This window comes from Pseudomonas sp. 273, assembly GCF_029201425.1.
Lineage (GTDB): Bacteria > Pseudomonadota > Gammaproteobacteria > Pseudomonadales > Pseudomonadaceae > Pseudomonas > Pseudomonas delhiensis.
In genome coordinates, this window is the sequence record NZ_CP116775.1 from 3,941,937 (window position 1) to 3,999,392 (window position 57,456).

General features: G+C 69.9%; 42 protein-coding genes and 4 pseudogenes (2 of these 46 running past the window's edge). 19 read left to right on the forward strand and 27 right to left on the reverse strand.

Going from position 1 to position 57,456, the window contains the following annotated elements; genetic code table 11:
* The 15 genes and pseudogenes from PKO50_RS17960 to pedF form a co-directional block, all read right to left on the reverse strand.
* Positions 1-855 carry the 5' portion of a sensor domain-containing diguanylate cyclase gene (locus PKO50_RS17960; RefSeq protein ID WP_275626803.1) on the reverse strand. 660 nt of this gene lie to the left of the window's left edge, so 855 of the gene's 1,515 nt are visible here — the first part of the coding sequence; its start codon is at positions 853-855; its stop codon lies beyond the left edge, outside the window.
* A gap of 139 nt (positions 856-994) precedes the next feature.
* A complete protein-coding gene (locus PKO50_RS17965; protein ID WP_275626804.1) occupies positions 995-2,692 on the reverse strand; it encodes a NahK/ErcS family hybrid sensor histidine kinase/response regulator in 1,698 nt (565 codons plus the stop codon).
* Positions 2,676-3,839 (reverse strand): alcohol dehydrogenase-like regulatory protein ErcA, encoded by a 1,164-nt coding sequence (gene ercA, locus PKO50_RS17970; protein ID WP_275626805.1) that lies wholly within the window; start codon positions 3,837-3,839, stop codon positions 2,676-2,678. Before ercA ends, PKO50_RS17965 begins: the two co-directional genes overlap by 17 nt.
* A gap of 81 nt (positions 3,840-3,920) precedes the next feature.
* Complete coding sequence (locus PKO50_RS17975; RefSeq protein ID WP_275626806.1) at positions 3,921-5,753, reverse strand: S9 family peptidase; 1,833 nt, start codon at positions 5,751-5,753, stop codon at positions 3,921-3,923.
* A gap of 2 nt (positions 5,754-5,755) precedes the next feature.
* Positions 5,756-6,901 (reverse strand): pyrroloquinoline quinone biosynthesis protein PqqE, encoded by a 1,146-nt coding sequence (gene pqqE / locus PKO50_RS17980; protein ID WP_089392311.1) that lies wholly within the window; start codon positions 6,899-6,901, stop codon positions 5,756-5,758.
* On the reverse strand, positions 6,873-7,151 hold the full coding sequence (pqqD, locus tag PKO50_RS17985) for a pyrroloquinoline quinone biosynthesis peptide chaperone PqqD (RefSeq protein WP_089392310.1): 279 nt from the start codon (positions 7,149-7,151) through the stop codon (positions 6,873-6,875). The genes pqqE and pqqD overlap by 29 nt, the downstream gene beginning before the upstream one ends.
* Positions 7,151-7,897 (reverse strand): pyrroloquinoline-quinone synthase PqqC, encoded by a 747-nt coding sequence (gene pqqC, locus PKO50_RS17990; protein ID WP_109936276.1) that lies wholly within the window; start codon positions 7,895-7,897, stop codon positions 7,151-7,153. Before pqqC ends, pqqD begins: the two co-directional genes overlap by 1 nt.
* 12 nt (positions 7,898-7,909) lie before the next feature.
* Positions 7,910-8,823: pseudogene (gene pqqB, locus PKO50_RS17995) on the reverse strand (pyrroloquinoline quinone biosynthesis protein PqqB).
* A gap of 47 nt (positions 8,824-8,870) precedes the next feature.
* Entirely contained in the window at positions 8,871-8,942 is a 72-nt protein-coding gene (gene pqqA / locus PKO50_RS18000) for a pyrroloquinoline quinone precursor peptide PqqA (protein ID WP_003106462.1), read from the reverse strand.
* 586 nt (positions 8,943-9,528) lie between these two features.
* Entirely contained in the window at positions 9,529-11,049 is a 1,521-nt protein-coding gene (locus PKO50_RS18005) for an aldehyde dehydrogenase family protein (protein WP_275626807.1), read from the reverse strand.
* A gap of 502 nt (positions 11,050-11,551) precedes the next feature.
* Positions 11,552-13,330, reverse strand: a complete 1,779-nt coding sequence (locus PKO50_RS18010) for a methanol/ethanol family PQQ-dependent dehydrogenase (protein WP_275626808.1) — start codon at positions 13,328-13,330, stop codon at positions 11,552-11,554.
* A 305-nt stretch (positions 13,331-13,635) separates the two neighbouring features.
* Positions 13,636-14,565, reverse strand: coding sequence for a quinoprotein relay system zinc metallohydrolase 1 (locus PKO50_RS18015; RefSeq protein ID WP_275626809.1), 930 nt, complete (start codon positions 14,563-14,565; stop codon positions 13,636-13,638).
* A 27-nt stretch (positions 14,566-14,592) separates the two neighbouring features.
* Positions 14,593-15,339, reverse strand: a complete 747-nt coding sequence (locus PKO50_RS18020) for a quinoprotein dehydrogenase-associated SoxYZ-like carrier (RefSeq protein WP_275626810.1) — start codon at positions 15,337-15,339, stop codon at positions 14,593-14,595.
* Between the two features lie 14 nt (positions 15,340-15,353).
* On the reverse strand, positions 15,354-16,235 hold the full coding sequence (locus tag PKO50_RS18025; RefSeq protein ID WP_109936271.1) for a transporter substrate-binding domain-containing protein: 882 nt from the start codon (positions 16,233-16,235) through the stop codon (positions 15,354-15,356).
* A gap of 7 nt (positions 16,236-16,242) precedes the next feature.
* On the reverse strand, positions 16,243-16,680 hold the full coding sequence (pedF, locus tag PKO50_RS18030; RefSeq protein ID WP_109936270.1) for a cytochrome c-550 PedF: 438 nt from the start codon (positions 16,678-16,680) through the stop codon (positions 16,243-16,245).
* 312 nt (positions 16,681-16,992) lie between these two features.
* Here pedF and exaA point away from each other — a divergent pair.
* A pseudogene (gene exaA / locus PKO50_RS18035) lies at positions 16,993-18,875 on the forward strand (quinoprotein ethanol dehydrogenase).
* Positions 18,876-18,928: 53 nt separating this feature from the next.
* Positions 18,929-19,585 carry a pentapeptide repeat-containing protein gene (locus tag PKO50_RS18040; protein WP_275626811.1) on the forward strand — a complete coding sequence of 219 codons (657 nt, stop codon included), beginning with the start codon at positions 18,929-18,931 and terminating at the stop codon, positions 19,583-19,585.
* 1,539 nt (positions 19,586-21,124) lie between these two features.
* Here PKO50_RS18040 and PKO50_RS18045 read toward each other — a convergent pair.
* A complete protein-coding gene (locus tag PKO50_RS18045) occupies positions 21,125-21,817 on the reverse strand; it encodes a Crp/Fnr family transcriptional regulator (RefSeq protein ID WP_275626812.1) in 693 nt (230 codons plus the stop codon).
* A gap of 109 nt (positions 21,818-21,926) precedes the next feature.
* Between PKO50_RS18045 and PKO50_RS18050 the strand changes: the two genes are divergently transcribed.
* The 7 genes from PKO50_RS18050 to PKO50_RS18080 are packed head-to-tail and all read left to right on the forward strand — an operon-like array spanning position 21,927 to position 28,146.
* The gene (locus tag PKO50_RS18050; protein ID WP_275626813.1) at positions 21,927-22,946 is read left to right on the forward strand and encodes a TonB-dependent receptor plug domain-containing protein; all 1,020 of its coding nucleotides are present in this window, start codon (positions 21,927-21,929) and stop codon (positions 22,944-22,946) included.
* 5 nt (positions 22,947-22,951) lie between these two features.
* Positions 22,952-24,046: a TonB-dependent receptor gene (locus tag PKO50_RS18055; RefSeq protein ID WP_275626814.1), complete on the forward strand. Its 1,095-nt coding sequence runs from the start codon at positions 22,952-22,954 to the stop codon at positions 24,044-24,046.
* Positions 24,046-25,113: an ABC transporter substrate-binding protein gene (locus PKO50_RS18060; protein ID WP_109933713.1), complete on the forward strand. Its 1,068-nt coding sequence runs from the start codon at positions 24,046-24,048 to the stop codon at positions 25,111-25,113. The genes PKO50_RS18055 and PKO50_RS18060 overlap by 1 nt, the downstream gene beginning before the upstream one ends.
* On the forward strand, positions 25,110-26,126 hold the full coding sequence (locus tag PKO50_RS18065; RefSeq protein WP_109933714.1) for an iron ABC transporter permease: 1,017 nt from the start codon (positions 25,110-25,112) through the stop codon (positions 26,124-26,126). Before PKO50_RS18060 ends, PKO50_RS18065 begins: the two co-directional genes overlap by 4 nt.
* A complete protein-coding gene (locus tag PKO50_RS18070; RefSeq protein ID WP_275626815.1) occupies positions 26,119-26,895 on the forward strand; it encodes an ABC transporter ATP-binding protein in 777 nt (258 codons plus the stop codon). The genes PKO50_RS18065 and PKO50_RS18070 overlap by 8 nt, the downstream gene beginning before the upstream one ends.
* Positions 26,892-27,518, forward strand: a complete 627-nt coding sequence (locus tag PKO50_RS18075; protein WP_275626816.1) for a hypothetical protein — start codon at positions 26,892-26,894, stop codon at positions 27,516-27,518. Before PKO50_RS18070 ends, PKO50_RS18075 begins: the two co-directional genes overlap by 4 nt.
* A gap of 4 nt (positions 27,519-27,522) precedes the next feature.
* On the forward strand, positions 27,523-28,146 hold the full coding sequence (locus PKO50_RS18080; RefSeq protein WP_109933717.1) for a hypothetical protein: 624 nt from the start codon (positions 27,523-27,525) through the stop codon (positions 28,144-28,146).
* 453 nt (positions 28,147-28,599) lie between these two features.
* Here the strand turns inward: PKO50_RS18080 and hemN are convergent, their stop codons facing one another.
* From hemN to PKO50_RS18105, 5 genes are all read right to left on the reverse strand, one after another.
* Positions 28,600-29,985, reverse strand: coding sequence for an oxygen-independent coproporphyrinogen III oxidase (gene hemN / locus PKO50_RS18085; protein WP_109933718.1), 1,386 nt, complete (start codon positions 29,983-29,985; stop codon positions 28,600-28,602).
* A 302-nt stretch (positions 29,986-30,287) separates the two neighbouring features.
* Positions 30,288-30,575, reverse strand: coding sequence for a HigA family addiction module antitoxin (locus tag PKO50_RS18090; RefSeq protein ID WP_089392284.1), 288 nt, complete (start codon positions 30,573-30,575; stop codon positions 30,288-30,290).
* 376 nt (positions 30,576-30,951) lie between these two features.
* Complete coding sequence (locus PKO50_RS18095; protein ID WP_089392283.1) at positions 30,952-31,608, reverse strand: response regulator transcription factor; 657 nt, start codon at positions 31,606-31,608, stop codon at positions 30,952-30,954.
* Positions 31,609-31,621: 13 nt separating this feature from the next.
* Positions 31,622-32,872 (reverse strand): ATP-binding protein, encoded by a 1,251-nt coding sequence (locus PKO50_RS18100; RefSeq protein WP_275626817.1) that lies wholly within the window; start codon positions 32,870-32,872, stop codon positions 31,622-31,624.
* A gap of 9 nt (positions 32,873-32,881) precedes the next feature.
* Positions 32,882-33,022: a hypothetical protein gene (locus tag PKO50_RS18105; protein WP_167364804.1), complete on the reverse strand. Its 141-nt coding sequence runs from the start codon at positions 33,020-33,022 to the stop codon at positions 32,882-32,884.
* A gap of 158 nt (positions 33,023-33,180) precedes the next feature.
* On the opposite strand from PKO50_RS18105, the pseudogene PKO50_RS18110 reads away from it, so the two are divergent.
* From PKO50_RS18110 to PKO50_RS18140, 7 genes and pseudogenes are all read left to right on the forward strand, one after another.
* Positions 33,181-34,382 (forward strand): annotated as a pseudogene (locus PKO50_RS18110) (ABC transporter substrate-binding protein).
* 43 nt (positions 34,383-34,425) lie between these two features.
* Positions 34,426-35,397 carry a YVTN family beta-propeller repeat protein gene (locus tag PKO50_RS18115; protein ID WP_275626818.1) on the forward strand — a complete coding sequence of 324 codons (972 nt, stop codon included), beginning with the start codon at positions 34,426-34,428 and terminating at the stop codon, positions 35,395-35,397.
* Positions 35,394-36,125 carry an ABC transporter ATP-binding protein gene (locus PKO50_RS18120; protein WP_275626819.1) on the forward strand — a complete coding sequence of 244 codons (732 nt, stop codon included), beginning with the start codon at positions 35,394-35,396 and terminating at the stop codon, positions 36,123-36,125. Before PKO50_RS18115 ends, PKO50_RS18120 begins: the two co-directional genes overlap by 4 nt.
* Positions 36,122-36,940, forward strand: coding sequence for an ABC transporter permease (locus PKO50_RS18125; RefSeq protein ID WP_275626820.1), 819 nt, complete (start codon positions 36,122-36,124; stop codon positions 36,938-36,940). The genes PKO50_RS18120 and PKO50_RS18125 overlap by 4 nt, the downstream gene beginning before the upstream one ends.
* A gap of 104 nt (positions 36,941-37,044) precedes the next feature.
* Positions 37,045-37,581 carry a PQQ-dependent catabolism-associated CXXCW motif protein gene (locus tag PKO50_RS18130; protein WP_275626821.1) on the forward strand — a complete coding sequence of 179 codons (537 nt, stop codon included), beginning with the start codon at positions 37,045-37,047 and terminating at the stop codon, positions 37,579-37,581.
* A 52-nt stretch (positions 37,582-37,633) separates the two neighbouring features.
* Complete coding sequence (gene agmR / locus PKO50_RS18135) at positions 37,634-38,299, forward strand: response regulator AgmR (protein WP_058070436.1); 666 nt, start codon at positions 37,634-37,636, stop codon at positions 38,297-38,299.
* Positions 38,300-38,308: 9 nt separating this feature from the next.
* Positions 38,309-39,169, forward strand: coding sequence for a DMT family transporter (locus PKO50_RS18140; protein ID WP_109936002.1), 861 nt, complete (start codon positions 38,309-38,311; stop codon positions 39,167-39,169).
* A gap of 915 nt (positions 39,170-40,084) precedes the next feature.
* Here the strand turns inward: PKO50_RS18140 and nahK are convergent.
* The 6 genes and pseudogenes from nahK to PKO50_RS18170 all read right to left on the reverse strand — a co-directional run bounded on the left by nahK (position 40,085) and on the right by PKO50_RS18170 (position 55,327).
* Complete coding sequence (gene nahK, locus PKO50_RS18145; RefSeq protein ID WP_275626822.1) at positions 40,085-42,712, reverse strand: hybrid sensor histidine kinase/response regulator NahK/ErcS'; 2,628 nt, start codon at positions 42,710-42,712, stop codon at positions 40,085-40,087.
* Positions 42,642-43,804: pseudogene (gene nosP, locus PKO50_RS18150) on the reverse strand (nitric oxide-sensing protein NosP). The gene nahK and the pseudogene nosP overlap by 71 nt, the downstream one beginning before the upstream one ends.
* 558 nt (positions 43,805-44,362) lie before the next feature.
* Positions 44,363-45,559 carry a porin gene (locus tag PKO50_RS18155; protein WP_275626823.1) on the reverse strand — a complete coding sequence of 399 codons (1,197 nt, stop codon included), beginning with the start codon at positions 45,557-45,559 and terminating at the stop codon, positions 44,363-44,365.
* Positions 45,560-45,847: 288 nt separating this feature from the next.
* A complete protein-coding gene (gene pqqF, locus PKO50_RS18160) occupies positions 45,848-48,136 on the reverse strand; it encodes a pyrroloquinoline quinone biosynthesis protein PqqF (protein WP_275626824.1) in 2,289 nt (762 codons plus the stop codon).
* A gap of 1,376 nt (positions 48,137-49,512) precedes the next feature.
* Entirely contained in the window at positions 49,513-54,630 is a 5,118-nt protein-coding gene (locus PKO50_RS18165) for a trifunctional serine/threonine-protein kinase/ATP-binding protein/sensor histidine kinase (protein WP_275626825.1), read from the reverse strand.
* Positions 54,631-54,652: 22 nt separating this feature from the next.
* Positions 54,653-55,327 (reverse strand): response regulator, encoded by a 675-nt coding sequence (locus PKO50_RS18170; RefSeq protein WP_275626826.1) that lies wholly within the window; start codon positions 55,325-55,327, stop codon positions 54,653-54,655.
* Positions 55,328-55,567: 240 nt separating this feature from the next.
* Between PKO50_RS18170 and PKO50_RS18175 the strand changes: the two genes are divergently transcribed.
* The 3 genes from PKO50_RS18175 to PKO50_RS18185 form a co-directional block, all read left to right on the forward strand.
* A complete protein-coding gene (locus PKO50_RS18175) occupies positions 55,568-56,590 on the forward strand; it encodes a helix-turn-helix domain-containing protein (protein WP_275626827.1) in 1,023 nt (340 codons plus the stop codon).
* Positions 56,591-56,786: 196 nt separating this feature from the next.
* Positions 56,787-57,158 (forward strand): response regulator, encoded by a 372-nt coding sequence (locus PKO50_RS18180; protein WP_275626828.1) that lies wholly within the window; start codon positions 56,787-56,789, stop codon positions 57,156-57,158.
* A 220-nt stretch (positions 57,159-57,378) separates the two neighbouring features.
* Positions 57,379-57,456, forward strand: partial view of an NAD(P)/FAD-dependent oxidoreductase gene (locus PKO50_RS18185; RefSeq protein ID WP_275626829.1) — the 5' portion only. The gene runs 1,125 nt beyond the window's last position; the window shows 78 of its 1,203 coding nt (coding positions 1-78); it begins with the start codon at positions 57,379-57,381; its stop codon lies beyond the right edge, outside the window.

The following is a 57,456-nucleotide window of genomic DNA, read 5'->3' on the forward strand; positions in this document are numbered from 1 at the left end:
ATTGAGCTCGGCCTGGGTGCGCCAGTCCTGCAGGACCTCCTCCTTGCTCAGCGCCACCGTGGTCACCAGCGGATAGTGGTCGTTGCGGCGAAACACGTAGAGCCGCTCCACGCCGTCCAGGCGCGAGGTGGCGCTGGCGCTGCCGGAGTCGGCGTGGCGCAGGTAGTCGGTGAACAGCGGCGAGTCCGACAGGTCGCGGCCCATGTCGGCCTCGCGGAAGGGATGGCGCACCAGCAGCTGGCCGTTGTCGCGGGTCAGGCTCATGGCTCCGTGGCGGCCGATGTCGAGGCGGCCGAACAGGCCGAGGAAGTTCTCGATGCTCAGGGTCGCCACCACCACGCCGGCGAAGCTTCCGTCCGGGTGGTCGAGGCGGCGGCTGACGGTGATCACCCACTGGCCGGTGGAGCGGCTGCGGATCGGCGGGCCGATGAAGATGTCCCGCGAGGGGTCGTCGCGGTGGTGGATGAAGAAGGCGCGGTCCGCGCTGCTCGCCCCCGGCGGGACGCTGCCGCTGGACACCAGCAGCCAGCGGCCGCGCGCGTCGAACAGGGAAATGCCGAGCACCTGGCTGAGCACCTTCTGCTGGCGCCCCAGCAACCCCTGCAGGTGTTCCAGCTGCAGGGGCCCCAGGCCATCGCTCTCGATGCGGTCGGCCAGGTCCAGCAGCAGCACCTCGCACTGGCGGATGACACCCTCGGTGTAGGAGTCCAGCGCCTGGGTGAGGTTGAGCATGTCGGTGTTGACGTCACGCAGGGTGCGCTCGCGCGAGGACCAGGTCTGCCAGGCGGTCAGCAGTGCCAGGGAGACGCAGGTCATGAACAGCAGGAGGGACGCTACGCGGGTATCACGCTTCACGGCATCACGGGCTCAACACGGGGAAAACCGTTGCCGGACGGCGCGGCCCCCTGTCGGGACCGGCAGCGGCGATCGGGCGCAGCCGTCTGCGCGCCGGGTATTCTAGCCCGCTAGCGCGAATCCGCCCATGACCGGTCGGTCACGCCGGCGCATCGAGCAAGGCGCTGAGCACCGCGCGCAGCTTGCCCGGTTTCACCGGCTTGTTCAGCAGCGGGATGCCCAGGCGCTGCAGGGCGCGGCGGCAGTCGTCGCTGCGGTCGGCGCTGATCATCACCGCGGGGATCTCGCGGCCGTAGTGGCGGCGCAGGTCGCGCACCAGTTCGCAGCCGGTGGCGCCGTGGTCCAGGTGGTAGTCGGCGAGTATCGCCTCCGGCGGCCGCCGCCCGAGCAGCGCCAGGGCGGCGTCGCGGTCGGTGGCAGTGAGCACCTCGCAACCCCACTGGCCGAGCAGCGCGGCCATGCTGAAGAGGATCGAGGTCTCGTTGTCCACCACCAGCAGGCGCCGCCCCGGCAGCGGGTCGCCGGTGCTCGGGCGCGGCGCGGTATCGCCGCTGGCGCGCGGCGGCAGGGCCTCGGCCAGGGGCACTTCGAGGGCGAACAGCGAGCCGCGCCCGGGCACCGAGCGCACCTGCACCGCGCAGCCGAGCAGCCCGGCGATGCGGTCGACGATGGCCAGGCCCAGGCCCACGCCCTGGCGCTCGGCGGCGCGGCCGGCGTCGAGCTGGTTGAATTCGAGGAAGATCGCCTGCAGCTGGTCCGCCGGGATGCCGCGGCCGGTGTCCCACACTTCCAGGCGCACGCTGGCACCGCGCCGCCGCGCGGCCAGCAGCACGCCACCATGGCCGGTGTAGCGGCAGGCGTTGCTGAGGAAGTTGCGCAGGATGCGCGACAGCAGGCGGGCGTCGGTGCGCACCGACAGGTTGGGGATGCGCACCCGCAGCTGCAGGCCGGACGACAGCGCCACGCTTTCGAACTCCGAGGCCAGCGGGCCGAGCAGCTCGTCCAGGCCGTGCACGTCCAGGTCCGGGCGAATCGCGCTCTGGTCCAGGCGGGCGATCTCCAGCAGGTCGGTGAGCAGGTTCTCGGCGCCTTCCAGGGCCTGGTGGGTGCGTTCCACCAGTTGCTGCTCGGCACCCGGCAATTGCCGCTCGCGCAGGGTGGCCACCAGCAGCCGCGCGGCGTTGAGCGGCTGCAGCAGGTCGTGGCTGGCCGCCGCCAGGTACTTGTCCTTGCTGCGGTTGGCCGCCTCGGCGGCGTCGCGCGCTTCGCGCAGCTGCTGGTTCAGCGCTTCCAGCTCACCGGTGCGTTCGGTGACGCGCTGCTCCAGTTCCTCGTTCAGGGTCTGCAGGCGCTGCTGGGCCAGGATGCGCTCGGTGATGTCGGCGACGAAGCCTTCCACCAGGCCTTCCTCGTCGGGCTTGAGCAGCAGGTTCATGAGCACGTCGACGTGGCTGCCGTCCTTGCGCAGCAGGCGCGTCTCGTAGCCGAACAGCCCGCCCTGCTCGCGCATCAGGTCGCGGATACGGCGCATCTCCGCCTCGCCGCCGGCGAACAGCTGGGTCGCCATGTCCTGCAGGTTCCACAGCACCTGCTGCGGGTCGGCGTAGCCGAGCATCCGCGCCAGGGCCGGGTTGGCCGCGCGCAGCCCGTCGCTGAGGCTGGCCTGGAAGATGCCGTGCACGGCGTGCTCGAACAGCCACTTATAGCGGTTGCGCTCGGTTTCCAGTTCCTCCAGGCGCGCCAGCAGCTCGGGGTAGTGGCTCTTGCGCGTGGAGTGGCTGCCCAGGCCGAGCAGCGCCGCCAGGGCGTCCTGCTGGGGCTCAGAGGGCCTCGCCATAGACCACCTCGACGTCGCGCTGGCTGGACTCGCGCGGGTTGGTGAGGATGCACGGGTCCTGCATGGCGTGGCGCGACAGGAAGGGGATGTCGGAGATGCCCACGCCGTGCGGGCCGAGGGTCTCGTGGAAGCCCACGGCGCGCTTGAGGGCGATCAGGTGCTCGACCAGGCGCTGGCGGATCTGCGCGTGGGTGAGGCCGCGGCAGTCGATGCCGAAGGTCTCGGCGATCACCTTGAAGCGCTCGGGCGCGGCGTTGTAGTTGAAGGCCACCACGTGCTCCACCAGCACCGCGTTGCACAGCCCATGGGGCAGGTCGAGGTAGCCGCCCAGGCTGTGGGACATGGCGTGCACCGCGCCGAGGATGGCGTTGGAGAAGGCCAGCCCGGCCTGCATGCTGCCGAGCATGATCTTCTCGCGCAGGGCGATGTCGTCGGGGTTGGCGATCATCCGCACCAGGTTGCCGTCGATCAGGCGCATGGCCTCCAGCGCGTGGCTGTCGGTGAGCGGGCCGTGGCCGGTGGAGACGAAGGCCTCGATGGCGTGCACCAGGGCGTCGATGCCGGTGCAGGCGGAGAGGAAGCGGTCCATGCTCAGGGTGGTTTCCGGGTCGATCAGCGACACGTCGGGCACCACCGCCTTGCTCACCACCGAGAACTTCATGCGCTCGTCCTGGTTGGAGATGATGACGAACTGCGAGACGTCGGCCGAGGTGCCGGCGGTGGTGGGGATGAGGATCAGCGGCGGGCTGGGCACGCGCAGCTTGTCCACGCCCTCGAACTCGAGGATGTTGCGGCCGTGGGCGGCGACGATGCCGATACCCTTGGCGCAGTCCATGGGGCTGCCGCCGCCGACCGCGACTATCACGTTGCAGCCTTCGCTGCGGTACAGCTCGGCGCCGCGCATCACTTCTTCCACGCGCGGGTTTGGGGATACGTCGGTGTACAGGCAATGGTCAATGCCCTGCCCGGCCAGGCTGGCCTGCACGTCGGCCACCCAGCCGGCGGCGAGCACGCCGGGGTCGGACACCAGCAGCACCTTGCGGGCGCCGAAGGTCTTGGCGTAGTTGGCGACGGTATGCCGGCAGCCGGCACCGAAGATGATCTCTGGCGAGACGAATTTGCGCAGCAGGCTGAGGTCGTGGCTCATGGGGTGCTTGTTCTTGTTATGAAATGTTTCCGCGAGCCTACTGCATCCGCCGGCGATTGCAATGCGACCTTGGCCAGACCGTCAGCCGCCCAGCAGCGCACGGTAGAAGCGCCACTCGGCATCCAGCGCGTGGGCCAGGTTGGCCGCCTGTCGGAAGCCGTGGCGCTCGCCGGGGTACAGGTGGCATTCCACGGCCAGGCCGCGCTGGCGCAGGCTGGCGACCATGGCGCGGGTCTGCTCGGGCACCACCACCGCGTCCAGCTCGCCCTGGAAGAAGATCACCGGCGCCTGGATGCGCGCGGCGTGCAGCAGCGGCGTGCGCGCCCGGTAGCGGCGGGCGTCGCGTTGCGGGTCGCCGATCAGCCAGTCGAGGTAGTCGGCCTCGAACTTGTGCGTCACCCGCCCCAGCGCCAGCGGGTCGCTGACGCCATAGAGGCTGGCGCCGCCGCGGAAGCCGCCGACGAAGGCCAGGGCGCAGAGCGCGCTGTAGCCGCCGGCGCTGGCGCCGCGGACGAACACCCGCTGGCGGTCGATCTGCCCGTCGGCGGCCAGCCGCACCACCGCCGCCCAGATGTCCTGCACCTCCACCCTGCCCCATTCGCCGCGCAGCCGCTCGCGGTAGGCGCGGCCGAAGTTGGCGCTGCCGCGGTGGTTGAGGTCGGCCACGGCGAAGCCGCGCTGGGTCCAGAACTGGATGCGCGCATCGAACGCCGGGTAGCAGGCCGAGGTCGGCCCGCCATGCAGGAACACCACCAGCGGCGGCCGCCGCCCCGCCGGGCCGCGGCACTGGGCGTTGCGCGGCGAGTAGAAGAAGCCGTGGCCGCGCTCGTTGCCGGCCACCGGGTAGGCGAAGGGCTGCGGGCGCGACAGCTCGGTGTCCTGCAACGGGCACTCGCCGCCGCAGAGCAGTTGTACGTGGCCATCGTCACGGCCGATGGCCAGCACCGCCGGCAGGCGGTCCTCGGCGGCGGCGATGCAATAGAAATGCGTGGCGTCGGCGGCCAGGGCGCGGAAACGCGAGAAGTCCGGGGCCAGGCGCCGTTCGCCGCCCTCGGCGGCGCGCAGGACCAGCAGCCCGCGGCCTTCCTCGAAGCGGCTCAGCAGCGTTTCGCCGCCGGGCAAGGGCAGGTAGCTGCGCCCGCCCAGTTGCCAGGGCGCCGGGGCATGGTCGGCGGCGGCGAAGGCACCGGCTTGTCCATCCTCGACCTCGGGGCGCCACCAGCCGCTGTGGTCGCTCAGCCAGTGCAGGCTGCCCTGGCCGTCGAAGCGCGGTTGCTGGATCGACTCGCCGCCGCCCTCGCCCGCCAGGCAGCGGCGCAGGCCGTCCTGCAGCAGGCACAGGCGGGTCGCGGTCCAGGGTTGTTGCGGGCGGTCCCATTCCACCCAGGCGATGCGCGCCCCGTCGGGCGCGGCTACCGGCGCGGCGTAGAAGTCCGCGCCCTCGGCGACGACCTGGCGCGCGCCGTCGGCCGCCAGGCGCACGATGCGGTGCACCACCGCGTCGCCCTCGCGGCTTTCCTCCACCGCCAGCAGCGCGTTCCAGGCCGCCACGTAGTGCAGGTCGCCATAGCGGCACTGCGGGCGCTCGGTCAGTTGCCGGGGCGGCTCGCCGAAGCGCAGCCAGCGCACCTGCTGGTCGCCCTCCTCCACCCAGGCCGCGCCGTCGGCGGTGGCGCAGCAGGCGCCGCCGCCGTACTCGTAGACGCGGCTGCGCGCCGAGGCACCGGGGGGCGTCAGCTCCCGCAGCTCGCCGGCGCGCCACAGGTACAGGCGGCAGCGTGCGCTGCGCGGCTCGAACGCCAGCCACAGCAGCCCGCCATGGGCCGCGTGCAGTTCGGCGAAGTCGCGCCCCGCCGCCACCGCGCGCTCGGCGCTCCAGGCGCTGGGCCAGTCGCCGTAGGCCAGGCTGCGCACCCTCAGGCCTTGCAGATCAGCTGCGAGGCACGCTGGTTGCGCCAGGTGAGCTGGTCCAGGCCCTGCGGCGCTTCCTCGGCCTGGCGCCGGGCGTCGAGGATCAGCCCGTGGTGCTCCGACTTGGCGCACACCGGGTCGGTGGCGTCGGCGTTGCCGGTGAGCATGTAGGCCTGGCAGCGGCAGCCGCCGTGGTCGCGCTCCTTCTCCGAGCAGGAGCGGCACGGCTCGGGCATCCAGGCATCGCCGCGGTAGCGGTTGAAGCCGAAGGACTCGTACCAGATGTGCTGCAGGCTGTGCTCGCGCACGTTGGGGAACTTGACCGGCAGCTGCCGCGCGCTGTGGCACGGCAGCGCGGTGCCGTCGGGGGTGACGTCGAGGAACACGCTGGCCCAGCCGCCCATGCAGGCCTTGGGCCGCTCCTCGTAGTAGTCCGGGGTGACGAAGATCAGCTTGCAGGGGTTGCCGGCGGCGGCCAGGCGCTCGCGGTATTCGTTGGTGATGCGCTCGGCGCGCTCCAGCTGCGCGCGGGTGGGCAACAGGCCGGCGCGGTTGAGTTCGGCCCAGCCGTAGAACTGGCAGGTGGCGAGTTCGACGAAGTCCGCCTCCAGTTCGATGCACAGCTCGATGATGCGCCCGATGTTGTCGATGTTGTGCCGGTGGGTGACGAAGTTGAGCACCATCGGGTAGCCGTGGGCCTTCACCGCGCGGGCCATCGCCAGCTTCTGGGCGAAGGCCTTGCGCGAGCCGGCGAGCAGGTTGTTCACCTCCTCGTCGGCGGCCTGGAAGCTGATCTGGATGTGGTCCAGCCCGGCCTCGGCGAACTGCGCCAGGCGCGCTTCGGTGAGGCCGATGCCGGAGGTGATCAGGTTGGTGTAGAAGCCCAGCCCGCGGGCCGCGCCGATCAGCTCGGCGAGGTCCTGGCGCAGCAGCGGCTCGCCGCCGGAGAAGCCCAGCTGCGCGGCGCCCAGCTCGCGGGCCTGGCGGAACACCTCGATCCACTCGGCGGTGGAAAGCTCGCCGCCCTGTTTGGCGAAGTCCAGCGGGTTGGAGCAGTACGGGCACTGCAGCGGGCAGCGGTAGGTCAGCTCGGCCAGCAGCCACAGCGGCGGGCCGGCGCCTTCAGTGCAGCTCGATCCAGAATTGCGCATGGGCCACCTCGAGGAACGCCAGGATGTCTTCGTCGATGCCCGGCACGCCGGGGAAGCTCTTGCTCAGCTCGGCGATGATCGCCGCCACGTCGCGGCTGCCATCGACGCGCTGGAGGATTTCCCCGGCGCTGTCGTTGAGCTTGACCATGCCTTCGGGGTAGAGCAGCACGTGGCAACCCTGGGCCGGCTCGAACTGCAGGCGGAAGCCGCGGCGGATGCGCGGCACGCTGTCCAGCGAGGGCAGGCTCATCACAGCAGCCCCCTGTGCCAGATGCGCTCGCGGGTCACCGTGTGGTAAGGCGGGCGCTCCAGCTCGTAGGCCATGCTCATGGCGTCGAGCATGCTCCAGAGCACGTCGAGCTTGAACTGCAGGATCTCCAGCATGCGTTCCTGGGCCTCGCGGGTGCGGTAGTGCCCGAGGGTGATGCGCAGGCCGTGCTCGACGTCGCGACGCGCCTGGGACAGGCGGCTGCGGAAGTAGTCGTAGCCGGCCGCGTCTATCCACGGGTAGTGCTGCGGCCAGGCATCCAGCCGCGACTGGTGGATATGCGGGGCGAACAGCTCGGTCAGCGAGCTGCTGGCGGCCTCCTGCCAGCTGGCGCGGCGGGCGAAGTTGACGTAGGCGTCCACCGCGAAGCGCACGCCGGGCAGCACCAGTTCCTGGGACAGCACCTGCTCGCGCTCCAGCCCCACCGCCTCGGCCAGGCGCAGCCAGGCCTCGATGCCGCCGGGCTCGCCGGGGCGGCCGTCGTGGTCGAGGATGCGCTGCACCCACTCGCGGCGGGTGTCGCGGTCCGGGCAGTTGGCCAGGATGGCGGCGTCCTTCAGCGGGATGTTCAGCTGGTAGTAGAAGCGGTTGGCCACCCAGCCCTGGATCTGCTCGCGGGTGGAGCGGCCCTCGTACATGGCCACGTGGAACGGGTGGTGGATGTGGTAGCAGGCGCCCTTGGCGCGCAGCGCCTGCTCGAATTCGGCGGGGCTCATGGCGGCGTTCATCGCGTACTCCCTCTACAGGTGGATGGCCATGCCGTCCCAGGCCACTTCGACGCCGCGGGCGTCCAGCTGGGCGCGCTCGGGCGAGGCCGGGTCGAGGATGGGGTTGGTGTTGTTGATGTGGATGAGCACCTTGCGCGGCCCGGGCACGCCGTCCAGCACTTCGAGCATGCCGCCGGGGCCGCTCTGGGCCAGGTGGCCCATCTCGCTGCCGAGCTTGTCGCCCACCTCGCAGCGGCGCATCTCGTCGTCGCGCCACAGGGTGCCGTCCACCAGCAGGCAGTCGGCGCGGCGCATCCAGCCCAGCAGGGCGTCGTCCACCTGGCCCAGGCCGGGGCGTAGAACAGCTTGCCGCCGCTGCCCAGGTCCTCGACGAACAGGCCGATGTTGTCGCCCGGGTGCGGGTCGTGGCGGTGCGGCGAATACGGCGGCGCGGCGCTGCGCAGGGGGATGGCGGTGAAGCGCAAGTTGGGGCAGGCGGGCACGCTGAAGGGTGCGCCGTCCAGCTCGATCAGGTGGTGGCGCAGGCCGCCGTTCCAGTGCTGCAGCATGCTGAACAGCGGGAAACCGGTGGAGAGGTCCTGGTGGACCATGCGCGTGCACCAGACGTCGTGCGGGCAGCCCTCGCGCAGGCTGAGCAGGCCGGTGCAGTGGTCGATCTGGCTGTCCAGCAGGAGGATGCCGGCGATGGCCGTGTCGCGCACCTTGCGCGCCGGCTGCAGGGCCGGGAAGGCGGCGAGCTGGGCGCGGATGTCGGGCGAGGCGTTGCAGAGGATCCAGCGCTCGCCGTCGTCGGACAGGGCGATGGAGGATTGCGTGCGCGGTTGCGCCAGCACCTGGCCGGTGCGCACGCCATGGCAGTTGCGGCAGTTGCAGTTCCACTGCGGGAAGCCGCCACCGGCGGCCGAACCGAGAATACGGATGTGCATGACAGTGCCCCGTGGGCAGGGGCCCCGGAAGACCGGGGCCGGGTGGATCAGCGGTTGGCGAAGTACAGGGTCACTTCGAAGCCAAGGCGCAGGTCGGTGAAGCTAGGCTTGGTCCACATGGGTCTGTCCTCTTCTTGTTGGCCGGCGATTCCGGCAGGTCGAGTTAAACACCGGGGGTGGGTCCTCCGAATGATACTTTCGAAGGAGTTTTCCCCCTGATTTGGTAGGGAGGGGGGACGGCTTTTTTGTGGATGGTGCCTCCCGGTTGCAGGGGTGCGAGTGTTGATGCCGTTCCCTCTCCCTAACCCTCTCCCTGAAGGGAGAGGGGACCGTTCGGCGTGCGCGGGTGTTTCGGCGTTAGCCGGCAACTGCGGGATTCCCAACTGACTCCATTTCCCTTCTCGGCACGGACTAGCCCCCTCTCCCTTCAGGGAGAGGGCTGGGGAGAGGGAGCGGAGTCACACCAAGACACCGCGATCACCGCGAGGCACCCAAGCCCCCTCCCCCCAAAAACAAAAAACGCGGCCGAAGCCGCGCTCGACAGTCCCGCCGCGCCCGGAAGTGGGAGGGACGCACGGGTCGCCCACGGACGGGCGCATCGAAAAAAGGTGGCCCGGTGGAGCGCCGGGCGCGGGTGTTAAGCACGCTTGCCGGAACCGGCCCGCGCCCCCGGATGGGGACGGGTTCGCGGGCGGCAGCTCTACCTCAGAAGAAGCCCAGCGGGTTGACGTCGTAGCTCACCAGCAGGTTCTTGGTCTGCTGGTAGTGGTCGAGCATCATCTTGTGGGTCTCGCGGCCCACGCCGGACTTCTTGTAGCCACCGAAGGCGGCGTGCGCCGGGTACAGGTGGTAGCAGTTGGTCCACACGCGGCCGGCCTTGATGCCGCGGCCCATGCGCCAGGCGCGGTTGATGTCGCGGGTCCAGACGCCGGCGCCCAGGCCGAACTCGGTGTCGTTGGCGATGGCCAGGGCCTCGGCTTCGTCCTTGAAGGTGGTGACGCCCACCACCGGGCCGAAGATCTCCTCCTGGAACACGCGCATGCCGTTGTGGCCCTTCAGCAGCGTGGGCTGGATGTAGTAGCCGCTGGCGAGGTCGCCGGACAGGCGTTCGCTCTGGCCGCCGGCCAGCAGCTGGGCGCCCTCGTTCTGGGCGATGTCGAGGTAGGAGAGGATCTTCTCGTACTGCTGCTGCGAGGCCTGGGCGCCGACCATGGTCTCGGTGTCCAGCGGGTTGCCGCGCTTGATCTGGGCGATCTTCTTCTGCACCTCGGCCATGAACGGCTCGAAGATCGACTCCTGCACCAGCGCGCGGGACGGGCAGGTGCACACCTCGCCCTGGTTGAAGAAGGCCAGCACCAGGCCTTCGGCGGCCTTCTCGATGAAGCTCGGCTCGGCGCGCATGATGTCGTCGAAGAAGATGTTCGGGCTCTTGCCGCCCAGCTCCACGGTGGACGGGATGATGTTCTCCGCGGCGCAGTGGAGGATGTGCGAGCCCACCGGGGTGGAGCCGGTGAAGGCGATCTTGGCGATGCGCTTGCTGGTGGCCAGGGCCTGCCCCGCCTCCTTGCCGAAGCCCTGGACGATGTTGAGCACGCCCGGCGGCAGCAGGTCGCCGGCGATCTCGGCCAGCAGCATGATCGACAGCGGCGTCTGCTCGGCCGGCTTGAGCACGATGCAGTTGCCGGCGGCCAGGGCCGGGGCGAGTTTCCAGGCGGCCATCAGCAGCGGGAAGTTCCACGGGATGATCTGCCCGACCACGCCCAGCGGCTCGTGGATGTGGTAGGCCACGGTGCTGTCGTTGATCTCGGCGGCGCCGCCTTCCTGGGCGCGGATGCAGCCGGCGAAGTAGCGGAAGTGGTCGGCGGCCAGGGGCACGTCGGCGTTGAGCGTCTCGCGCACGGCCTTGCCGTTGTCCCAGGTCTCGGCCACGGCCAGCTGTTCCAGGTGTTGCTCGATGCGGTCGGCGATCTTCAGCAGGATCAGCGAGCGCTCCTGCACCGAAGTGCGGCCCCAGGCATCGGCGGCGGCATGGGCGGCGTCCAGCGCGCGCTCCACGTCCTCGGCGGTGGAACGGGGGAACTCGGCGATCGGCTGGCCGTTCACCGGCGAGGTGTTGGTGAAGTACTGGCCGAGCACCGGCGGCACGAATTCACCGCCGATGTAGTTGCCATAGCGCGGCTTGAGGGTGACGACGGCACCGGGGGTTCCGGGTGGGGCGTAGATCATGGCGAAGCTCTCCTGTGGCGTCCCGGCGCACCAAGCCCGGGCCTTGCGGCGATCTTAGGCAGCGCCCGCGCCGGCCAGGAATGCGCCCATGGGCGTGAGGGGGTAGTTATTTGGTAGTAGAGGGGGGTGTTCGTAGGAGCGAGCTTGCTCGCGAACAGCGGCATCAAGCTCAGCCATGGAGCGTGGTTGGAATCCGCAACCCTCTCCCCAGCCCTCGGCTGCGCGCCCCGCCCTGAAGGGAGAGGGGGCTAGTCCGTGCCGAGAAGGGCTCTGGTTTCAGCCGGAGACTCGATGCAAGCCGGCTAACATCGAAATATCAGCACACGCCGAACGGTCCCCTCTCCCTTCAGGGAGAGGGTTAGGGAGAGGGAGCGCGGCCCAGCCCAAACACCGGCGCAACCGGCAAACTCCATTCGCGAGCAAGCTCGCTCCTACAAAAAGCAAAAAGCCAAAAAGCAAAGGGCCGGCACCACGCCAGCCCCCTGCCCTCACCCCAGCGAACTCAGCGCTTGCTCACCAGGTCCTTCGGCAGCTTGAAGGTCCAGATCATCCCGCCCTGGTCCAGGTCCTTGATGCGCTTGGCCACCTCGCCGCCCCACAGCGGCACGGCGCCGCCCCAGCCGGAAAGCACGGTGACGTACTGCTCGCCGTCCATCTCCCAGGTGATCGGCGAGGCGATCACGCCCGAGCCGGTGTTGAACTCGTAGAGCTTCTTGCCGGTCTTGGCGTCGAAGGCCATCAGGTAGCCCTCGGGGTTGCCGGTGAACACCAGGTTGCCGTGGGTGGCCAGCACGCCGCCCCACAGCGGCGCGTAGTTCTCGTAGCGCCAGACCTGCTTGCCGGTCTTCGGATCGATGGCGCGCAGCACGCCGATGTACTTCTCGTTCAGCGGCTTGATGGTGAAGCCGGCGCCCAGGTAGGCCGCGCCCTTCTTGTAGGTCACGTTCTCGTTCCACATGTCCATGCCCCACTCGTTGGAGGGCACGTAGAACAGGCCGGTGTCCTGGCTGTAGGCCATGGGCATCCAGTTCTTGCCGCCGAGGAACGACGGCGAGACGAACACCGAGGTACCCTTGGTAGCGTCACCCGGCGCGCCGGGGCGGTGGGCGTCGTCGTAGATCGGCCGGCCGTTCTCATCCAGGCCCTTGGCCCAGGTGACCTTGTCGACGAAGGGGAAGCCGCGGATGAACTTGCCGTTGGTGCGGTCCAGCACGTAGAAGAAGCCGTTGCGGTCGGCGGTGGCCGCGGCCTTGATGGTCTTGCCGCCGTCCTTGTAGTCGAAGGACACCAGCTCGTTGACGCCGTCGAAGTCCCAGCCGTCGTGGGGGGTGGTCTGGAAGTGCCACTTGATCGAGCCGTCCTCCGGGTTCAGCGCCAGGCGCGAGGAGGAGAACAGGTTGTCGCCCGGGCGCAGGTGCGAGTTCCACGGCGACGGGTTGCCGGTGCCGATGAACAGCGAATCGGTGCTCGGGTCGTAGTAGCCGCCCAGCCAGGGCGCGGCGCCGCCGGTCTTCCACAGGTCGCCCGGCCAGGTCTTGCCGGCCTCGCCGCCGGAAATGCCGTTCTCGATGGCCTTGCCGTCCTTGTACACGTAGCCCATGTGGCCTTCGACGGTCGGGCGGCTCCACAGCAGGTTGCCGTTGCTGGGGTCGTACGCCTCGATCTTGCCGACCACGCCGAACTCGCCGCCGGCCACGCCGGTGATCAGCTTGCCCTTGGCGATCAGCGGCGCGGCGGAGATGGAGTAGCCGGCCTTGTAGTCGGCCACGGTCTTCTTCCACACCACCTTGCCGGTGTCCTTGTTCAGCGCCACCAGCTTGGCGTCGAGGGTGCCGAAGATCACCAGGTCGCCGTACAGGGCCACGCCGCGGTTGATCACGTCGCAGCAGGGCATGATGCCGTCGGGCAGGCGCGCGTCGTACTGCCAGAGCTTGCGCCCGGTGCGCGCGTCCACGGCGAACACCCGCGAGTAGGAAGCGGTGACGTAGATCACGCCGTCCTTCACCAGCGGCTGGGCCTGCTGGCCGCGCTGCTTCTCGCCGCCGAACGACAGCGCCCACACCGGGCGCAGCTCCTTGACGTTGTCGCTGTTGAGGGTCTTCAGCGGGCTGAAGCGCTGGCCCTGCTGGTTGATGCCGTTGACCACGATCTGGTCGGTGCGCTTGGCGCTGTCACTGATGTCCTGGTCGGTAACCGCGGCCTGGGCGCCCAGGCTGGCCAGGGCGAGTGCGGCGAAGAGCGCGCTGCGCGCGAAGGAAGGGGTGGGACCTGCATGTCTCATTGCGGCTACCTCTGCGGATTTGTTGTTGTACCCGGGAAGTTTTCCCGGTCTGCCGCAGATTCTTGGCCCGGTGCGGTGGGCCAACAATTGACCGCTTTGCCGAATTCCCTAGTTCCTTGGTAGCAATACCCGAACCTCGGCGCAGGTGTAGCGGGCCTGGTGTAGGGCGCATAACGCCTACGGCGTTATCCGCCGTTTGGCCTCGATCCCCGGCGGCTTCGGGGTTGGCCTTGGCGTTGGCCATGGCCTCGGTGTATCGGCGTATAACCGCGAACGGTTATACGCCCTACGCGAGCCGGGGCGGCTCATTGTTGATCGATACGCGGCAGGGCCTTCTGTTCGTAGCGCGGGTACAGGTGGGTGACGCTGCGGATCAGCTCGTAGCGCGTCAGGCTGATGCCGGCGAAGCGTTCGGGGATGGGGGTGCGCAGCAGCTCGTTCATGTCCGCGCCTTCGCGGGTGCCTTCGCGCATCACGCTGTCGAGCCAGCCGAGGTAGTCGCGCATCTGGGCGAAAGGCTTGGCGTCGGTAGCGATGGGGCCGTGGCCGGGCACGATCAGCTTCCAGGGCAGCGCCTGCAGGGTATCGAGATCGGCCAGCCAGACGTCCAGCCCCGGGCTGTTGGGCGTGGTCAGGGCGCGCTCGTAGAACACCAGGTCGCCGGCGAACAGCACCCCGGTGGTCTCGTCGAGGATCGCCAGGTCCGCCCCGGTGTGGCCACGCAGGCCCAGCAGGCGCAGGCGGTGCGTGCCGACCTGCAGCTCACCCGGCTCCACCGCCTGCGTCGGCAGCACCACCTCGGTGCCGCGCATCCAGTCGCCCACCAGGCGGTACATGTTTTCCGCCATGGCGTTGCCCTGTTCCTTCAGCAGCTTGCTGGTGCCGGCCAGCGCACCTATGGGTACGTCGGTAAAAGCCTGGTTGCCCAGGACGTGGTCCGGGTGGTGGTGAGTCAGCAGCACCTGCTTCACCGGCTTGCCGGTGGTCTGCTGGATGACCGCGCGCAGCGCCTCGCCGTAGCGCCGCGAGGGGCCGGTGTCGATCACCAGGATGCCGTCGCCGGTGTCGATGAAGGCGACGTTGACGATGTTGCCGCCGTTGTCCTTGGCGAAGTTCTCGGTGCTGCCCTCCACCAGCCAGGTGCCCGCGGCGATCTGCCGGGGTTGCAGGTGGTACTGCAGGTCGGCGAGGACCTGGGTGCAGAGCAGCAGCAGGAAGGTCAGCAGGTAACGCATGGGCACCTCGCGGGCGGGCCGGCCGCCTCAGAGGGCGGCCTCGAATTCGTTGCCGTTGTTGTCGTGCAGGAACAGCTTCGCGTGGGGATGGCCGCGCAGTTCGAAGCTGAAGCTGGGGTTCTCGCTCACCGCCGGGAACAGGTCCAGGCGCGCCAGCACCTCGCCCTCGGGCGTGCGCAGTTCGGCGTGGTCGAGGTAGAACTCCGGAATGCCGCCGACCAGGCCGTTGTCCATCGGGTGGTCCACCTTCAGGCGCAAGCGCGTGTTCGGCCCGCGGGAAAAGGCGCCGCCGTGCACCTGGCCCAGGCGCTGCTCCCAGCCGGCCTGGGCGCGCACCACGCTGGGCGCGGTGCAGCCGCCGCCGGCGGCGTCGACCCAGGCCGAGCCCACGTGCCACACACCGTCCTCGCCGCGCAGTGCGGCGCGGATGGCGGTGGCCTGCTCGATGCGGATGCGCACCGCCAGCAGCGCCTCCAGGTCCTTGCCCGGGTAGAGCGTCAGCACGTGGGGGATGGGGTTCAGCTCGGCCCACAGCACCAGGCGCTCGTAGCGCCCGGGCAGCTGCCGCGCGTCCACCTCCACCGGCACCTGCCGCGAGTCCTCGGCGAAGGGCGGCACGCTCAGCTTCACCCGCTCGTCGAAAACGAAGGGCCCGCCGCCGAGCAGGCGCTTGTGGTGGTAGTCCCACATCACCGAGGGCACCGGGTCGCCCTCCACCGCCGCGGCCAGCAGCGGCAGGCCGCACAGGCCCAACAGCAGGCTACGTCTGCGCATCCCTCCTCCTCGTGCTATTGCACGTCCTGGTACAGACCCGGCAACTCGTAGCGCACGCCGTAGCCGGCGTAGAGCTTGGCCAGCTCGCCGCTGCGCACCAGCTCCTCCAGCTCGCCGTCGAGGGCGTTGGACAGCTGGCGGTTGCTCTCGTGCACCGCCATGCCGATGTCCCAGTCCGGCTGGCCGAGGCTGGGGTAGGTGTTCTCGGCGTTCTTCAGCTGCTCGTCATGGGCCTGGGCGCGCATCCAGTCCAGCTCGCCGCGCAGCGCCATCACCGCGTCCACCTTGCCGCCGCGCATGGCGTCGAAGGCCGCCTGGGTGCTGGGGAAGTGCACGGTCATGGCGCTGAGCTGGCCGCCCAGCACCGAGGTCAGGTAGAACGAGGGCACGCTGTCCAGCTCCACGCCGATGCGGTGCTCGCGGAACGCCGCGATGGTGTCCACCTGCGGCAGCCGGCGGGCGTCGTTGACCACCTGCCAGCGCTCGCGCTGGTAGGGGCCGAACATCACCACCTGGTCGTTGGCCAGCTCGCCGACGTCGTTGCGCTTGTTCGAGTAGTCGCGGTCGTAGGGCACCCGCAGCATCACGTCGGCGACCACGCCCGGGCGCAGGTAGTGGCCCTTCCAGATGAAGTTGCGCAGGTCGTCGTCCAGGCGCTCGCCGGGGATCACCCAGAGGAACTCCGCGCGCAGCCCCAGGCCCTGCGCCAGGCGCGTGGCCAGGTCGACGTCGATGCCGTGGGGTTGGCCGCCCTGCATGTAGCTGTAGGGCGGGAAGTTCTGATAGACCGCCACCCGCAGCACGCCGGAAGCGACCATGTCTTCGTAGGGCCGGACCTTGGCCTCGGCCTGCCCCAGCATCAGGAGCAGGCCGCACAGCAGGCTGAGCAGGCGCATGGCGGCGTCACTCGTCCACGTGCACGCTTTCCAGGTAGCTGCGAATCGCCCACAGCCCTTCCTGGCTGATGTAGTCGGCCATCTTCGGCATGTACACGGCGCCATCGCGCACCGCGCCGTTGATTACCCGTTCCTTGAACCACTCGTCGCCCTCGGCGCCCAGGTCGAGCTTGCGCAGGTCGGGGGCGATGCCGCCGGACTTGGCTTCCAGCCCGTGGCAGCGCGCGCAGTTCTGGTTGTAGGCGGAGGAGCCGATCTCCACCGCCAGCTTGTGGTTGGCGTAGGGCTCGCGGTACGGGTTGGTGTCGCGCCACTCCTTGCCCAGGGGCTCAAGGCCCTTGGTATCCACCGCTTGCGGGGTCACGTTGCCGTGGGCCAGGGCCAGGGCCGAGACACTGAGGCCGGCCAGCACCAGCAGGCCGCGCAAGGAGTTCTTCTTGTTCATCACTTCATTCCTCTGGGGTAGGACAAGGCACGGGCGCCACCGGGGCGCTCCTCGACCATGTTAGGAAGCCCCGCCCGCGCCCCGAATGCTGCTTTGGATGTCCCCGCCTACTCCCTTCGTACTAGGGCGCAGGGCTGCCGCGCCAGCGCCTTCGGCAGCAAGCCCAAGTCATGCCCCGGCCGGGAACTTGTCCCGGCCGATGCGGGAGCTTTTCCGTTTCCGCCACCGCCGCCGGCTCCCACCATGGAACCGCCGCGGCCCGAGCAGCGGCCCGCCGTTTCTCGACCCAACACAAAAAACGGGAACCCGAAGATGACAACAAGAACCTCACCCGCCTCTTCACCCAGCTCTGCCGGCCCCCTGCGCCTCGCCCTGCACAGCCTGACCCTCGCCATCGCCCTGGGCGCCGGCGGCGCCGCGCTGGCCAAGGACGTCAGCTGGGACGACATCGCCAACGACCACAAGACCACCGGCGACGTGCTGCAGTACGGCATGGGCACCAACGCCCAGCGCTGGAGCCCGCTCAAGCAGGTCAACGCCGACAACGTGTTCAAGCTGACCCCGGCCTGGTCCTACTCCTTCGGCGACGAGAAGCAGCGTGGCCAGGAATCCCAGGCCATCGTCAGCGACGGGGTGATCTACGTCACCGCCTCCTACTCGCGGCTGTTCGCCCTCGACGCCAGGACCGGCAAGCGCCTGTGGACCTACAACCACCGCCTGCCCGACGACATCCGCCCGTGCTGCGACGTGGTCAACCGCGGCGCCGCCATCTACGGCGACAAGATCTTCTTCGGCACCCTCGACGCCTCCGTCGTGGCGCTGAACAAGAACACCGGCAAGGTGGTGTGGAAGAAGAAGTTCGGCGAACACGGCGCCGGCTACACCATGACCGGCGCACCAACTATCGTGAAGGATGGCAAGACCGGCAAGGTGCTGCTCATCCACGGCAGCTCGGGCGACGAGTTCGGCGTGGTCGGCCGCCTGTTCGCCCGCGACCCGGACACCGGCGAGGAAATCTGGATGCGGCCCTTCGTCGAAGGCCACATGGGCCGCCTGAATGGCAAGGACAGCAGCGTCACCGGCAACGTCAAGGCGCCGTCCTGGCCGGACGACCCCAACTCCCCACCGGCAAGGTCGAATCCTGGAACCATGGCGGCGGCGCGCCCTGGCAGAGCGCCAGCTTCGACGCCGAGACCAACACCATCATCGTCGGCGCCGGCAACCCCGGCCCGTGGAACACCTGGGCGCGCACCGCCAAGGGTGGCAACCCGCACGACTACGACAGCCTGTACACCTCCGGCCAGGTCGGCGTGGACCCGAGCACCGGCGAGGTGAAATGGTTCTACCAGCACACCCCGAACGACGCCTGGGACTTCTCCGGCAACAACGAGCTGGTGCTGTTCGACTACAAGGCCAAGGACGGCAAGATCGTCAAGGCCACCGCCCACGCCGACCGCAACGGCTTCTTCTACGTGGTGGACCGCAGCAACGGCAAGCTGCAGAACGCCTTCCCCTTCGTCGACAACATCACCTGGGCCAGCCACATCGACCTGAAGACCGGCCGCCCGGTGGAGCGCGAAGGCCAGCGCCCGCCGCTGCCGGAACCGGGGCAGAAGCACGGCAAGCCGGTGGAAGTCTCGCCGCCCTTCCTCGGCGGCAAGAACTGGAACCCCATGGCCTACAGCCAGGACACCGGCCTGTTCTACGTGCCGGCCAACCACTGGAAGGAGGACTACTGGACCGAGGAGGTCAACTACACCAAGGGCAGCGCCTACCTGGGCATGGGCTTCCGCATCAAGCGCATGTACGACGACCACGTCGGCAGCCTGCGCGCCATGGACCCCACCAGCGGCAAGGTGGTGTGGGAGCACAAGGAGCACCTGCCGCTGTGGGCCGGCGTGCTGGCCACCGCCGGCAACCTGGTGTTCACCGGCACCGGCGACGGCTTCCTCAAGGCCTTCGACGCGAAGAACGGCAAGGAGCTGTGGAAGTTCCAGACCGGCAGCGGCATCGTCTCCCCGCCCATCACCTGGGAACAGGACGGCGAGCAGTACATCGGCGTGACCGTCGGCTACGGCGGCGCCGTACCCCTGTGGGGCGGCGACATGGCCGAACTGACGCGCCCGGTGGCCCAGGGCGGCTCCTTCTGGGTGTTCAAGCTGCCCAGCTGGGACAACAAGACCGCCAGCCGCTGAGCCCACCGACCGCGCCCCCAGGGGCGCGGTTTTCCATGCCCCGGGAGAACGCCATGAAAACCATCACCCTGCTCGCCGCCCTGCTGCTGGTCGGCCTGGCCCACGCCAACGACGAATCCGCCGACACCGACGACGCCACCGTCATCGCCCACTGCCGCATCGAGCCCGGCAGCCAATGCCCCGGCGCCGACCTGCGCGGCGCCGACCTCAAGGGCCAGGACCTCACCCGCATGAACCTCGCCGGCGCGGACCTGTCGGGCGCCGACCTGCGCCACGCCACCCTGGACCTGGCCAACCTGGAAAAAGCCAACCTGCGCGGCGCCAACCTCACCCGCGCCAGCCTGCAACAAGCCAACCTGCGCGCCGCCGACCTCTCCGGCGCCAGCCTGGTGGCCATCCAGGCCTGGGGCCTGTTCGCCCAGGGCGCCCAATGGCAAGGCGCCGACCTCACCGCCGCCTACCTCGAATTCGCCCGCCTGAGCGGCGGCAAACTGCACCAGGCCAACCTGCGCGCGGCGGACCTGGAAATGACCTGGCTGTCCCGAGCGGACCTGAAGGGCGCGGATTTGCGGGATGCGAACCTGCAGGAGGTGAAGCTGGCGGAGGCGAACCTGGAGGATGCGGATTTGCGCGGCAGCAAGCCGAGGTTCGGGAACTTCCAGGGGACGAATATGCAGGGGTGCAAGGGCTGTCCCGGCGGCTGGGACTGAACGCTACGCTCGAACTCGCGAATGGGGTTTCCCGTAGGGCGCATAACGCCCCAGGCGTTATCCGCCATCGGCCCCTGTGCCAAGGCCACCGGCGGATAACCGCGAACGGTTATGCGCCCTACGAGCCTGACCGCATAGGCAGCTTTAGAGCAGAAAATAAATGCGTCCCCTTTTAGGTCCTCGCTGGAGTACCTGGCGGCCGATGCCGAGCGGTTGTATGCCGCTGCCGAGGATGGCAGCCAGGCGTAGGGGGCGTGATGCGAAGCGTTAGTCGCTGGTGGCGCGTGGCGCTTCGCTTCATATCGGTCCTGTAGGAGCAACTGGCTTGCAGGCAGTGCCGAGGCGCTCTTCGTAGGAGCGAGCTTGCTCGCGAATGGCGCTTCCCGGGCACCGTTAGTGTTTGGATCAACTCCGCCCCTCTCCCCAACCCTCTCCCTGAAGGGAGAGGGGGCCGTTCAGAGCGTGTGGCGAGTTCAGTGTCATCCTGATACGCCTAGCCGCGAACGCGGAAATCCAATAGACAGCCTCACACCGAGCCCCATGTAGGAGCGCGCCCTGCGCGCGAATCGCGGGCAGGGCCCGCTCCTACAGGTTGACGACGAACCTCCCGGCCATGCCGGACAGCCCCCTCTCCCGCTTGCGGGAGAGGGGCCGTTCGGAGCGTGTGGCGAGTTCAGTGTCATCCTGATATGCCTAGCCGCGAACGCGGAAATCCAATAGACAGCCTCACGCCGTGCCCCATGTAGGAGCGCGCCCTGCGCGCGAATCGCGGGCAGGGCCCGCTCCTACAGGTTGACGACGAACCTCCCGGCCATGCCGGACAGCCCCCTCTCCCGCTTGCGGGAGAGGGGGCCGTTCGGAGCGTGTGGCGAGTTCAGTGTCATCCTGATATGCCTAGCCGCGAACGCGGGAATCCAATAGACAGCCTCACACCTTGCCTCTTGTAGGAGCGCGCCCTGCGCGCGAATCGCGGGCAGGGCCCGCTCCTACAGGTTGACGACGAACCTCCCGGCCATGCCGGACAGCCCCCTCTCCCGCTTGCGGGAGAGGGGGCCGTTCGGAGCGTGTGGCGAGTTCAGTGTCATCCTGATATGCCTAGCCGCGAACGCGGGAATCCAATAGACAGCCTCACGCCGTGCTCCATGTAGGAGCGCGCCCTGCGCGCGAATCGCGGGCAGGGCCCGCTCCTACAGGTTGACGACGAACCTCCCGGCCATGCCGGACGGCCCCCTCTCCCGCTTGCGGGAGAGGGGCCGTTCGGAGCGTGTGGCGAGTTCAGTGTCATCCTGATATGCCTAGCCGCGAACGCGGAAATCCAATAGACAGCCTCACGCCGTGCTCCATGTAGGAGCGCGCCCTGCGCGCGAATCGCGGGCAGGGCCCGCTCCTACAGGTTGACGACGAACCTCCCGGCCATGCCGGACAGCCCCCTCTCCCGCTTGCGGGAGAGGGTTGGGGTGAGGGTGCGGAGTAAACCCGAAACATCAGTGCCGCCGGTAAGCACCGTCCACAGTCAGGCCCGGCACGCCATCAGCACCATCAACTCCGCGCCTGCGCCTCCAGCGCCTCTATCTCGGCGATCCGCCATTGCCGCCTTTTGCCTTCCAGCACACCCTGGCGCTGCCATTCGGCCAGCAGGCGGTTCAGGGTTTCCGCGCGTACGCCGAGCTTGGCGGCCAGTTGGCGCTGGCTCAGTGGCAGTTCGATGTTCTGCCCGGCGCGGCGCGGCAGGCGTAGCAGGTAGGTCGCCAGGCGCTGCGGCGCGTTGAAGCCGGCGAGGCTGTCGACGTCGTCGATCCTTGAACTCAGCGCCTGGCCGGCTATGTCCAGCATGTCCAGCGCCAGGGGCGGGTGTTCCAGGCAGGCGCGGCGCAGGTTTTCCCGGTGCAGGCGGCACAGCAGGCTGGGCATGGCCGCGCGGGTGCCCACCGGGTATTGCCGCTGCGGCATGAACATCACGACGGGCGCCAGCAGTTGGCCGCGGCCCACGTGCTGGATCACCCGTTCCTCGCCGTCCATGCCGTAGCGCAGGGTGTCGATGCGGCCCTCCAGCACCACGTACCAGAACAGCGCCGGCTGGCCCTGGTTGAACACCGCCGCGCCCTCCTCCAGCGCGCACAGGCTGGCGTCCGCCAGCAGGCTTTCGCGCAGCGCCTCCGGCTGCGCGCCCAGCAGCGGGTGGCCGGCGAGCAGTTCGCGGGCCAATACCAGGCCGTTCTTGACATTTCTCATTTGATACAAGCCCGCAAAGGTGGATTATTCGCAAATGATAATTCATGTCATTTACAGCGTGCAGCTCTTTTGCTAAGGGCGCACACCATCCTTGGGGGAGGCATTGATCGTGGTTCTGAAGTCCTATCGTGCACTGTTGCTGGCACCGGCCCTGAGCGGCCTGTTCACCCTGAGCCCGCTGGCCCAGGCGGAAGACACCAATAAAGAGCTGGAAAGCCTGACGGTGACCGCCACCCGCTCCTCGGCGGTGGCCGAGGATTCGCCGCGCACCCTGACCGTGATCAGCGGCGAGCAGGTCCGCGAGCGGGTCGGCAGCGGCGGCATCCAGAGCCTGCTGGCGGAAATCCCCGGCATCGAGTTCGCCCGCAGCGGCGGCCTTGGCGGGCAGCTGGTGGTGCGCGGCTTCAACAGCAACTCGGGGCGCTCGATCCTGGCCATCGACGGCGACCGCTACCGCGGCCGCAGCACCCTGGAATTCAACATGATCGACCCGGATTCGATCGAGCGCATCGAGATCATCCGCGGCCCCGCCTCGGCGCTCTATGGCTCCGACGCCATGAACGGCGTGGTCAACATCGTCACCCGCAGGGCCAAGGTCGACCCATCGCAGAGCTTCGAGCTGACGCCGAAGCTGCGCGCCCTGGAATGGAACAGCGGCAACAGCATGGTCGGCGGGCGTGCCGAGATGGTCGGCGGCGGCAACGGCTTCGACGTGCTGCTGGGCGTCAACCAGCGCAGCGCCAGCGACTACTCCACCCCCATCGGCGATGCCGCCAACAGCGGCTACAGCTCGCTCGGCGGCGACTTCGCCATCGGCTACAGCCCCGACAACGATTCGCGCTGGGAACTCTCCGGGCGTTACCAGCGGGTGGTCAGCAAGCGCGCCGGCGGCCTGGGCGCGGCGCCGGGCGAGCCCTTCATGGACGTGCGCGAAGACCCGATCACCGAGCGCTACCTGCGCCTGGGCTACCAGAACTACAACGTCGGCGCCTGGGCCGACAGCCTGGACAGCAGCCTCTACGTGCGCGACTTCGAGACCGACATCTACCAGCGCAACAGCACCGCCGCCACGGTCGACGCCTTCGCCCACATCAAGGTCTACACCCCACCGTCTGGGGCGGCCACCTGACCGCCATGAAGCAGTTGGGCGAGCACAACCTCAGCTACGGCGGCGATTTCTTCAACGAGCGCTTCGACGGCCGCGAGAACAATGCCCGGCGCTACAACCGCAGCACCGGCGCGCTGCTCTCCGACAGCGGCTGGAACCAGATGGAGCGCGATTCCGAGTCGACCAACCTGGGCCTGTTCGTCAACGACGACTGGCGCTTCGACGAACGCTGGTCGTTCACCGGCGCGCTACGCGGCGACATGGTCAACGTGGACATCGGCGACACCTTCGCCGGCGAGGCCGCGAGCCTGGCCAACGCCTACCGCGGCAACACCGACCAGCGCCACTATGCGGTCACCGGCAGCCTCGGCGCGGTGTACCGGCTGACCCCGGCCTGGCACCTGGTGGGCAACCTCAGCCGCGGCTTCCGTGCGCCCTCGGGCAACGATCTGACCATCTCCAGCACCGCCGGCACCCAGCCGACCCTGCCCTCCCCCGACCTCGACCCGGAAACCAACGTCACCGCCGAGGCCGGCGTGCGCTGGTACGGCGAGCACAGCCAGCTGAACCTCACCGCCTACCAGAGCAAGTACAAGGACCTGATCAGCCTGGTGCGCCTGGATTCCACCCTCTACCAGCGGCAGAACGTGGCCAAGGCCACCATCCGCGGCCTGGAGCTGGACGGCCGGACGCAGCTGGCCGAGCGCTGGAGCCTGGGCTACGCCGCCACCCTGACCCGCGGCCGCGACGACAAGACCGACCAGGACCTGCCCTACATCGCCCCGCTCACCGGCAACCTCAAGCTGCGCTACGACACCGGCCACTGGTACGGCGAGGGCGTGGTGCGCGCCTACCAGGGCAAGCACCACATCGACGAGAAGCAGGAGCGCGAGACCTCCAGCTACGCCATGGTCGACCTGTACGCCGGCATCGACCTGGACCGCGTGCTCGGCAACGGCTGGCAGGACTGGAAGCTGATGGGCGGGGTGGAGAACCTGTTCGACCGCGTGGGCCGCAACCCCACGGTGGCCGAGAACCTCGCCTACCCCAACGACCTGGTGGGCAACCCGCTGGTGGAGCCGGGCCGCGCCCTGGTGGTCAAGCTGTCGGTGGACTACTGATGCGGCGCCCCATCGCATTGCTGCTGGCCCTGCTCGGCGCCGTCCCGGCGCTGGCCGCCCAGGTCGTCGACCAGAGCGGCCGCAGCGTGGAGCTGCCGGCGCGGGTCGAGCACCTGGTGGCCATCCCCATCCCGCTGGCGTCGATGATCATGGCCGTGGACGGCGGCCCGCAACGCCTGGCCGGGATGAACTCGGCCAGCCGCGCCGACTTCGAGCACGGCCTGCTCGGGCGCATGTACCCACAGGCGCAGCAGGTGCCCTCGCAGGTAGCCGGCGAAGGCTTCGTGCCCAACGTCGAGGCGCTGGCCGCCACCGGCGCCGACCTGGTGTTCCAGTGGGGCGACCGCGGCGACGACATCGTCCGGCCGATCAGCGCCCTGGGCATCCCGGTGATCACCCTGCGCTACGGCGACAGCGCGCTGGCCGCCGGCTGGCTGCGCCTGGTCGGCGCCGCCCTCGGCAAGCCGGAGCGCGGCGAGCGCCTGGCGCAGTGGTTCGAGGCGCGTAGCCAGGCCATCGCCACGCGCACCTCCACCATCCCCGCGGCGCAGCGGCCGCGGGTGCTCTACCTGCAGCGCACGCGCTCGGGGCTGATCGCCGCCGGCGCCGGCACCAGCATGGACGGCGACATCCGCCTGGCCGGGGGCAGCAACGTCGCCGCCGGCGTGCCCGGCTTCGCCCCGGTGGACGTCGAGCAACTGCTGGTGTGGGACCCGCAGGTGGTGCTGCTGAACAACTTCGAGCCGGGCCTGGCGCCGGCCGAGCTGTACGGCGACAGCCGCCTGGCCGGCCTGGCCGCGGTGCGCGAGCGGCGCGTCTACAGCTACCCCCACGGCGGCTTCCGCTGGGACCCGCCGAGCCAGGAAACGCCCCTGGCGCTGGACTGGCTGGCCAGCCTGTTCCACCCCGAACGGGCCGAACCCGGCCTGCGCCAGCGCATCACCGAGGCCTACCAGTTGCTCTACGGCTATGCCATGGGCCCGGCCGACCTCGACGACCTGCTCAAGCTCGCCGGCAACGGCGACAGCGCCCACTACCGCGCGCTGTTCGCCGGGGAGGCCCGATGAGCCTGCGCCAACGCCTGGCCACGCCGCTGTTGCTGGTCGCCCTGCTGCTGGCCGCGGTGCTCGCCCTGGGCGCCGGGCGCTATGCCATCGAGCCCTGGACGGTGCTGCGCATCCTCTTCGCCCCGCTGTTCGGCGAAGGCGACTGGAACGCCATGCAGCAACGCGTGGTGGAAGGCGTGCGCCTGCCGCGGGTGCTGCTGGCGGCGGTGGTCGGCGCCGGCCTGGCCGGGGCCGGGGCGGCGCTGCAGGCGCTATTCCGCAACCCGCTGGCCGAGCCGCAGCTGCTCGGCGTGTCCTCCGGCGCGGCCTTTGGCGGCGTGCTGGCCTTCCTGCTCGCCGGCGACGGCTGGCCGGTGGTCACCGGCGCGCTGGTCTGGGGCCTGCTGGCGCTGCTGGCGGTCTACTGGCTGGCCGGCGGGCGCGGCAGCCGTGGCAGCAGCACCGTGCTGCTGGTGCTGGCCGGCATCGTGGTCAGCGCCGTGTTCGCCTCCGGCGTGTCGCTGATCAAGCTGGTGGCCGACCCGCAGAACCAGCTGCCGGCCATCGTCTTCTGGCTGATGGGCAGCCTGTCCGCGGCCGACACCGGCAAGCTGCTGATCGCCCTGCCCTGCATCGGCCTGGGCCTGGCCCTGCTCTATGGCCTGCGCTTCCACCTGATGGCGCTGTCGGTCGGCGACAGCGACGCGCGCAGCCTCGGCGTGCCGGTGCAGCGCGTGCGCCTGCTGGCCCTGCTCGCCGTCGGCGTGATCGCCGCCTCCAGCGTGGCGGTATGCGGCGTGGTCGGCTGGGTCGGCCTGGTGGTGCCGCACCTGGTGCGCATGGGCTGCGGCAGCGACCACCGCGGCTTCCTGCTCAACACCGCGCTGGCCGGCGCCACCTACCTGATCCTGGTCGACACCCTGGCGCGCACCCTGACCCAGCTGGAAGTGCCCCTGGGCGTGCTGACCGCGCTGCTCGGCGCCCCACTGTTCGCCTTCCTCATCCGCCGCCTGGGAGGGACACTGCATGGCTGAAGCCGCCCTGCGTTGCCACGACCTGCACCACGCCTACGACAGCCGTCCGCTGCTGCGTGGCCTCGACCTGGCGCTGCCGCGCGGCGCCCTCTGCGCGCTGCTGGGCGGCAACGGCGCCGGCAAGTCCACCCTGCTGAAGATACTGGCCGGCAGCCTGGCGCCCAGCCGCGGCCGGGTGGAACGCCACGGCCGCCTGGGCTTCGTGCCCCAGGAAGTGCACCCGGCGCTGCCGATGACCGCCCTGGAGATGGTCCTGCTCGGGCGCTCCGCCGGCATCTCCCTGCTACGCGCCGCCGGCCGCGACGACTATGCCGCCGCCCGCCGCGCCCTGGAGCGGGTGGAAGCGGCGCACCTGGCCGAGCGCGCCTTCGCCTCGCTGTCCGGCGGCGAGCGCCAGCTGGTGCTGCTGGCCCGCGCCCTGGCCGCCGAGGCCGACATCCTGCTGCTGGACGAACCCACCGCGGCCATGGACTGGCACAACCAGGCCCTGACCCTGCGCCTGCTGGCGGAACTGGCCGGCGCCGGCATCACCCTGGTGTTCAGCACCCACGCCCCGCAACACGCGCTGGAATTCGCCAGCCATGCCCTGCTGCTGTTCAGCGAAGGCGCCCACGCCTTCGGCGAGCCGGCGCAGGTGATGGATGAAGCGGCCTTGTCGCGCCTGTACCGCATACCCGTACGCCGGGTCCGCCTGGACGAGCTGCCGCAGAGCGGCACGGCGGTCCCGATCTTTTCCCAACTCCCTCAGGAGAACCGTGAACAGCCATGAGCAGCATCCTCCACATCCGTGCCGTCTCCCATGAACTGCCGGCCTTCGTCGCGCGCCTGGAAGCGCTGGGCATCGACTCCCTGTCGCTGCGCCAGATGAGCGACGAGCACTTCGCCGGGCGCAGCGCCATCCTCGTCGAGGGCCACGTCGACCAGCGCGCCCTGCTCACCCACCGCGACGCCCTGCGGCGCCACCTGGACGCCGGCGGCACCCTGGTGTTCAACGGCCACCTGGTCTACCCGATCTTCGACGGCCTGGCGGACTTCGTCGTGGCGCCTCGGCGCGGCGTGAAGGAGCTGGAAGTGGAGCGCGTGAACCCGCACCCGGTGTTCGACGGCGTGGACTGCCACGACCTCAGCTACCGCCGCGGCGTCGCCGGCTTCTACGCCCGCGGCGCCAACCCGCCGCCGCCCGGCGCCGTGGTGCTGCACCGCCTGCGCGCCGACGGCTCGCCCATCGACTGGGTATGGCAGCGGCCGGATGGCGGGCAGGTGTTCATGCACAGCGGCAACAACCTCTGGATGTACATCAACGACGACACCAGCGCGGCGCGCATCGCCCCGCAGCTGCTGGACTGGGTGCGCGCCGGCGCGCCCGCCGTCACCTACGCGGAACAGGAGTGAAAGCATGCGAATCGCCTTCGTCGACGGTGGCACCTACTACCACCACGCCACCTACAACGACCCGCAGTTGCACGCCTACTTCGACCGCAACCTCTACGCCCCGGAACTACCCGGCGCCGACCTCGACGACATCGACTGTCTCTACGTCGCCAGCCGGCAGAACCCCGAGGACCTGATGGCCGCGCAAGACACCATCGCCGCCTTCCTCGCCGCCGGCAAACTGGTGGTGGCCCTGGGCGAAAGCCGCGCCGACCTCTGGCTGCAAGGCGTACGCTGGCGCCCCTGCGAAACCAACTTCTGGTGGTGGCTGGAGCCCGGCGCCGACTCCGGCCTGCGCCTGGGCGCGGCCGACCACGGCCTGTTCGCCCACCTCGACCTGGCCGCCGCCACCTGGCACCGCCACGGCGAACTGCAGCCGCCGGAAGGCGCGATCTCCCTGGTGAATACCGTGGACGGCGGCTCGGTGCTCTACGACGACAGCGTCACCACGCCAGGGCGGATGATCGTCTCCACCCTGGATCCGTGCTACCACCATGGCAGCTATTTCATGCCGGCTACCACGCGCTTCCTGCATGGGTTCCTGCCGTGGCTGAAGGCAGGGGCCAGGGTTAGGTCAAACGGCGGATAACGCGGAACGTTATTCGCCCTACGCCAGGCCCCCGTAGGGCGCATAACCGTTCGCGGTTATCCGCCGCCTCACCTTCCTTGTCGGCAACGCCGTGGTTGAGCCTGGCGCGGCTCCGACGGCGGCTCCGTGCCCGGCACCGAGCGGAATGCGGCCAAGGTCAAACGGCGGATAACGCGGAGCGTTATTCGCCCTACGCCAGGCCCCACCGTAGGGCGCATGACCGTTCGCGGTTATCCGCCGCCTCACCTTCCTTGTCGGCAACGCCGTGGTTGAGCCTGGCGCAGCTCCGACGGCGGCTCCGTGCCCGGCACCGAGCGGAATGCGGCCAAGGTCAAACGGCGGATAACGCGGAGCGTTATTCGCCCTACACCAGGCCCACCCGTAGGGCGAATAACCGTTCGCGGTTATCCGCCGCCTCACCCATCGCCACGCCGGAATCGACCTTCGGCGACCTCAAATGGTCCGCGAGAAGCGCTCCCGCTGCTCGCCGCCCAGGTAGGCGTCGAAGGCCATCGCCACGCTGCGCATCATCAGCTGGCCCTGGGGCAGCAACAGCAGCCCGTCGTCATGCAGTTCCACCAGCCCGTCGTCGACCTGCTCCCGCAACTGCCGCAGCGAGTCCTCGAAGTACTCGGTGAAGCGGATGCCGTGGCGTGCCTCCAGCGGTGCGTAGTCGACCCGGCCGTGGCACATCAGCTCGCCTATCACCTCGCGGCGCAGGCGGTCGTCGTCGCTCAGGCGGTAGCCCTTGTGCACCGGCAGCAGGCCTTCGTCGAGGCGGGCGTAGTACTGGGAGAGTTCCTTCACGTTCTGCCCGTAGGTGTCGTCGACCTTGCTGATGGACGACACGCCCAGCGCGATCAGGTCGCAATCGGCGTGGGTCGAGTAGCCCTGGAAGTTGCGTTGCAGCGTGCCCTTGGCGCGGGCCACGGTCAGCTCGTCGTCGGGCAGGGCGAAGTGGTCCATGCCGATGTAGGCGTAGCCCTCCCCGGTCAGCCGGCCGATGGTCAGCTCCAGCAGTTCCAGCTTGCGCTCGGGCGGCGGCATGTCCTCGCGGCGGATCAGGCGCTGGGCGCGCACCCGCTCGGGCAGGTGGGCGTAGCTGTAGGCGGCGATGCGGTCGGGGCGCAGCGCGACTATCTTGCCCAGCGTGGTATCGAAGCTCTCCACCGTCTGCAGCGGCAGGCCGTAGATCAGGTCCACGGACACCGACTTGAAGCGCGCCTCGCGGGCGGCCTGGACGAGGTCGAAGATCTGCTGCTCGCTCTGCACGCGGTTGACCGCGGCCTGGACCTTCCCGTCGAAGTCCTGCACGCCGAAGCTCAGGCGGTTGAAGCCCTGGGCGCGCAGCTCGGCGATGCGCTCGCGGCTGATGGTGCGCGGGTCGACCTCGATGGAGAACTCGTGGTTGTCGCTCTCGTCGAGGTTGAAATGCTCGCGCAGGCAGTCCATCAGCTCGGCCAGCTGCTCGCTGGTCAGGTAGGTCGGCGTACCGCCGCCCAGGTGCAGCTGGGTGAGCTTGCGCTGGCCGTCGAACAGCGCCGCCTGCATGGCGATCTCGCGCTTGAGGTAGGCCAGGTACTCGACGGCGCGGTGGGTCTTCTGGGTGATGATCTTGTTGCAGGCGCAGTAGTAGCAGAGGCTCTTGCAGAACGGGATGTGGATGTACACCGAGAGCGGCTTGGCCGGTGCCTGGTTGCTGCGCCGAGCCGCCGCGCGGTAGTCGTCGGCGGCGAAGGCGCCATGGAACTGCGGCGCGGTGGGATAGGACGTATAGCGCGGCCCCGGGCGGTCGTACTTCTCCACCAGGGCGCGGTTGAAACTCATCGACTCAGGCATGACACGGCTCCTCTGGCTCGCCGTCCGTTGCGGCGGGCTTCGCGGGCAACGATACACCCGACCGGCTGCGTTGCTCCTGAGTGGGATCAAGAACCGCTCAGGCGCGCACGGCGGTTTCGTCCGTTCAGGATAGGCCTTTCCAGGATGGCAGGCGCCCGGGGCCTCGACGAGGTGACGGATGCCACTGGCGAAACCCATGGACCATGGCGATGGGTATCGCTTCGCTCCACGCTATCCTGCGAGGTCGCGCGCCGGACGCTGCAGAAATGGAAAGCCCCGCATCGCGGCAGGGCTTTCGAGCTTCAGGCGATATCGGCGAAGCGCTCGATATGTGGCTGCTCGCGGTGCCTGGCCTGCCAGATGTCATAGTCGGCCTGCACGCCGAGCCAGGTCCGCGCCGTGCCTATGCCGGCCAGCTCCAGGCGCACGGCCAGGTCCGGGCTGATGGGTGCGCGGCCGTGCAGGACGCGCGACAGGGTTTCACGTGCGAAGCCCAGGCGGCGGGCCAGTTCGGTGACGCTGATGGCAAGTGCCGGCAGCACGTCTTCGCGCAGGGTTTCGCCAGGATGTGGTGGATTGAACATGACCATGGGCGCCCCTCCTGTTCAGTGGTAATCAAGATAGTCGACGAAGCGTGATGCAATACATCACACCGATCAACAGGCAGATAGAAAACCCAATGGCGCAGGGCTGGTTATGCGTGGGAGAAGATGGGTATCGCTTCGCTCCACGCCATCCTGCGGTGGCGTTGCCCATGCAGCCGTAGGAGCGGGCCCTGCCCGCGAATCGCGCGCAGGGCGCGCTCCTACAGGTGGGACAGCGGTGTCGGCGTACAAGCGGACTCCGTCCGCGATCGGATTCACCGGCCACGCCGGACGCCCCGGTGGCGCGGCCGGCGGCGGACAACCGCGAACGGTTATTCGCCCTCCGTCCCCCTGCCCGCGAATCGCAGGCAGGCGGGCCGCCCTACCCGGCCAGCGCCTCGCCGCTCACGCGCAATACCCCGCTGTCGATCGCCAGGTGCACCAGCTCCGCGTGGGAACTGACCTGCAGCTTCTGCTTCAGCAGCGTCACATGGTTGGACACGGTCTTGGCGCTCACGCACAGGTGTTCGGCCACCTGGCGTACCGGCAGGCCGCGGGCGAGCATGACGAAGATTTCGAATTCGCGGCGGGTCAGGCCGTGCAGGCGCGGGTCGCCCTGTTCCAGGCCGCGGGGCTGGCAGGCCAGGCGGGTGGCCAGGGGTTGCTCGATGTAGAGCTGGCCGGCCAGCACCCGGCGCACCGCTTCCAGCAGCACCGCCGGGGCCGCGCCCTTGGTCACGTAGCCGGCGGCGCCGGCGTCCAGGGCCTGGCGGACCAGGGGCAGTTCGTCGTGCATGCTGAAGAACAGCACGCGCAGTTGCGGCAGGCGCTGGCGCAGGCGGCGGGTGACCTCCAGGCCGCTGATGCCCGGCAGGCCGATGTCGAGGATGACCAGCGCGGGGATTTCCCGCTGCACCGCCTGCAGCGCTTCCTCGCCGTCGGCCGCCTCCAGCACTTCCGCTTCCGGCAGCAGGCCGCGCAGCAGGGCGGCTATGCCTTCGCGCACCACGAAATGGTCGTCCACCAGCAGGATCTTCATCGCTTTTCTCCTCTCATGCCGCTGCCGGCAGCGGCACCCGCAGGCGCAGCGCCAGGCCCAGGCCGGGCTGGCTGCGCAGTTGCAGCTCGCCGCCCAGGCAGCGGGCGCGCTCGCGCATGGAGCGCAGGCCGATGCCGGCGCGTGGCGGGCCGTCGCTGCCGCGGCCGTCGTCGCGCACGCCCAGGTACAGGTAGCCGCCGCGCGCTTGCAGGCGTACCCACACGCGGCTGGCGCCGGCGTGGCGGGCGACGTTGGTCAGGGCTTCCTGCAGCAGGCGGTACAGGTGCGCTTTGGCGGCGTCGTTCAGGACCGGCAGACGCTCGGCCAGGTACAGGGTGCAGGCGATGCCCTGGCTGGCCTGCCAGTCCTCGACGTAGGCGCGCACCGCTTCGTCCAGGGCCAGGTGTTCCAGCACCACCGGGTAGAGGTCGCGGATCAGCGCCCGGAAGCTGTCGTTGAGGCCGCGGCAGTGCTGGTCCATGCGTTCCAGGGTGGGTTGCGCGGCGGGTTGGTCGTGGAGGCTGTGCAGCAGGAAGAGTTGCGCGCGGATGCCGGCCAGGTACTGGCCGATGTCGTCGTGCAGGGCCTGGGCCAGTTCCTGGCGCTCGCGCTCCTGCACGGCCAGCAGCGAGCGGGTCAGCTCGGCGTTTTCCTGGCAGGCGCGCTCCAGGGCCTCGGCCATGCCGTTGAAGCGCCCGGCCAGGCGCTGCGCCTCCGGCAGCGAATGGCCGGGCAGGCGCACCTGCAGGCGGCCCTGGGCGATCTCGCCGAACGCGGCCTGCAGCTGCTCCACCACCCGCAGCCCGCCATGCACCGCCCAGCGGATGGCCAGCAGGCTGACCGCCAGGGCCACGCCGAACAGCGCCAGCAACTGCACCAGGGAGTCGCGGACCTCGTCGATCTCGTCGCGCGGGTCCACGCTCAGCTGCACGCGGCGGCCGTCGGCCAGTTGCAGTGGCTCGGCACGGTACACGTCCGGGTACAGGCGCGCCGCCAGCCATTCGTCCAGCCAGCCGCGGGGCGCCGGCGGCGGCTGGTCGAGCCAGTGCACGCGCACGTGGCGCAGGCCGCCGGTCAGGCTCTGGTCGAGGCTGGCCGGGTTGCGCAGGGCCGCCTCGCGCAGGTATTCCACCACCGCGCGGGCGGCGTCCAGCTCGCGGCGCACGTCCTCGTCGCCCTGGTGCAGCAGCACGGCCACGCACAGCGCGGCCACCAGGGCGAAGAACAGCCCGACCAGCAGGTTGATCCGCCACAGCGCCGACATGGACGAACCTTACGGCCCCACGCGGCAGGGCTGGCCGGCGATGCAGACGGTGGGCACGCCGGGGCGGGTGTGCAGGCTGTACATGAAGTCGAAGCCCAGCAGGCTGAGGATCAGCAGGATGGGCAGTACCAGGGTGACGGCGATACGCATGGCTCGGCTCCCGTTGTCTTTGTTGTTGTAGGGCCATGCTAGGACGCGGCCGCGGGCGGCGATCTACTACCTTGGTACTGCCCCGGCGGTACTTTCTGCATATTTCCCGGCCCCTGGCGCGTTCCTATGCTGGCGACACAACAACAATGGAGTCGCCCATGCGCCAGTTCGCCCTGCACGGCGTGGCCTACCTGCTGGCGGTCGCCTGCGCCGCCCTGCTCTGCCTGGACGTGCGTGCCGAGGAGGCCCCGGCCGAGCTGCAGGTGCGCATCGCCTACCTCGGCTACACGCCCGACCCCGGCCCGCTGCTGTCGAACGTCATCCCCGAGCCCACCGACGCCGGCCTGCGCGGCGCGGAGCTGGCCATTGACGACAGCAATACCACCGGGCGCTTCCTCAAGCACCGCTACAGCCTGGTCACGGCCACCAGCGCCGATGCGCAGCAGCTGCTGGCCGAGGCGCGCAAGCTGCACGACGACGGCCTGCGCCTGTTCGTGGTCAACGCCCCGGCCGACAGCCTGCGCCAGCTGGCCGCCGCGCTGCCGGACAGCCTGCTGTTCAACGCCGGCGCCGCCGACGACGACCTGCGCGCCGACCAGTGCCCGGCCAATGTGCTGCACACCCTGCCCAGCCGGCTGATGCTGACCGACGCCCTCACCCAGTTCCTGGTGCTGCGCAAGTGGACGCGCTGGCTACTGGTGGTCGGCCAGCGCCCCGAGGACCAGGCCTACGCCGCCGCCCTGCGCCGCTCGGCCAGGCGCTTCGGGGCGAAGATCGTCGAGGAGAAGGCCTTCACCTTCGCCAACGATCAGCGCCGCAGCGCCCAGGCCGACATGCCGCTGTTCACCCAGGCCGACGACTACGACGCGGTGCTGGTGGCCGACGAGCACGGCGACTTCGGCGAGTACGTGCCCTACAACACCTGGCTGCCGCGCCCGGTGGCCGGCACCCAGGGCCTGGTGGCCACGGGCTGGCACAAGACGGTGGAGACCTTCGGCGCGGCGCAGCTGCAGAAGCGCTTCGAGGAACACGCCAGGCGCTGGATGAACGACCGCGATTTCGCCGCCTGGGTCGCCGTGCGCAGCGTAGCCAGCGCCGTGACGCGCCTGCGCAGCGCCGAACCCATGGCCATCCGCGCCCTGGCGCTGTCGCCGGACCTGCCGCTGGACGGCTTCAAGGGCTACCGGCTCAGCTACCGCCCCTGGGACGGCCAGCTGCGCCAGCCCATCCCCTGGTGCAGCCGCGCGCGCTGGTCAGCACCTCGCCGCAGGAAGGCTTCCTGCACCCCGAAAGCGAACTCGACAGCCTCGGCCTGGATGCCCCGGAAAGCCGCTGCCACCTCGCCGACGCCAAGCCCTGACTGGAGACACCCCATGTTCCGAGCCACCCTTTTCCGACCTGCCATGTTCCCAGCCACCCTGGCCCCTTCCCTGCTGGCCGCCGCGCTGAGCCTGGCGTCGCCGGCCTTCGCCGCCAAGGCCTACGTGTCCAACGAGAAGGACAACAACATCAGCGTCATCGACCTGGACAGCATGACCGTGACCGGCACCCTGGACACCGGCAAGCGCCCGCGCGGCCTAGCGCTGTCCCACGACAACAAGCTGCTGTACATCTGCGCGAGCGACTCCGACACCGTGCAGGTGATGGACCTGGCCAGCGGCAAGATCGTCAAGCAGCTGCCCTCCGGCGCCGACCCCGAGCAGTTCGCCCTGCACCCCAACGACCGCTGGCTGTACGTTTCCAACGAGGACGACGCGCTGGTGACCGTGGTGGACACCCAGACCGCCCAGGTGCTCGGCCAGATCGACGTGGGCGTGGAGCCCGAGGGCATGGCGGTGAGCCCCGACGGCAAGTGGGCGGTGAACACCAGCGAGACCACCAACATGCTGCACTGGATCGACACCGCCACGCAGAAGCTGGTGGACAGCACCCTGGTGGACCAGCGCCCGCGCCACGCGGAGTTCAACAAGGACGGCAGCCAGGTCTGGGTGTCGGCGGAGATCGGCGGCAGCGTCAGCGTGGTGGACGTGGCCAGCCGCAAGATCCTCAAGAGCCTGCGCTTCGCCATCAAGGGCGTGCACCCGGACAAGATCCAGCCGGTGGGCGTGAAGCTGACCAGCGACGGCAGGTACGCCTTCGTCGCCCTGGGCCCGGCCAACCACGTGGCGGTAGTGGATGCCAAGACCTTCGAGGTGCTCGACTACCTGCTGGTGGGCCGCCGCGTCTGGCACCTGGCGTTCAACCCGGACGAGAGCCTGCTGCTGGCCACCAATGGCGTCAGCGGCGACGTCTCGGTGATCGACGTGAAGGACCTCAAGGTGACCCGCTCGATCAAGGTCGGGCGCTACCCCTGGGGCGTGGTGGTGACGCCATGAACGCCCTGCGGGTGGCCGGCGTGGGCTTCGCCTATGGCGCGCGCCAGGCGCTGGAGGGCATCGACTTCGCCCTGCCGGCCGGACGCTTCACCGCCCTGCTGGGGCCCAACGGCGCCGGCAAGTCGACGCTGGTCGCCCTGCTCACGCGCCTGTACGACCTGCAACAGGGCGAGATCGAGGTATGCGGCTGCAGCCTGGCCCGCCAGCCGCGCCTGGCCCTGCGCCAGCTGGGCGTGGTGTTCCAGCAGAGCACCCTGGACCTGGACCTGAGCGTGGAGCAGAACCTGCGCTACCACGCCGCCCTGCACGGCCTGCCGCGGGCCCTGGCGGCCGAGCGCATCGAGCTGGAGCTGGCGCGCCAACAACTGCAGGAACGCCGCCGCGACAAGGTGCGTACCCTCAACGGCGGCCACCGCCGCCGCGTAGAGATCGCCCGCGCGCTGCTGCACCGCCCGCGCCTGCTGCTGCTCGACGAGGCCAGCGTGGGGCTGGACCCGGCGGCGCGCCAGGGGCTGAACGAACACGTGCGCCAGCTGTGCCGCGACGAGGGCCTGGCGGTGCTGTGGACCACCCACCTGCTGGACGAGGTGCGCGGCGACGACCGCCTGCTGGTGCTCGACCGCGGCCGCCTGGTGGCCCAGGGCGAAGCGGCCCAGGTCAGCGCCGCCGACGGCGGCGACCTGCCCCGCGCCTTCGCCCGCCTCACCCGCCTGGAGGCCTGCGCATGAGAGCCTACGACGCCATCGGCTTCGGCCCGGCCGCCTACTGGCAGTGCCTGCGCGGCATCGTGGTGCGCGAGTGGCTGCGCTTCGTGCTGCAGCGCTCGCGCTTCCTCAGCGCCCTGGTGCGCCCGCTGCTGTGGCTGCTGGTGTTCGCCGCGGGCTTTCGCGCCGCGCTGGGCATCTCGATCATCGAGCCCTACGACACCTACGTCACCTACGAGACGTACATAGTCCCCGGGCTGTGCTGCATGATCCTGCTGTTCAACGGCATGCAGGGCTCGCTGTCGATGGTCTACGACCGCGAGATGGGCAGCATGCGCGTGCTGCTCACCAGCCCGCTGCCGCGCGCCTTCCTGCTGGCCGGCAAGCTGCTGGCCACGGCGCTGGTGTCGCTGCTGCAGGTGTACGCCTTCCTCGCCATCGCCTGGCTCTACGGCGTGCAGCCGCCGGCCTGGGGGCTGCTGGCGGCGCTGCCGGCGCTGCTGCTGGCGGCCCTGCTGCTGAGCGCCCTGGGCCTGCTGCTGTCCAACGCCATCCGCCAACTGGAGAACTTCGCCGGGGTGATGAACTTCGTGATCTTCCCGCTGTTCTTCCTGTCCTCGGCGCTGTACCCGCTGTGGAAGATGCGCGAGGCCAGCGTGGGCCTGTACTGGCTGTGCGCGCTCAACCCCTTCAGCCATGCGGTGGAACTGGTGCGCTTCGCCCTGTACGAACGGCTGAACCCGCTGGCGCTGGCGGTGTGCCTGGGGCTGACGCTGCTGTTCGCGGGCCTGGCGGTGCTCACCTTCAACCCGCAGCACGCGGCGCTGCGCAAGGGGTGAAATCTCCTACTTTGGTACTGGATCAACCCTCCGGACGTCGAATTTCCAAAGCAGCGCCCCTGGCATGTAATGGCGGGCAGAAGAATAAATATCGAGATGCCACCATGCCTCGCCTAGCCCCTGCCCTGCTCTGCGCATTGCTGGGCCTGCCGCTGGCCCATGCGGACGAAGCGCTGTTCTCCAGCGACGGCTACCGCACCAGCCAGTACCGCAGCCCGACCCCGGCCAGCGCCGACCATGCCACCACCCTGGACACCGCCACCCTGCGCGCGCTGCTCGAGCGCGAGCCGCGTACGCGCCTGGTGGACGTGTACCGCCGCACCTGGCTCAACGGCCAGTTCGTGGCCAACGAAGCGCACCGCAACCTGCCCGGCAGCCTGTGGCTGGCCAACACCGGCGACGGCGTGCTGAGCGCGCCCTGGCTGGCCTACTTCCGCGAGAACCTGCGGCAACTCAGCGAGGGCGACCCGACGCGCCCGCTGGTGTTCTACTGCCGCTCGGACTGCTGGGCGAGCTGGAACGCGGTCAGGCGCGCCCACGCGCTGGGCTATTCCAACCTCTACTGGTACCGTGACGGGGTGGACGCCTGGGAACAGGCCGGCCTGCCCCTGCAGGACGCCCAGCCACGGCCCTTCCCCTGAGCGCAACCCAACGGCTAGCCGCCGCCATAACGACAACAACGAGGTGTAGGCCATGTACAAGATCCTGATCGCCGACGATCACCCGCTGTTCCGCGAGGCCATCCACAACGTCATCGCCGACGGCTTCCCCGGCAGCGAAGTGATGGAGACCGCCGACCTGGACAGCGCCCTGGGCCTGACCCAGGAACACGACGACCTGGACCTGATCCTGCTCGACCTGAACATGCCCGGCATGCACGGCCTGAGCGGCCTGATGAACCTGCGCAACGAGGCGCCGACCATCCCGGTGGTGATCGTCTCCGCCGAGCAGGACAAGCAGGTGGTGCTGCAGGCCATCACCTACGGCGCGGTGGGCTTCATCACCAAATCCTCGCCGCGGGCGCAGATGACCGAGGCCATCGAGCAGATCCTCAACGGCAACGTCTACCTGCCCTCGGACATCATCCGCACCCAGAAGGCCTCGCCGCGGCGCAGCGGCCACGAGGAGCACGGCATCCCCCCGGAACTGCTTCAGGCGCTGACGCGCAAGCAGCTGCTGGTGCTGGAGCGCATGACCAAGGGCGAGTCGAACAAGCAGATCGCCTACAACCTGGAGATCGCCGAGACCACGGTGAAGGCCCACGTCTCGGCCATCCTGCGCAAGCTCAAGGTGCACAACCGGGTGCAGGCCATCCTCAGCGCCGGCGACATCGACTTCGCCGCCTACCTGCGCCGCTAGGGAGCGCCCATGCCCGCTTCGCGCACCCTGCTCCTGACCGCCCTGGCCATGCTGGCGTTCGCCGGCAACTCGCTGCTCTGCCGCCTGGCGCTCAAGGCCACCCAGCTCGACGCGGTGAGCTTCACCGGCGTGCGCATCCTCTCCGGCGCGCTGATGCTCGGCCTGCTGCTGCGCCTGCGCGGCCGGGCCGGCCAGGCCCGCGGCAACTGGCGGGCGGCGGCGGCGCTGTTCACCTACGCCGCGGCCTTCTCCTATGCCTACGTGCAACTGGACGCCGGCACCGGCGCGCTGCTGCTGTTCGGCGCGGTGCAGGTGACCATGCTGGTGGTCGGCCTGCTGCGCGGCGAACGCCTGGCCGGCCAGGCCCTGCTGGGCTTCGGCCTGGCCCTGGGCGGCCTGCTGGTGCAACTGCTGCCCGGCGCCGGCGCACCGCCCCTGGCCGGCGCCCTGCTGATGCTGCTGTCGGGCGTGGCCTGGGGCCTGTACTCGCTGCTGGGCCGCAACGCGGGCGATCCGCTGGCGGTGACTACTGGCAACTTCGTCCGCGCAATAGCCTTCGCGGCCGTGCTGGCCCTGGTGTTCCATGGCCAGTTGCGCGCGGATGTGCCTGGGGTCGTCTACGCGGTGCTGTCCGGGGCGCTGGCTTCGGGGATTGGCTATGCCATCTGGTATGCGGCGCTGCCGGGGTTGTCGGCGATCCAGGCGGCTTCGGTGCAGTTGAGCGTGCCGGTGCTGGCGGCGTTGTCCGGGGCGCTGGTGCTGGGGGAGCATATCGGGGTGCGGTTGTTGCTGGTGTCTTGTGCGGTGCTGGGCGGGATTGCGCTGATCCTGCGCGCCAAGGTTCGCGCGCCGGCTGTGCAGCGGGCCTGAACACTGGTTGGCTTTTCGTAGGAGCGAGCTTGCTCGCGAACCGGCCTCCCGGTGACTCCGCTGCTGAACCAACCTCCGTTCCCTCTCCCTAACCCTCTCCCTGAAGGGAGAGGGGACCGTTCGGAGTGAAGTGTGATTTCGGCGCTCGCCGGCCACGTCGGTGTTGCCGGGTGGCACGAAAACCATCGGCGGCACGGATAGCCCCCTCTCCCTTCAGGGCGGGGCGCGCAGCCGAGGGCTGGGGAGAGGGTCGCGGACCCAACCCCTGCGCCAAAGTCGAACCTGATCCGTTATTACGCGACCACCACAACCTGCTACTCCACTGCCAAACCCACCCTCGCTCCCTCTCCCTAACCCTCTCCCTGAAGGGAGAGGGGACCGTTCGGCGTGAAGTGTGATTTCGGCGCTCGCCGGCCACGCCGGTGTTGCCGGGTGGCACGAAAACCACCGGCGGCACGGATAGCCCCCTCTCCCTTCAGGGAGAGGGCTGGGGAGAGGGTCGCGGACCCAACCCCTGCGCCAAAGTCGAACCTGATCCGTTATTACGCGACCACCACAACCTGCTACTCCACTGCCAAACCCACCCTCGCTCCCTCTCCCTAACCCTCTCCCTGAAGGGAGAGGGGACCGTTCGGAGTGAAGTGTGATTTCGGCGCTCGCCGGCCACGTCGGTGTTGCCGGGTGGCACGAAAACCACCGGCGGCACGGATAGCCCCCTCTCCCTTCAGGGAGAGGGCTGGGGAGAGGGTTGCGGACCCAAACCCGGCACCGAAGCCGAACCTTCGCCACCACGGCCGGTGGATAACCGCGAACGGTTATCCGCCCTACCCGACCCACCCACCATTCCCATGTAGGAGCGCGCCCTGCGCGCGAAAATCGCGGGCAGGGCCCGCTCCTACAGGTACAGCGCCAGCCTCAGCCAGCCCTGTCCATCAAATGGCACAACGCCGTCTTCAGCTTCATCGGCCTGACCGGCTTGTGCATCAGCGTATGGCCCAGCTCGCGCACCTGCTGCTTGAGTTCGTTGCTGTAGTTGGCGGTGATCATCAGCGCCGGCAGCGGCGTGCCGCGGCGGGCGTTGATCGAGGCCACCGCGTCCACGCCGTTGCAGCCGTCGTCCAGGTGGTAGTCGACGATCAGCAGGTCGGACTCGGCGTGGAAGTTGTCCACCTGGCGCGCCAGGTCCTCTTCCGATAGCGCCGTGACCACCCGGCAGCCCCAGGCCTCCAGCAGCGTGCGCATGCCGGCGCAGATGGCCGCGTCGTTGTCCAGCACCCACACTCGCGAGCCGCGCAGGCGTTCCACCAGATGCTCGGCCTGCTGCGCCGGCTCCGGCCGGGTGCGGGCCACGCGGCGGGCCAGGGGCACCTCGACGGCGAAGCGCGAGCCCTTGCCGGGCACCGAGCCGACCTGGATGCGGTGGCCGAGCATGCGTGCGATCTTCTCGACGATCGCCAGCCCCAGGCCCAGGCCGCGGTCCTGGTTGGAGCGCTGGGTGTCGCCGCGCTTGAACTCCTGGAAGATCTCGCCGAGCTTGTCGGCGGGGATGCCCATGCCGGTGTCCCAGACCTCGATCCACAGGCTCTGCCGGCGCCGTCGGCAGCCCAGCAGCACGCGCCCGCTGGGGGTGTAGCGGATGGCGTTGGACAGCAGGTTGCGCAGGATCCGCGCCAGCAGTTGCATGTCGCTGCGCACCTGGGCGCCGCAGGCCACGTAGTCCAGGCGCAGGCCCTCGCTGGCGGCCACCTGGCGGTATTCGGCGGCGAGGTTGCCGAGCAGTTCGCTGACCTCGAAGGGCGCGATGTCCGGCTTGATCACCCCGGCGTCGAGCTTGGAGATGTCCACCAGGGTGCCCAGCAGGTTCTCCACGTCCTCCAGCGAGTGGCTGATGTTGCGCACCAGGCCGTCGCCGCCGCGCTCCTGCAGGGCGCTGGTGAACAGCCGCGCGGCGTTCAGCGGCTGCAGCAGGTCGTGGCTGACGGCGGCGAGGAACTTGGTCTTCGACAGGTTGGCCTGTTCGGCCTCGCGCTTGGCCTCGCGCAGGCGCGCCTCGACCTGGCTGCGCTCGTCGATCTCGCGCTTGAGCTGGTCGTTCAGGCTGGTCAGCTCGGCGGTGCGCTCGCGCACCCGCTGTTCCAGGTTCTGGTAGGCCTGGTGCAGGGCCTCGGCGGTGCGGCGGCGCTCGGTGATGTCACGGATCAGCACGAAGAGCCCGGCGACCTGGCCGTCGGCCTGGCGGTTGGGCACGTAGGAACGCTGCATGTAGCGCTCCTGCCCGGCGAGGTTGGTCTCGGCGATCTCGAAGGTCACGCTCTCGCCCGACAGCGCCCGCTCGAAGTAGGGCTCCAGGCGCTGGCAGTGCTCGGCGCTGTGCACGTCGCGCAGGTTGCGCCCGAGCATCGAGCCGCTGGGCCAGCGGTACCACTGCTCGTAGACCTTGTTGGTGAATTCGTAGTTGAGGTCGGCGCTGAGGTAGGCGATCAGCGCCGGCACCTGGTCGGTGATCAGGCGGATCCAGCGTTCGCTCTCGCGCAGCGCCTCGGCGTGGCGGTAGCGCTCGGTGATGTCGGTGAAGGTGTTGACGAAGCCGCCGGTGGGCAGCGCATGGGTGCGGATCTCCAGCATGCGGCCGTCGAACAGGCGCTGCTCCAGGGCCGCCAGGGGCGCGCCGGAAGCGTCGCGGCTGCGCGGGGTGAGCAGCGGCAGGCCGCTCTCGCCCATGACGTCGGCGAAGGGCCGGTGCGCGCCGATCGGCGCCAGCCCGCAGAGCTCCAGGAAGCGCCGGTTCCACAGCTCCAGCGTGCCCTCGGCGCCGACCATGGCCACGCCCTGGGACAGGTTGTCCACGGCGCGCTGCAGCAGGTGCGACTTCTGCGCCACCGCCTGTTCGCGGCGCGCGGTCTCGCTGAGCTTGATCTCGGTGATATCGGTGTAGAGCACCACCAGGCCGCCGTCGCGGGTCGGCCGTTCGCTCATGCGCACCCAGCGGTCGTTGCGCAGGCGGTAGAGGGTGTGTTCGTCGTCGCTGCTGCGCTGCTCCTCGACGATCAGCCCGCTGCTCTGCGCCAGGCGGCGCACTTCGCTCAGCCGGGTGCCGGCGCCCAGGCGCGCGCGGGTGGGCGCCCAGAGCGCGCGGAAGCGTTCGTTGAACAGCACGATGCGCTGCTGCGGGTCGAACAGCACGAAGGCGTCGGAAATGCTCTCGATGGCGTCCAGCAGGTGCTGGTGGGCGGTCTCGGCGCGCAGGCGGGCATCGCTGAGCAGCTGGTTGCTGGACTTCAGCTCGGCCATGGCCTGGCTCAGCGCGTCGGTGCGTTCACGCACCTGCTCGGCCAGCACCACCGAGTGCTGGAAAGCCCCGTAGGCGCCGTCGCCGGGCGAGGCGCTGGACTCGATGCGCTCGATCAGCGCGGTGTTGATGCGCTGCAGCTTGAGCTTGTCGCGCTCGAGCGCCTCGATGCGCGCCTGCAGCTCAGCCGGCTGCGCCGCCACGGGGACGGCCAATGGCGACACCGGTGAAGGTCTGGTTGATGTGCATGCCATTGAATTGCTCTCCGTAGGTGTTGAAGCCGATCACCTGCTGGTGGCGGAGAAACTCGGCGGTGGCTGCGGTGTCGCCCGCCACTTCCAGCTCCAGGCGGCGCAGGAAGCAGTCGCAGCCGATGGTCAGCAGCGGCGGGCCGAGGCGTTCGTGCAGGCGCGCGAACTGCGCCCGCAGGTTGGGCAGCAGGGGCCCGGTGCTCATGGCGGTGAGGACGATGCCGTTCTCCACCGCGCAGTAGAAGGTCAGGCTGAAGTCGTCGTTGACCTGCTGGATGGAGCGCACGTAGTACTGGTCCTTGATGCGCACCGCCAGCGGGTGGCGGGAGAACAGCTCGAAGCTCAGCGCCTGGGGCTCCACGCCGACCAGCCGGGCGTACTCCAGGGCCGCCGGCTCGGCATTGAGTTCCAGCACCCGGCGGCTGGCGCTGTCGGCGCGGGTCACCACCAGCTTCTCGCCGCGCGGCACCACGTGGTGGGTGGTGAACACCTCGAAGTCGAGCCAGGTGTTGAACAGCAGCACCACCGCCGCACCGGTGTGGAACTGGCCCTGGTAGTAGACGTGGGTGTGGGTGAGGTGGTTGTCGTCGCCGGCCGAGCCGCCGAAGTGCGGGATGGCGCCGAGCGCCGCGCTGAGCGCCGCCAGCACCACCTCCTCACGGCTGGACAGGCCGTCGAGAAGGGTCAGGGCGAAGCTGTGGTCCTTGATCGGCGCCAGCTCGCTGCTGCGGCAGTCGGCCACCAGGGCCTCCACCAGCTGCTGCGCGTCGATCAGGCTGAAGCGCTCCATCTCGTCGATCAGCGCGCTGGCCACGGCGAAGCTGCGCACGTCGAAGCCCACCGCGCTGACGCAGCCGCGGCCGTAGCCCTGGGGGTGATCTCGCCGGCGGTGGTGCAGCCGACCAGCTCGATGCCGCCGAAGTACTGCTCCAGGGCGGCGGCCAGGGCCGGCAGGTCGTGCTCGGCGGAACAGAAGAACAGCACGAAGCCCAGGTGCGGGTGGATCAGCTGGCGCGCCAGGTCCTGGGCCACCGCCTCCGCGTCGCGGGCACTGGACATGCCCCTGACCACGCCTTCCCCCTGCCCTTCCTGCATACGCCTGCCTCAACGCCGGTTGACCTCGCGAGCATTCTACGAAGGCGCCCGGCGCGGCCCCATGCTACTTGGGTGCTGGCGGGGACCTCCGAAAGGCGTAGCTCCGTGTCATTCGCAGGAACGCGCCCTGCGCGCGATTCGCGGTACAGCGAACAGCGGAGTCAGGTTCAGCTGCGGAGCGGGGGTTGGAGTCCGCAGCCCTCTCCCTTCAGTTTCGTAGGGCGCATAACACCTACGGCGTTATCCGCCGAATCGCGGACGGAGTCCCCTACCCTGCCGGGGGCACTGCTTCTCGTAGGAGCGAGCTTGCTCGCGAACAGGCTCCGCTGCGGGGCTTATTCGCGAGCAAGCTCGCTCCTACGAAGAGCACATCGGCGCAGCCGGCAAGACAGTTGCTCCTACGGTTCCGGGAAGCACTGGCGTAGGAGCGGACTCCGTCCGCGATGGCCCGCCGCGCGCAGAAGGCCGTGGATGGACCCCGCCCGCCCTGCCTGCAAAAAAAACGGCGGGCCGACGTCACCGTCGCCCCGCCCAATTGCTGCCAAAGGAGCTCGGGAATTACCAGTTCAGTACCGCGCCAACCGCGAAGGTGTCGGTGTCCTCGCTCACCAGCGAGCCCTTGCGGCCGTCGATCTCGTACTGGTTGTACTCGGCCACCAGCTTGAGGTTGTCGTTGATGGTGCGGAAGTAGGCGATGCCGCGGGTGGAGTAGTCGGCCGCGCTGCCCAGGCCGTTGCCGTCGTCCTCGGTCTTGCCGTAGGACAGCGCCACGCGGTTCTTGCCCCAGCTGTAGGAGCCCTGCAGCAGCATGCCGCGGCTGTCCACCTCGCGCAGCGCGGCTTCGCCGGCGTTGTTGGTGAAGAAGGGGTTGATGCCCTTGGCGGTGAAGCCCGAGCCGGTCAGCGACACGCCGCCGAACTTGGCCTGGATGCCGTAGCCCAGGCCCTTGGAGGTGACGTCGTCGACCTGGTCGTTGGTGTTCTTCGAGGTCTGGTAGGCGCCGTTGACCCAGCTGTAGATCTGCGCGCCGGCCAGGTCGAACTGGTAGCTGATCTCGCTCTCGTAGCGCGGGTTGTCCTGGTAGGCCTTGTCGTCCAGGCCGTCGCTGGCGTCCTTGTCGATCTGGTTGGTGTCGATCGGGTCCATGATGCCCACCGCCACGCGCAGGCCGTCCACCAGGTTGTTGTTGCGGTAGGTGATCTGCGAGGTGGGGAACGGGTACGGGTAGCCGGTGCCGATGTTGCCGAAGGACACGCCCTTGCCGTCCACCAGGCCGAGGGTGTCGCTGGCGTTGCCGAAGCCGGCCAGCAGTTCGTCGAGGAAGATGTTGGAACGCGAGAACAGGCCGAAGTCCTTGCCGATCAGCACCTCGCCCCAGTCGCCGGCCACGTTGCCGTAGAACTGCCGCACGTCGATGGCGGTGTCGGTGCCGTCCTGCTCGCTGTCGTTGATGGTCACCCAGAACGAGGAACGCCCGGTGAGGGTCAGGCCGTCGATCTTCTTGCCGAAGTTGAAGCCGATGTAGTTGGGCAGGAAGCCCATCTTCACCCGCGACTGGCGGCGGTCGTAGGTCTCGCCCTCGCGGTCCACGTCGCTGTTGACGTAGAAGGCGTTGAAGTAGCCGTCGGTGGAGAAGGTGGTGTCGTCCTTGTCGTACAGCTTGATGTCGGCGACGGCCGGCAGGCAGCCCAGGCTGCCCAGCGAGGCCAGGGCCAGGGGCAGGAAACGGCGAATGGCGGTGTTGTTCTTGTTCATGACGCGCTCCGCAGGGGATGGATGACCGTTCGGGGTCGTGGCGGAGGCGATTATCGAAACGGCTTGCGCGGCGCCATACGCTGCTTTGGGCGCGCTTCGGCGCTGCTTGCGTGGGGCTTGCCGGAGCGCTGCGCAAGGCCATGGCACCAGGCCACCACAAGGCTCGGCGCCTTGGTCGCGGGGGTAGCGGCACCTTGGCAGCGGGCCTTGCGGCGCAGGACCAAAGTCGCAGGCGTACGTGCCCGGGGCGGTATGCCCGGGCAGCGGTGGAAGGAGGGTTGGAGGGGCTCAGGCGCGGTTGGTCAGCAGCCAACTGCCGCCCTGCTCGCCCAGCAAGGCGGCGTGGGCGGCCAGGAGGTCGGAGCGGGTCATGCGCCGGGCCGCCTCGGCCACGCGTTTCGCGTGGTCGGCGGCGACGCCGGCGAGCTGGTCGCGCCAGGCCGCGTCCTCGCCGGCGGGCTCGTGGGCCAGGGCGTTGGCGAGGTCGTGCAGGCGGGCCTCGGGCAGTTCGCCCAGGGAAGCGGCGGCGCTTTCCAGGAAGGCGCGCAGGTGGCCATACAGGGCCTCCGGCTGCGTGTGCGGCGACTGCACCGCGAACAGCAGCCCGCGCCAGCCGGCCACCTGGCGGAAGCCGCAGAACAGCGCGTAGCCCAGGTTCAGCTCGACGCGCAGGCGCTGGTAGAAGCCGCCCTCCAGCTCGCGCGCCAGCAGCCGCCAGGCGGCCTCCTGCGCCGCGCCACGTCCTGGCAGCGGGCAGAACAGCAGCAGCGCCGCCTCGCCCTCGCCCGCTACGACGCGGCGATGGTAGCCCGCGGCCAGGGCCGGCGGCAGCAGAGGCTGCGTCGTCGGCAGGCCGGGTACCCGGCTCGCCTGGGGTGGCTCGGCATGGCGGGCCAGCACGTCCCAACGCGCCGCGGACCAGTCCGGCAGGCCCTCGCCCTCACCCGCCAGGCTGGCCGGCAAGGCGTCGAGCAGGCGGCGGATCGGCAGTTCGGCGGCCTTGCGCTGTAGCTCGCGCTGCAGCAGGCGTTCGCCCTGGGCGGCCAGCGCCGCGGGGGGCTCGGCCAGCAGCGCCAGGGCGCGGTCCAGGCAGCTTTGCAGGCGGTCGGCCGGGCCCTGCAGGCCCAGGGCCCAGTCGGCGCCCTCCTCGTCCAGGCGCAGGCTCACGCCACTGCGCCGCGCCAGCCCGGCCAGCGGGCGCAGGCCGTGGCGCAGGGCGAGGAAGTGGCTGCGGGCCGGCACATTCGGGAAGCGCCAGCGCAGGTGCAACGTACCCGCCGGCGCTGTGCTGGCCGGTGCCGGCGCCTCGAAGCGCCAGGCCCGGGGGGCGAAGTCCAGGGGCTTGGCCGGCCCGCGCCTGAGCTGCAGTTCGAAGCCGGCCACGCAGGTGGGCCGGCCCGGCGCATCCGGCGCGACCAGCAGGCGGACCGGGCGCGAAGCGTCCAGCGCCGCCAGCCACTGCGGCACGACCGGCGCCGGCAGGCCGCGGGCCCGCTGGCGCAATTGCTCCAGGGGCGCCAGGTGATGCCATTCGGCCGGCACCAGCGCCTCGCCGCTGCCACTGCACAGTGCACGCAGCCAATCGAGGAAGGCCGCTTCGACGGTCGGCGCATGCCGGGCCTGCGCCAGCTCGAAGGTCACGGCCAACAGCGCCTGCCCCGCTGCGCGGTAGGCCACCCGGAGGGCCGCCGCATCGCACAACCCCCGCTCCCCCAGCCAGGCCAGCAGCCCGCCAGCCGCCTCGTCGGCCAGCAGGCCGGCCAGGGCGTCGAGGGTCTGTTCGGCGGCGGCGTCCAGCTCATCCACGGCGAAGCCCAGCACCAGGCGCGGCGCACCGGGCAGGCGCAGGTGGAGCCAGTCCTCCGCCAACGGCGCCAGGGCCGGAGGGCGCTCGCGGGCCGGCAGCTGGCCGGCCGGCCAGCCCTCGCAATACCTGGCGGCGAGCGCCTGCAATTCGTCGAGCGACTGCGGCCCCTGCAGCCACAGCTGCAGGTTGCCAGGCTGGTAGAAGCTGCCGTGGAAGTCTCGCAGCGCGCGCTGGAAGCCCTCCTCTTCCACCGCCAGGCTGGCACGCCGGCCGGCCACGAAACGGCGCAGCGGATGCCCCTCGGCCACCCCGGCGGCCAGGGCCGCGTCGATCAGGGTGCCGGCATCGGTCGCGCGGGCGATGTACTCCGCTTCCAGCACCTCGCGCTCGCCGAGCTGCGCGCCGGCCTCCGGCAGCGGGCCGGCCAGCATGTCCGCCAGGCGCGCCAGGCCCCCGTCCAGCGCCGCGGCGGGCACCTCGAAGAAGTAGTCCGTGGTGCGTGCCAGGGTGCTGGCATTCAGGCGCCCGCCCCGCGCCTGCACCCAGGGCATCAGCCGCTCGCCCGCGGCGAAGCGCGCGCCGCCAAGGAACAGCAGGTGCTCGAGGAAATGCGCAAGCCCCGGGTGCGCCGGCGGCTCGTCATGGCTGCCGGCCGCCACCCGCACCAGGGCGGCGGCGCGGGTGGCCTGCGGATCGTGCACCAGGGTCAGCCCCAGGCCGTTGGCCAGGACGACCTGGCGGGCCTGCGGGGGCGTGGCGTTGCGGTTCATGGGCAATCCAGTGGTGTTCTGCCGCCACCTTACCCGCACGCCGGAGGAAGGGAATAGTGCTTTGGAGGGGTCAGGAGCCGCTGGCGCTGATGACGCCCGTGCGCACCTGCTCGGCCATGGCGATCAGCCGTTCGGCATCGCCCTGCAGGAACGCCGCCATGCGCACCAGGTGCACCGCCTGGGACGCCGGCAGCTGCTCGGCGGCCCGCCCAGGTCGGTCGCCAGCCCCTCGTGGCGGAAGGCCATGTTCAGTAATTCGCGCCGCAGCCGCTGGCTCGCATCGTTCAGGCCCATGACGCACCCTCGCAAGGCAGTCGAAAATTCCAGCATAGCCGAGCCGGGTACGGCCGGGGCGCTCGGCGCGGCGGGGACAATCGCGGACGGAGTCCGCTCCTACGGCCGTGCCAACCGTAGGGCGGATAACCGTTCGCGGTTATCCGCCGCTACACCTTCCTTGTCGGCAACACCGTGGTTGAGCCTGGCGCAGCTCCGACGGCGGCTCCGTGCCCGGCGCCGAGCGGAATGCGGCCAAGGTCAAACGGCGGATAACGCGGAGCGTTATTCGCCCTACGCCAGGCCCACTCGTAGGGCGCATAACCGTTCGCGGTTATCCGCCGCTACACCTTCCTTGTCGGCAACGCCGTGGTTGAGCCTGGCGCGGCTCCGATGGCGACTCCGTGCACGGCACCGAGCGGAATGCGGCCAAGGTCAAACGGCGGATAACGCGGAGCGTTATTCGCCCTACGCCAGGCCCACCCGTAGGGCGGATAACCGTTCGCGGTTATCCGCCGCTACACCTTTCTTGTCGGCAACTCCGTGGTTGAGCCTGGCGCAGCTCCGACGGCGGCTCCGTGCCCGGCGCCGAGCGGAATGCGGCCAAGGTCAAACGGCGGATAACGCGGAGCGTTATTCGCCCTACGCCAGGCCCACCCGTAGGGCGAATAACCGTTCGCGGTTATCCGCCGCTACACCCTCCTTGTCGGCAACGCCGTGGTTGAGCCTGGCGCAGCTCCAACGGCGGCTCCGTGCCCGGCGCCGAGCCGAATGCGGCCAAGGCCAAACGGCGGATAACGCGGAGCGTTATTCGCCCTACGCCAGGCCCACCCGTAGGGCGAATAACCGTTCGCGGTTATCCGCCGCCTCACCTTCCTTGTCGGCAACGCCGTGGTTGAGCCTGGCGCAGCTCCGACGGCGGCTCCGTGCCCGGTACCGAGCGGAATGCGGCCAAGGTCAAACGGCGGATAACGCGGAGCGTTATTCGCCCTACGCCAGGTCTACCCGTAGGGCGCATAACCGTTCGCGGTTATCCGCCGTTGGCCGTGCCAGCGGGGCGTCCGGCGTGGCGGGGGGCAATCGTGGACGGTGGCCTGTCGCGGCTATGGGGCCTCGTCCGGGCGGCCCCGCAGGCTGAAGCGGACGAGCGCGCCGCGGGGTGGGTTGGCCAGCGCCTGGAGCTGCCCGCCATGGGCCTCGACGATCGAGCGGCAGATCGACAGGCCCATGCCCAGGCCGCTGGGCTTGGTGGTGTAGAAAGGCGCGAAGAGCTGCCCGGCGTCCTGCGCGGCGAACCCCGGGCCGGAGTCGCCGATGCTCACCGCCACGCCGCCTTCGTCGTCCGCCACCGTTTCGATGTCCAGCTGGCGCACCCCGTCGTCGACGTCGCCCATGGCCTCGATGGCGTTGATGATCAGGTTGAGCAGCACCTGCTGCAGCGCCACCCGGTCGCCCTGCACCGGCGGCAGCCCGTCGGCCAGCCGCGTGCGTACGGATACACCGCCCTTGGCGGCCTGGCCGCGGGTGAACTCGACCATTTCCAGGATCGCCTCGTTGATGTCCACCGCGGCCTTCTGCGACGGCGCCTTGCGCAGCAGCCCGCGGATGCGCTTGAGCACGTCCGAGGCGCGGTTGGCGTCCTTGACGATACGTTCGAGCACCTGCCCCACCTCGCCCAGCTCCGGCGGCCGTGCCGCCAGCCAGCGCTGCGCCGCGTAGGCGTTGGTGACGGTGGCGGCGATCGGCTGGTTGACCTCGTGGGCGATGGACGCGGTGAGCTGGCCCATGGTCGCCACGCGGTTGGCGTGGGCCAGTTCGGCCTGCACCTCGCGGTAGCGCCGCTCGCGCTCGGCGACGTCGCGGTACAGCCGGGCGTTCTCCAGGGAGCTGGCGGCCTGCGAGGCCACCAGCTTGAGCACCGCGGTGCGCGCCGGGCTGAAGGCCCGGGCGGTCAGGTTGTTCTCCAGGTACAGGGCGCCGGTGAGCTGGCCCTGGTTCATCAGCGGCAGGCAGAGGATGGAGCGCGCCTGGCGGCTGCGCACGTAGGCCGAGCTGGCGTACGCCGCCTCGGCCAGGGCGTCGTCCAGCACCAGGCTCTGGCCGGTGCGCAGCACCTGGTAGAGCACCGCCTCGGGCAGCAGCGCCTCGCTCACCGGCTCGTCGCGCAGTTGCAGCGCCGGCGCGTCGTCGTCGACCGTCGCCTGGGCCACGATGCGCGGTTCGCCGGCGCCCTGGAGCACCAGTACGCCGCGTTCGGCGCCGGCCTGTTCGATGGCCGTGCGCATGACCCGGTCCACCAGCCCTTCCAGCGCGATCTCGCCGGAGGTGGTCTGCAGCACCTTGAGCACGGTGGCCAGGTCCAGCTGCTCCACCGGGGTGGCCATGGTGGCCGTGGGGCCCGGCGCCGGCGCCTGCTCGCCGAGGAAGGGATGGCGCGCCTGCAGCTGCCGCACCTTCCCCTCGGCGCCCCAGCGCTGGTAGCAGTCGCCGGCGCCCTGCAGGTAGACACGGGCCACCCTGTCGAGCCCGCGTGCGGCGTAGCAGGCGGCCGCCAGCTCGTTGGCCAGCGCCTCGACCTGGATGAAGCCGCCTTCCTGGGCCGCGCGGATGGCCTGCTCGTAATGCAGTTCGGCATCCGCCAGGCGGCCCTGCAGGCGGGCGAGTTCGGCCTCCAGCAGCAGGACGTGGCAGGTGAAGTTGGCCGGGCACAGGTGCGCCCACATCCGCAGTTCCTCCCGGTGCGCGGCCACGGCGCCGAGGTGGCGGTCGCCCGGCGCAGCGGCGTCGCACAGCGCCGCGTGGGCGAGCGCGTCGAAGAAGCAGTATTCGGCTTCCTCGATGAACGCGTGGGAAGTCCACAGCAGCGGCTGCGCCTGGGCGGAGGCCTCCAGTGCCGCCGCGTGGTCGCCGGCGAAGTAGCGCGCCTGCAGCTTGCGGATCCAGTACCAGCAGCTGTACACCCGCGAGGCGCCGGCCAGGCGCGCCTCGGTGTCAGCCTCGCTGAAACCGTCCTGGTCCAGGTGGCCGAAGCGCGGCGCCAGGCCCCGCAGCATGCGGACCAGGGCGAGCTGGTTGTCGAGGAAGTCGATGACCAGGCCGAACCCCACCTTGCCGGCGTAGCCCAGGCCGCGCTCCGCCTCGGCCTGCAGCTCGGGCAGCGGCTCGCCGCCGAACAGCAGGTTGGACACCAGGCTGTTGCAGGCGAAGGCGCCGAACGGCAGGTCGCCGGTGCGGTTGGCGCTGTCGAACACGCGGCGCAGCTGCTCGTCGCAGGCGCGCACCGGCTGCACCCAGCGCGCGGCGAACAGCGAGAAGGAAAGCAGGGTGCGCGCCTCGTAGCGCTCCAGGCGGCGCCGTTCGACGAGTTCGCAGCCGAGCCGGCCGAAGCGCAAGCCGGCGTCGTAGTCGCCGAAACGCCGCCCGGCGACCCGCGGGATGTTGGCGTAGGCCACGCAGGAGGCGTCGCCGTTGCCGTGCTCCAGGCTGAGGTTGATGGCCTTGCAGATGGTCAGGCAGGCCAGGTTGCCGTCGGTGTGCAGGGCCGGCGAGAACAGCGTGGTCAGCGCCTCGATGGTGGCCAGGGCGAGCGGGTCGCGCATCGGCGGCAGGTCGATGAGCGTCTCGATGGGCCGCGCGCCGAGCTGCGTACGGATGCGCTCATACTCGGCCTGCACCGTGGCGTCGTCCGGGTGGGCCGGCCAGTCGATGCCCACGTGGCGGAGGAAATCCAGGCACACGGCCACCGCGTCGTCGCGGCGGTCGAGGATCAGGTAGACGTCCACCTGCAGGCAGGCCACCCAGGCGCGTTGCACGGTCGTCGCGGCGCGTCCGGACAGCGCCCGCAGGCGCTGCTCGGCCACGGCCACCTGGCCGGTGACGAACTCGCACTCGGCGCGGCCGGACTCCAGGGCGAACATCAGCTCGTGCCGGGCCTGCCAGCACGCCTCGTCCAGCAGTTCCAGGCCCCGGCTGAAATAAGCCAGCGCCGAGGCATAGGCGGCCGAGGACCTGGCCCGCTGCCCGGCGAGCAGGTTGAACCCGGCCAGCCGCTCCCGTTCGGTCGGTTCGGCGATCAGCGCGGCGCCGCGGTTGAGCTGGCCGACGATCTCGAAGATGGCCTCTTCGCGCGCCTGCGGCGGCGTCTGCTCGGCCAGCAGGCGGCCGATCCGCAGGTGCGCCGCGGCGCGTTCGGCCTGGGGGATCAGCAGGTAGGCCGCCTCGTGGATGCGGTCGTGGGCGAAGGCGTAGGCGCCGTCCACGCGTTCCACCAGCTCCTGCCGGATGGCCGCCCACAGGGCCCGCTGCAGCTGGCCGCGTGGCAGCGCCAGCACGCGGCCCAGCGCCCCGGCCTCGGCGCGGTTGCCCAGGCAGGCCAGCTGCTGCAGCACCTCGCGGGTCTGCGCCGGCAGGCGGCCCAGCTTGTCGAGCATCAGGTCGACGACGTTGTCGGTGTAGCCCATGGCCTGGATGCGCCCGAGGTCCCAGCGCCAGCCCCGCGCGCCGGCGTCGAAGGCCAGCAGGCCCTCCTCCGCCAGGGCCTGGATGAACTGGATGACGAAGAACGGATTGCCGGCGGTCTTCCCGTGCACCAGTTGCGCCAGCGGGCGGACGCGCGCCGGCTCGCCGTGCAGGGCCTCGGCGATCAGTTGCTCGACGTGGGCGCGGCCGAGCGGCGCCAGGCCGATCTCGTCGATGCGCACCTGTGCCTTGCCGACCTTGCGCAGCGTGGCGCGCAAGGGGTGGGCCTCGTCCACCTCGTTGCTGCGGTAGGCGCCGACCAGCATCAGGTGGCGCAGGTCGTCGCTGGTCAGCAGCTCTTCCAGCAGGCCGAGGGTGGCCGCATCCAGCCATTGCAGGTCGTCGAGGAACAGCGCCAGCGGGTGCTCCGGCCGGGCGAACACGCCGATGAAGCGCTTGAACACCAGCAGGAAGCGGCGCTGCGCCTGCTGCGGCTCGAGCAGCGGCAGCGGCGGCGGCTCGCCGATGACCAGCTTCAGTTCCGGGATCAGCTCGGTCATGACCCGCGCATTGGCGCCCAGCGCCGCCAGCAGGGCCTGGCGCCAGCGCGCCAGTTCCCGGTCGTTCTTGCCCAGGAGCATGCGCACCAGGCCCTGGAAGGCCTGCACCAGGGTCGAGTACGGGATGTTGCGCTTGTACTGGTCGAACTTGCCGGCGGCGAACAGCCCGCGCGGCGGCACCAGCAGCTTGTGCAGCTCGTTGACCACCGAGGACTTGCCGATGCCGGAATAGCCGGACACCAGCACCAGCCCTGGCGCGTCACCGCCGACTATGCGCTCGAAGGCGGCGACCAGGGTGGCCACCTCGGCGTCGCGGCCGTAGAGCTTCTCGGGGACCAGCAGGCGCTCCGGCACGCTGTGCCCGTCCAGCGGGAAGTCGTCGATGCGCCCCTGGCGCTGCCAGCTCGCCAGGCAGCGGCGCAGGTCGTGCTCCAGCCCCGCGGCGCTCTGGTAGCGTTCCTCGGCGGTCTTGGCCAGCAGCTTCATGACCAGCCGCGACAGCGGCGGCGGAATGCTCGCCACCCGCGCGCCGGGCGGCACCGCCTGGCGCGCGATGTGGCAGTGCACCCACTCCATGGCCTCGCTGGCGGCGAACGGCAGGTCGCCGGTGAGCATCTGGTAGAGGGTGATGCCCAGGGCGTAGAGGTCGCTGCGCGAGTCGATCGAGCGGTTCATCCGCCCGGTCTGCTCGGGCGCCATGTAGGCCAGGGTGCCGGCGATGGTCTCCGGCGGCTCGGGCGCCTGGCGCTCCCGCGGCAGCCACGAGGCCAGGCCGAAGCCGGTGAGGCGGACGCGGCCGTCGGCGCAGTCGACCAAGATGTGCGGCGGCTTCAGGTCCTTGTGCACCAGGCCGCGCTGGTGCAGGCGGCCCAGGGCCGCGCTGATGCCCACGGCCAGCTGCAGGAAGCGGCCGGTCTCCATGGGCGCCCCCAGCCGGGCCGACAGCGGCTCGCCGCCGGGGTCCTCCAGCACCAGCAGGCTGCGCCCGCCCTCGCGCAGCAGCGCCAGCGGGCGCACCGCCCAGGCGCCATCCAGCTCGTCCTTCAGGCCGAACTCGTGGGCCAGGCGTTCCAGGCTGGCGGGCTGCGGCGGCTCGCCGGCCGGGCGCGCGAGCAGCACGCCCAGCGCTTCGTCACGCGGGTGCCGTCCACGGCTGAAGACGCGCTCGCCGTCGTCCCACAGGGCCTGCTGTCTGTCGCTCATCCCCGCTCCACGCCGCGCCCGCTCAGGGGGCCCGGCGCGTCTGCGGCGCGATGCCCAGGGCCTCGGACTTGCGCACCAGGTCCGCCACCGAGCGCGCCGCCAGCTTGCGCATCAGCTGCCCGCGGTGGACCTTCACCGTCACCTCGCTGAGGTTCAGCTCGGCGGCGATCTGCTTGTTCATCAGGCCGGCCACCACGTAGCCCATCACTTCCCGCTCGCGGGCGGTGAGCGCGGCGTAGGCCTCGCGCAGCCCGGCGCTGGAGCGCTCGGCGGCGAGCCGCTCGGTGTCCCTGGCCAGGGCGCTGGCCACGGCGTCGAGCATGTCCTGGTCGCGGAACGGCTTGGCGAGGAAGTCGACCGCCCCCGCCTTCATGGCCTTGACGGTCATGGCGATGTCGCCGTGGCCGGTCATGAACACGATGGGCATGCGCAGGCCGTGCTTCTGCACCTGCTCCTGGAAGGCCAGGCCGCTCTCGCCGCGCAGGCGCACGTCGAGCACCAGGCAGCTGGGCACGTCGTGGCGGGGGAAGGCGAGGAAGTCCCGGGGGGATTCGAAGGCCTCCACGCGCAGGCCGATGGAGCGCAGCAGGCCCGACAGCGCCAGGCGCATCGACTCGTCGTCGTCCACCACGTAGACCACGGGGTCCTGGTGGCCGGCGGCGCCCTGGGCCGAACCCGATTGCGACCACGAACTCATTTCGTCTCCTCTGGCGGCCGGCGGTGCGCACGGCATGCAGCCCGAAAAATCTAGCCCATGCCGCCACACCCGGCAACGCGGCGGCCGGACGGTTGTCATCCGGAAAAGGCTAGCGCGCCGCCGCGCGCACCCGCCAGGCCATAAATCCCAGGTTATCGGCCAGCGCCGACGCCGCGCTTGCAAAGCGCAGCCGCAGGCGGTATTCCGCCAGGCAACTGGAACGGGCATGGCGGCGTGGCGATGAGCGAAACCCCTGGCGACAGCATGATGAACGAAACACCCGGCGGCCCGCGCGACGTGCTGTTCGTGGCCTACCCGGACATGGGCCTGCTCGACCTCAGCGGCGCCCAGACGGTGTTCTGGGCCGCCAGCAGGGCGCTGGCCGAACGCGGCCTGCCCGGCTACCGCCTGCGCACCGCCAGCCTCGCCGGCGGCCTGGTGCGCACGGTGGAGGGCCTGGCGGTGGACAGCGTAGCCCTGGCCCCGCCGCAGAACCTGGCGGTGGACACCCTGGTGGTCCCCGGCGCCCCGGACATCTGCCAGACCCTGGACAGCCACGCCGAGCTGGCGGCCTGGATAGCCGCCGCCGCACCGCGGGCCCGGCGCGTCGCCGCGGTGTGCAGCGGCGCCTTCCTGCTGGCCAAGGCCGGCCTGCTCGACGGCCGCCGCGCCGCCACCCACTGGGCCCTGTGCGACACCCTCGGGCAGCGCTTCCCGGCGGTGCAGGTGGATGCCGACGCCATCTTCATCCAGCAGGGCGCGGTCTGGACCTCGGCGGGCGTGAGCGCCGGCATCGACCTGGCGCTGGCCCTGGTGGAGGCCGACTGCGGCCGCGAGGTGGCCATGGCGGTGGCCCGCGAACTGGTGGTGTACCTCAAGCGCCCCGGCGGCCAGGCGCAGTACAGCACGCTGCTGCAGTCCCAGGCCGCGGACAGCCCGCTGTTCGACGAGCTGCACCTGTGGCTGGCCGAGCACCTGGGCGAGCCCGGACTGACGGTGGAAAGCCTGGCCGAGCGCGCGCGGATGAGCCCGCGCAACTTCTCGCGGGTCTACAAGCAGAAGACCGGCCGCACCCCGTCCAGGGCCATCGAGCTGTTCCGCCTGGAGGCGGCCAGGCGCCTGCTGGAGCACTCGACGCAGAGCATCGAGCAGATCGCCCGGCAATGCGGCTTCGGCAACGAGGAGCGGATGCGCGTCACCTTCCAGCGCAACCTGTCCCTCTCCCCGCGCGACTACCGCAGCCGTTTCACTCGCGAGGCCTGAGTGCTGCCTTCGTCTTCGTATGGATGAGCTTGCCTTTTAGTGATCAAGGCAAGTTACGAAGTTGTGGAAAGTGCCTCGACGGAAGTTTGCAAGAACCCATACCCAGGTCTCGCCGGACTATACCCAGGTATACTTCTTCGCCTTGTCCGCTGGCGTATCTTGAAATCTCGACAGATACCGCCACGAGCAATTCCGGATGATCCAAGAACCCCCGAGTCGCCATACGGCCGTGATTGCCGTGGTCGACGACGATGAATCCGTGCGCGCGGCGCTGGAGAGCCTGCTGCGCGCCAGCGGCTACCGCGTGCGCAGTCATTCCAGCGCTTTGGACTTTCTCTCCGCCGGAGAGCCCGGCGAGGTGCAGTGCCTGGTTTCCGACGTGCAGATGCCCGGCATGAGCGGCCTGCAGCTGCATGCAAGGCTCATCGCCATGGGCCTGTGCGTTCCCGTCATCTTCATCACCGCCTACCCCGAGGCGGTTCCCGTCCCGCTCGCCTGCCTGTCCAAACCGTTCGACGCCGAGCGCCTGCTCGCGTGCATCGAAAGCACCCTGCGCCAGCCCTGCTGAAACCTCCCCGGCAAGTTCCGCCGATACCTAGGTATATATCCGCCAGACCAACGCACTATTCCGCGAACCCCATGTAGAAGTGTGCGGCGCAAGTTCCCCGAATAGCATGAATTCCACAGCGGACGATCGGATGCGCCAATGCCGGCACGATGCTCGTCACGCCGGACCTGAAGCCGAAACTTCAAGGTCATTCATCCCCTCACCTATTCGGGAGCAAGTCATGAAACAGCAGATTCTGATCGTTGGCGCAGGCTTCGGTGGGCTCTGGAGCGCCTTGAGCGCGGCACGCCTGCTGGAC

Excerpts from the sequence above, each read along its gene's own strand:
- PKO50_RS17965 (WP_275626804.1), bottom strand. The coding sequence starts at position 2,692 with ATGGCGAGGCCCTCTGAGCCCCAGCAGGACGCCCTGGCGGCGCTGCTC.
- ercA (WP_275626805.1), bottom strand. The coding sequence starts at position 3,839 with ATGAGCCACGACCTCAGCCTGCTGCGCAAATTCGTCTCGCCAGAGATC.
- pqqE (WP_089392311.1), bottom strand. The coding sequence starts at position 6,901 with ATGCGCAATTCTGGATCGAGCTGCACTGAAGGCGCCGGCCCGCCGCTG.
- pqqD (WP_089392310.1), bottom strand. The coding sequence starts at position 7,151 with ATGAGCCTGCCCTCGCTGGACAGCGTGCCGCGCATCCGCCGCGGCTTC.
- pqqC (WP_109936276.1), bottom strand. The coding sequence starts at position 7,897 with ATGAACGCCGCCATGAGCCCCGCCGAATTCGAGCAGGCGCTGCGCGCC.
- PKO50_RS18005 (WP_275626807.1), bottom strand. The coding sequence starts at position 11,049 with ATGATCTACGCCCCACCCGGAACCCCCGGTGCCGTCGTCACCCTCAAG.
- PKO50_RS18010 (WP_275626808.1), bottom strand. The coding sequence starts at position 13,330 with ATGAGACATGCAGGTCCCACCCCTTCCTTCGCGCGCAGCGCGCTCTTC.
- PKO50_RS18015 (WP_275626809.1), bottom strand. The coding sequence starts at position 14,565 with ATGCGTTACCTGCTGACCTTCCTGCTGCTGCTCTGCACCCAGGTCCTC.
- PKO50_RS18020 (WP_275626810.1), bottom strand. The coding sequence starts at position 15,339 with ATGCGCAGACGTAGCCTGCTGTTGGGCCTGTGCGGCCTGCCGCTGCTG.
- PKO50_RS18025 (WP_109936271.1), bottom strand. The coding sequence starts at position 16,235 with ATGCGCCTGCTCAGCCTGCTGTGCGGCCTGCTCCTGATGCTGGGGCAG.
- pedF (WP_109936270.1), bottom strand. The coding sequence starts at position 16,680 with ATGAACAAGAAGAACTCCTTGCGCGGCCTGCTGGTGCTGGCCGGCCTC.
- PKO50_RS18040 (WP_275626811.1), top strand. The coding sequence starts at position 18,929 with ATGAAAACCATCACCCTGCTCGCCGCCCTGCTGCTGGTCGGCCTGGCC.
- PKO50_RS18045 (WP_275626812.1), bottom strand. The coding sequence starts at position 21,817 with ATGAGAAATGTCAAGAACGGCCTGGTATTGGCCCGCGAACTGCTCGCC.
- PKO50_RS18055 (WP_275626814.1), top strand. The coding sequence starts at position 22,952 with ATGAAGCAGTTGGGCGAGCACAACCTCAGCTACGGCGGCGATTTCTTC.
- PKO50_RS18060 (WP_109933713.1), top strand. The coding sequence starts at position 24,046 with ATGCGGCGCCCCATCGCATTGCTGCTGGCCCTGCTCGGCGCCGTCCCG.
- PKO50_RS18065 (WP_109933714.1), top strand. The coding sequence starts at position 25,110 with ATGAGCCTGCGCCAACGCCTGGCCACGCCGCTGTTGCTGGTCGCCCTG.
- PKO50_RS18070 (WP_275626815.1), top strand. The coding sequence starts at position 26,119 with ATGGCTGAAGCCGCCCTGCGTTGCCACGACCTGCACCACGCCTACGAC.
- PKO50_RS18075 (WP_275626816.1), top strand. The coding sequence starts at position 26,892 with ATGAGCAGCATCCTCCACATCCGTGCCGTCTCCCATGAACTGCCGGCC.
- PKO50_RS18080 (WP_109933717.1), top strand. The coding sequence starts at position 27,523 with ATGCGAATCGCCTTCGTCGACGGTGGCACCTACTACCACCACGCCACC.
- hemN (WP_109933718.1), bottom strand. The coding sequence starts at position 29,985 with ATGCCTGAGTCGATGAGTTTCAACCGCGCCCTGGTGGAGAAGTACGAC.
- PKO50_RS18090 (WP_089392284.1), bottom strand. The coding sequence starts at position 30,575 with ATGGTCATGTTCAATCCACCACATCCTGGCGAAACCCTGCGCGAAGAC.
- PKO50_RS18095 (WP_089392283.1), bottom strand. The coding sequence starts at position 31,608 with ATGAAGATCCTGCTGGTGGACGACCATTTCGTGGTGCGCGAAGGCATA.
- PKO50_RS18100 (WP_275626817.1), bottom strand. The coding sequence starts at position 32,872 with ATGTCGGCGCTGTGGCGGATCAACCTGCTGGTCGGGCTGTTCTTCGCC.
- PKO50_RS18105 (WP_167364804.1), bottom strand. The coding sequence starts at position 33,022 with ATGCGTATCGCCGTCACCCTGGTACTGCCCATCCTGCTGATCCTCAGC.
- PKO50_RS18115 (WP_275626818.1), top strand. The coding sequence starts at position 34,426 with ATGTTCCCAGCCACCCTGGCCCCTTCCCTGCTGGCCGCCGCGCTGAGC.
- PKO50_RS18120 (WP_275626819.1), top strand. The coding sequence starts at position 35,394 with ATGAACGCCCTGCGGGTGGCCGGCGTGGGCTTCGCCTATGGCGCGCGC.
- PKO50_RS18125 (WP_275626820.1), top strand. The coding sequence starts at position 36,122 with ATGAGAGCCTACGACGCCATCGGCTTCGGCCCGGCCGCCTACTGGCAG.
- PKO50_RS18130 (WP_275626821.1), top strand. The coding sequence starts at position 37,045 with ATGCCTCGCCTAGCCCCTGCCCTGCTCTGCGCATTGCTGGGCCTGCCG.
- agmR (WP_058070436.1), top strand. The coding sequence starts at position 37,634 with ATGTACAAGATCCTGATCGCCGACGATCACCCGCTGTTCCGCGAGGCC.
- PKO50_RS18140 (WP_109936002.1), top strand. The coding sequence starts at position 38,309 with ATGCCCGCTTCGCGCACCCTGCTCCTGACCGCCCTGGCCATGCTGGCG.
- nahK (WP_275626822.1), bottom strand. The coding sequence starts at position 42,712 with ATGGCATGCACATCAACCAGACCTTCACCGGTGTCGCCATTGGCCGTC.
- PKO50_RS18155 (WP_275626823.1), bottom strand. The coding sequence starts at position 45,559 with ATGAACAAGAACAACACCGCCATTCGCCGTTTCCTGCCCCTGGCCCTG.
- pqqF (WP_275626824.1), bottom strand. The coding sequence starts at position 48,136 with ATGAACCGCAACGCCACGCCCCCGCAGGCCCGCCAGGTCGTCCTGGCC.
- PKO50_RS18165 (WP_275626825.1), bottom strand. The coding sequence starts at position 54,630 with ATGAGCGACAGACAGCAGGCCCTGTGGGACGACGGCGAGCGCGTCTTC.
- PKO50_RS18170 (WP_275626826.1), bottom strand. The coding sequence starts at position 55,327 with ATGAGTTCGTGGTCGCAATCGGGTTCGGCCCAGGGCGCCGCCGGCCAC.
- PKO50_RS18175 (WP_275626827.1), top strand. The coding sequence starts at position 55,568 with ATGAGCGAAACCCCTGGCGACAGCATGATGAACGAAACACCCGGCGGC.
- PKO50_RS18180 (WP_275626828.1), top strand. The coding sequence starts at position 56,787 with ATGATCCAAGAACCCCCGAGTCGCCATACGGCCGTGATTGCCGTGGTC.